At 71.6% G+C, this 41,205-nt stretch carries 45 protein-coding genes and 1 riboswitch; of the genes, 13 read left to right on the top strand and 32 right to left on the bottom strand.

Annotation, left to right across the window (positions count from 1 at the left end; translation table 11 throughout):
• Positions 1-132: 132 nt before the first annotated feature.
• Entirely contained in the window at positions 133-252 is a 120-nt protein-coding gene (locus AB0B83_RS20170) for a 2-oxo acid dehydrogenase subunit E2 (protein WP_357579476.1), read from the top strand.
• On the opposite strand, the gene AB0B83_RS20165 is transcribed toward AB0B83_RS20170, so the two are convergent.
• The 14 genes from AB0B83_RS20165 to AB0B83_RS20100 all read right to left on the bottom strand — a co-directional run bounded on the left by AB0B83_RS20165 (position 221) and on the right by AB0B83_RS20100 (position 11,655).
• The gene (locus AB0B83_RS20165) at positions 221-1,198 is read right to left on the bottom strand and encodes a DUF364 domain-containing protein (RefSeq protein ID WP_357579475.1); all 978 of its coding nucleotides are present in this window, start codon (positions 1,196-1,198) and stop codon (positions 221-223) included. The two genes, AB0B83_RS20170 and AB0B83_RS20165, sit on opposite strands and share 32 nt — an antisense overlap.
• Positions 1,185-2,156: an aminotransferase class I/II-fold pyridoxal phosphate-dependent enzyme gene (locus AB0B83_RS20160; protein WP_357579474.1), complete on the bottom strand. Its 972-nt coding sequence runs from the start codon at positions 2,154-2,156 to the stop codon at positions 1,185-1,187. The genes AB0B83_RS20165 and AB0B83_RS20160 overlap by 14 nt, the downstream gene beginning before the upstream one ends.
• Positions 2,157-2,271: 115 nt before the next feature.
• The gene (locus tag AB0B83_RS20155; protein ID WP_357579473.1) at positions 2,272-2,724 is read right to left on the bottom strand and encodes an NUDIX domain-containing protein; all 453 of its coding nucleotides are present in this window, start codon (positions 2,722-2,724) and stop codon (positions 2,272-2,274) included.
• Positions 2,717-3,385: an AAA family ATPase gene (locus AB0B83_RS20150; protein WP_357579472.1), complete on the bottom strand. Its 669-nt coding sequence runs from the start codon at positions 3,383-3,385 to the stop codon at positions 2,717-2,719. Before AB0B83_RS20150 ends, AB0B83_RS20155 begins: the two co-directional genes overlap by 8 nt.
• Positions 3,376-4,311 (bottom strand): hypothetical protein, encoded by a 936-nt coding sequence (locus AB0B83_RS20145; RefSeq protein WP_357579471.1) that lies wholly within the window; start codon positions 4,309-4,311, stop codon positions 3,376-3,378. Before AB0B83_RS20145 ends, AB0B83_RS20150 begins: the two co-directional genes overlap by 10 nt.
• Positions 4,308-5,207, bottom strand: a complete 900-nt coding sequence (locus AB0B83_RS20140; RefSeq protein WP_357579470.1) for a protein kinase — start codon at positions 5,205-5,207, stop codon at positions 4,308-4,310. Before AB0B83_RS20140 ends, AB0B83_RS20145 begins: the two co-directional genes overlap by 4 nt.
• On the bottom strand, positions 5,204-5,863 hold the full coding sequence (locus tag AB0B83_RS20135) for a TylF/MycF/NovP-related O-methyltransferase (RefSeq protein WP_357579469.1): 660 nt from the start codon (positions 5,861-5,863) through the stop codon (positions 5,204-5,206). The genes AB0B83_RS20140 and AB0B83_RS20135 overlap by 4 nt, the downstream gene beginning before the upstream one ends.
• A gap of 11 nt (positions 5,864-5,874) precedes the next feature.
• A complete protein-coding gene (locus AB0B83_RS20130; protein ID WP_357579468.1) occupies positions 5,875-6,564 on the bottom strand; it encodes a hypothetical protein in 690 nt (229 codons plus the stop codon).
• Complete coding sequence (locus AB0B83_RS20125; RefSeq protein WP_357579467.1) at positions 6,558-7,409, bottom strand: class I SAM-dependent methyltransferase; 852 nt, start codon at positions 7,407-7,409, stop codon at positions 6,558-6,560. Before AB0B83_RS20125 ends, AB0B83_RS20130 begins: the two co-directional genes overlap by 7 nt.
• Positions 7,409-8,125: a TfuA-like protein gene (locus AB0B83_RS20120; protein WP_357579466.1), complete on the bottom strand. Its 717-nt coding sequence runs from the start codon at positions 8,123-8,125 to the stop codon at positions 7,409-7,411. Before AB0B83_RS20120 ends, AB0B83_RS20125 begins: the two co-directional genes overlap by 1 nt.
• A complete protein-coding gene (locus AB0B83_RS20115; RefSeq protein WP_357579465.1) occupies positions 8,118-9,266 on the bottom strand; it encodes a YcaO-like family protein in 1,149 nt (382 codons plus the stop codon). Before AB0B83_RS20115 ends, AB0B83_RS20120 begins: the two co-directional genes overlap by 8 nt.
• Positions 9,267-9,334: 68 nt before the next feature.
• The gene (locus AB0B83_RS20110; protein WP_357579464.1) at positions 9,335-9,493 is read right to left on the bottom strand and encodes a hypothetical protein; all 159 of its coding nucleotides are present in this window, start codon (positions 9,491-9,493) and stop codon (positions 9,335-9,337) included.
• A 67-nt stretch (positions 9,494-9,560) separates the two neighbouring features.
• Entirely contained in the window at positions 9,561-10,469 is a 909-nt protein-coding gene (locus tag AB0B83_RS20105) for an HEXXH motif-containing putative peptide modification protein (RefSeq protein ID WP_357579463.1), read from the bottom strand.
• A complete protein-coding gene (locus AB0B83_RS20100; RefSeq protein WP_357579462.1) occupies positions 10,459-11,655 on the bottom strand; it encodes a radical SAM protein in 1,197 nt (398 codons plus the stop codon). Before AB0B83_RS20100 ends, AB0B83_RS20105 begins: the two co-directional genes overlap by 11 nt.
• 571 nt (positions 11,656-12,226) lie before the next feature.
• Here AB0B83_RS20100 and AB0B83_RS20095 point away from each other — a divergent pair.
• Positions 12,227-12,349, top strand: coding sequence for a hypothetical protein (locus AB0B83_RS20095; RefSeq protein WP_357579461.1), 123 nt, complete (start codon positions 12,227-12,229; stop codon positions 12,347-12,349).
• Between the two features lie 670 nt (positions 12,350-13,019).
• Positions 13,020-13,283 (top strand): hypothetical protein, encoded by a 264-nt coding sequence (locus tag AB0B83_RS20090; RefSeq protein ID WP_357579460.1) that lies wholly within the window; start codon positions 13,020-13,022, stop codon positions 13,281-13,283.
• A 228-nt stretch (positions 13,284-13,511) separates the two neighbouring features.
• On the opposite strand, the gene AB0B83_RS20085 is transcribed toward AB0B83_RS20090, so the two are convergent.
• Positions 13,512-14,648: a nucleotidyltransferase family protein gene (locus tag AB0B83_RS20085; protein ID WP_357579459.1), complete on the bottom strand. Its 1,137-nt coding sequence runs from the start codon at positions 14,646-14,648 to the stop codon at positions 13,512-13,514.
• A gap of 693 nt (positions 14,649-15,341) precedes the next feature.
• Between AB0B83_RS20085 and AB0B83_RS20080 the strand changes: the two genes are divergently transcribed.
• Positions 15,342-15,704, top strand: a complete 363-nt coding sequence (locus AB0B83_RS20080; protein ID WP_088998998.1) for an STAS domain-containing protein — start codon at positions 15,342-15,344, stop codon at positions 15,702-15,704.
• A 45-nt stretch (positions 15,705-15,749) separates the two neighbouring features.
• Here AB0B83_RS20080 and AB0B83_RS20075 read toward each other — a convergent pair whose 3' ends face one another.
• Both AB0B83_RS20075 and AB0B83_RS20070 read right to left on the bottom strand, forming a co-directional pair.
• Entirely contained in the window at positions 15,750-16,574 is an 825-nt protein-coding gene (locus AB0B83_RS20075; protein ID WP_357579458.1) for a 5'/3'-nucleotidase SurE, read from the bottom strand.
• On the bottom strand, positions 16,571-17,548 hold the full coding sequence (locus AB0B83_RS20070) for a PfkB family carbohydrate kinase (RefSeq protein WP_357579457.1): 978 nt from the start codon (positions 17,546-17,548) through the stop codon (positions 16,571-16,573). The genes AB0B83_RS20075 and AB0B83_RS20070 overlap by 4 nt, the downstream gene beginning before the upstream one ends.
• 178 nt (positions 17,549-17,726) lie before the next feature.
• Between AB0B83_RS20070 and AB0B83_RS20065 the strand changes: the two genes are divergently transcribed.
• Positions 17,727-18,194 (top strand): SRPBCC family protein, encoded by a 468-nt coding sequence (locus AB0B83_RS20065; RefSeq protein ID WP_357579456.1) that lies wholly within the window; start codon positions 17,727-17,729, stop codon positions 18,192-18,194.
• Between the two features lie 90 nt (positions 18,195-18,284).
• Here AB0B83_RS20065 and AB0B83_RS20060 read toward each other — a convergent pair whose 3' ends face one another.
• From AB0B83_RS20060 to AB0B83_RS20045, 4 genes are all read right to left on the bottom strand, one after another.
• A complete protein-coding gene (locus AB0B83_RS20060) occupies positions 18,285-19,370 on the bottom strand; it encodes a hypothetical protein (protein ID WP_357579477.1) in 1,086 nt (361 codons plus the stop codon).
• A 13-nt stretch (positions 19,371-19,383) separates the two neighbouring features.
• Positions 19,384-19,515, bottom strand: a riboswitch (cyclic di-AMP (ydaO/yuaA leader).
• Between the two features lie 153 nt (positions 19,516-19,668).
• The gene (locus AB0B83_RS20055) at positions 19,669-20,586 is read right to left on the bottom strand and encodes a cation diffusion facilitator family transporter (RefSeq protein ID WP_357579455.1); all 918 of its coding nucleotides are present in this window, start codon (positions 20,584-20,586) and stop codon (positions 19,669-19,671) included.
• A 76-nt stretch (positions 20,587-20,662) separates the two neighbouring features.
• Entirely contained in the window at positions 20,663-22,780 is a 2,118-nt protein-coding gene (locus AB0B83_RS20050; protein ID WP_357579454.1) for an AAA family ATPase, read from the bottom strand.
• 232 nt (positions 22,781-23,012) lie between these two features.
• On the bottom strand, positions 23,013-23,948 hold the full coding sequence (locus tag AB0B83_RS20045) for an alpha/beta hydrolase (protein ID WP_357579453.1): 936 nt from the start codon (positions 23,946-23,948) through the stop codon (positions 23,013-23,015).
• Positions 23,949-24,095: 147 nt separating this feature from the next.
• Between AB0B83_RS20045 and AB0B83_RS20040 the strand changes: the two genes are divergently transcribed.
• Entirely contained in the window at positions 24,096-24,683 is a 588-nt protein-coding gene (locus AB0B83_RS20040) for a carbonic anhydrase (RefSeq protein WP_357579452.1), read from the top strand.
• A 64-nt stretch (positions 24,684-24,747) separates the two neighbouring features.
• On the opposite strand, the gene AB0B83_RS20035 is transcribed toward AB0B83_RS20040, so the two are convergent.
• On the bottom strand, positions 24,748-25,077 hold the full coding sequence (locus AB0B83_RS20035; RefSeq protein WP_357579451.1) for a hypothetical protein: 330 nt from the start codon (positions 25,075-25,077) through the stop codon (positions 24,748-24,750).
• A 307-nt stretch (positions 25,078-25,384) separates the two neighbouring features.
• Between AB0B83_RS20035 and AB0B83_RS20030 the strand changes: the two genes are divergently transcribed.
• Both AB0B83_RS20030 and AB0B83_RS20025 read left to right on the top strand, forming a co-directional pair.
• Positions 25,385-25,876, top strand: a complete 492-nt coding sequence (locus tag AB0B83_RS20030; protein WP_121400330.1) for a DUF3145 domain-containing protein — start codon at positions 25,385-25,387, stop codon at positions 25,874-25,876.
• Positions 25,877-25,953: 77 nt separating this feature from the next.
• Complete coding sequence (locus tag AB0B83_RS20025) at positions 25,954-27,693, top strand: glycoside hydrolase family 3 protein (RefSeq protein WP_357579450.1); 1,740 nt, start codon at positions 25,954-25,956, stop codon at positions 27,691-27,693.
• Between the two features lie 6 nt (positions 27,694-27,699).
• Here AB0B83_RS20025 and AB0B83_RS20020 read toward each other — a convergent pair whose 3' ends face one another.
• The gene (locus tag AB0B83_RS20020; RefSeq protein ID WP_357579449.1) at positions 27,700-28,350 is read right to left on the bottom strand and encodes a lipoprotein; all 651 of its coding nucleotides are present in this window, start codon (positions 28,348-28,350) and stop codon (positions 27,700-27,702) included.
• 154 nt (positions 28,351-28,504) lie between these two features.
• On the opposite strand from AB0B83_RS20020, the gene AB0B83_RS20015 reads away from it, so the two are divergent.
• Together AB0B83_RS20015 and AB0B83_RS20010 are read left to right on the top strand one after the other, a co-directional pair.
• Positions 28,505-29,095 (top strand): hypothetical protein, encoded by a 591-nt coding sequence (locus AB0B83_RS20015; protein ID WP_357579448.1) that lies wholly within the window; start codon positions 28,505-28,507, stop codon positions 29,093-29,095.
• A 42-nt stretch (positions 29,096-29,137) separates the two neighbouring features.
• Positions 29,138-29,356 carry a hypothetical protein gene (locus AB0B83_RS20010; protein ID WP_151456438.1) on the top strand — a complete coding sequence of 73 codons (219 nt, stop codon included), beginning with the start codon at positions 29,138-29,140 and terminating at the stop codon, positions 29,354-29,356.
• Between the two features lie 103 nt (positions 29,357-29,459).
• Here the strand turns inward: AB0B83_RS20010 and AB0B83_RS20005 are convergent, their stop codons facing one another.
• From AB0B83_RS20005 to AB0B83_RS19970, 8 genes are all read right to left on the bottom strand, one after another.
• Positions 29,460-30,899: a carboxyl transferase domain-containing protein gene (locus AB0B83_RS20005; protein ID WP_327029241.1), complete on the bottom strand. Its 1,440-nt coding sequence runs from the start codon at positions 30,897-30,899 to the stop codon at positions 29,460-29,462.
• 10 nt (positions 30,900-30,909) lie between these two features.
• Positions 30,910-32,136 (bottom strand): beta-ketoacyl-ACP synthase II, encoded by a 1,227-nt coding sequence (fabF, locus tag AB0B83_RS20000; RefSeq protein WP_357579447.1) that lies wholly within the window; start codon positions 32,134-32,136, stop codon positions 30,910-30,912.
• Positions 32,137-32,138: 2 nt separating this feature from the next.
• A complete protein-coding gene (locus AB0B83_RS19995) occupies positions 32,139-32,378 on the bottom strand; it encodes an acyl carrier protein (protein WP_007072348.1) in 240 nt (79 codons plus the stop codon).
• Between the two features lie 83 nt (positions 32,379-32,461).
• The gene (locus AB0B83_RS19990) at positions 32,462-33,406 is read right to left on the bottom strand and encodes a beta-ketoacyl-ACP synthase III (protein ID WP_311411918.1); all 945 of its coding nucleotides are present in this window, start codon (positions 33,404-33,406) and stop codon (positions 32,462-32,464) included.
• A 118-nt stretch (positions 33,407-33,524) separates the two neighbouring features.
• On the bottom strand, positions 33,525-34,694 hold the full coding sequence (locus tag AB0B83_RS19985) for an acyltransferase domain-containing protein (RefSeq protein ID WP_357579446.1): 1,170 nt from the start codon (positions 34,692-34,694) through the stop codon (positions 33,525-33,527).
• A gap of 78 nt (positions 34,695-34,772) precedes the next feature.
• On the bottom strand, positions 34,773-36,029 hold the full coding sequence (locus AB0B83_RS19980; RefSeq protein WP_357579445.1) for a helix-turn-helix domain-containing protein: 1,257 nt from the start codon (positions 36,027-36,029) through the stop codon (positions 34,773-34,775).
• A 175-nt stretch (positions 36,030-36,204) separates the two neighbouring features.
• Positions 36,205-36,873 carry a response regulator transcription factor gene (locus AB0B83_RS19975; protein WP_357579444.1) on the bottom strand — a complete coding sequence of 223 codons (669 nt, stop codon included), beginning with the start codon at positions 36,871-36,873 and terminating at the stop codon, positions 36,205-36,207.
• Positions 36,874-36,889: 16 nt separating this feature from the next.
• Positions 36,890-38,080 carry a histidine kinase gene (locus tag AB0B83_RS19970; RefSeq protein WP_357579443.1) on the bottom strand — a complete coding sequence of 397 codons (1,191 nt, stop codon included), beginning with the start codon at positions 38,078-38,080 and terminating at the stop codon, positions 36,890-36,892.
• A gap of 225 nt (positions 38,081-38,305) precedes the next feature.
• Here AB0B83_RS19970 and AB0B83_RS19965 point away from each other — a divergent pair, with 225 nt between their 5' ends.
• Positions 38,306-38,644, top strand: coding sequence for a hypothetical protein (locus AB0B83_RS19965; protein WP_357579442.1), 339 nt, complete (start codon positions 38,306-38,308; stop codon positions 38,642-38,644).
• A 36-nt stretch (positions 38,645-38,680) separates the two neighbouring features.
• Positions 38,681-39,607 (top strand): NADP-dependent oxidoreductase, encoded by a 927-nt coding sequence (locus tag AB0B83_RS19960; protein WP_357579441.1) that lies wholly within the window; start codon positions 38,681-38,683, stop codon positions 39,605-39,607.
• 43 nt (positions 39,608-39,650) lie between these two features.
• Here AB0B83_RS19960 and AB0B83_RS19955 read toward each other — a convergent pair whose 3' ends face one another.
• Entirely contained in the window at positions 39,651-40,301 is a 651-nt protein-coding gene (locus AB0B83_RS19955) for a hypothetical protein (RefSeq protein ID WP_357579440.1), read from the bottom strand.
• 222 nt (positions 40,302-40,523) lie between these two features.
• Between AB0B83_RS19955 and AB0B83_RS19950 the strand changes: the two genes are divergently transcribed.
• Positions 40,524-41,171: a copper resistance protein CopC gene (locus tag AB0B83_RS19950; protein WP_357579439.1), complete on the top strand. Its 648-nt coding sequence runs from the start codon at positions 40,524-40,526 to the stop codon at positions 41,169-41,171.
• Positions 41,172-41,205: the final 34 nt, after the last annotated feature.

Raw genomic sequence — 41,205 nt, 5'->3', positions numbered from 1 at the left:
TCAGCCAGCCTCTACTGCGCGTTCGTCACCCTCGCCGCCGCTCTCACCTGCCACAAGCGCTACCTCAAACTCACCACCTGAGACACGCTCTTAGGCAGCCGTTCGGAGCTGGCCCTTGTCGACGATGGCACGGTGGTCAGCCATACCGTTAGCAACCTGGGCCTCGCCTACGATCACCGGTACGTGAACGGCCGTACGGCGGCCGTGTTCCTGCGTCGGATCAAACAACGACTCGAGACGTGGGACGGGTGATGCCGGCGGACTTCTCCGGCCGAGTTACCGTTGGCCAGTAGACCAGGCGACGGTCGTACTCCACGAACCACTCGTACAGATGATCGTCGTTGTGGTAGGCCCGCACGAAACGGCTGTCCTTGATCTCGGTGCAGACCAGGACCACGTCGTTGGCCTGCCACACTGGCGGCGGCACGGCACCGCTGGGTCCGACGACGATTAACGGAATTCCCCGCAGCGTTTGAATCAGATCGTCCATCGTGCCGTTGCACAGCGACGAAGGTGTGATCTGGACGATGTCGCACTCCTCCGCCAAGCGACGGAGGTCATTGCCGACCATCTGGATTCGCGGTTCGTCGAACCGGGCGTTGAACCGGGCGAGGGTGCGGTCGATGCGGTCGGCACGTGGCGCTTCGTGCAGATCGGCCACCAACACGCGGCGCACACCGTCGAGGTCGGCGAAGTGTTCCATCAGCCCGCCGAAGCCGACGACGCCCACCGTGCCGGCACCGGCGACCGCTCGGGTCAGTGCCTGCGTCACCGCTGATTCCGGCTGGTGGAGGTGCGTCTCGTCGAAAGACGCGACCAGGTGGTCGAATCCCGTCGCCGCCAGGGCGCCATCGCGGAACCAGGGTCGGGACAGGGCACCCAGCAGCGCAATCTTGACGGCCTGCCTGGTCAGGTCCGAGTCGCTCACCGGTGTGCGCAACAGGTCGCAATCCAGCAGAGATGCGCCCGGGGACGTCCCGAGGTAGTCGGTCAGCTCACCCCCGCGCCGGCAGGTAACCGCTGCGGACGACGCGGCGCCAGGGCGGAACTGCGCGTAGTCCATGGCGGCGCCGACGCTTCCGTCGTCAAGGACCACGGCCGCGAAGGAGCGGCCCGTCAGCACCTCGTCGACCGAGCGCCTGCCCTGGTCCGGGGCCTTGCGCAGTTCATCGATGATCGCCGCCTCAATGTGCGACATGCGCAAACTCCTCAACTGCCGACAGCAGGTCGTCGGCGAACCGGTCTGTTTCCTCCGCGCCGAGGGCGGCCACGGTCACCCGTACCGCCGGTGTGGCAGCGGCGAACCGCGACCCAGGGGCGACTTGCCAACCATGTGCGGCCAACCGGGTCACGACCCCCGCCTCATCGGGTACGTCGATCCACACGTTCAATCCCGTGCGACCGCGTCCCCGAAGCCCACGCAGCGTCAACTGGTCGAGCATGTGTCGGCGTCGCCTGCTGTACTCGTCGCGCACCCGAATGAGATCGGCACCGAGGCCAGGGTCGGCCAGGTGGGCCGTCACGGCGAGTTGGGTCGTGCGGCTCACCCAACCGCCGCCCAACAGCCTCCGCTGGTCCAGGCGGCGGATCGACTCGTCGTCTCCGCTGACGACCGCGAACCGGAGGTCAGGGGCAAGCCACTTGGAAACGGATGCCACGTGCAGCCACCGTGGATGCCCTGGGGGTATGGCCGATTCGTAGTCGGCACCCGCGATCCTCCCGGCATGATCTTCTTCGATCAGCAACAGATCGGGAGCTTGCCGGATCAGGCTACGCAGCGTCTCGGCACGCCGCGCGGTCAGCGCTGCCCCGGTGGGATTCTGCGCCCGCGGCCGGTACAGCACGCAGTGAGCGTCCGCGAGCGCAGCCGCGAACTCCTCCGGTTGGAACCCCTCCTCGTCCACCGGCACCTGCACCGGCACCAGGCCGAGGGCGGCGACGAGCGGAAGGTCCCCGTTGTACGTCGGCCTCTCCAGGATGACACGGTCACCCGGGCGCAGCAGGGTCGCCAGCGCCCGGTCGACTGTCTCGAGCCCTCCCGGCAGGACGGCCAGGTGGTCGCAGGCGACGCCGTGCCCGGCGAGATATGCCTGGGCCTGCGAGTGCAGGGCACCGACTATCCTGGAACTGCCGTACAACAGCAGGTCGGATGGCACAGACCTGGGCCAGCGGTCTTGGCGCCACAGGAGCAGGTCAGGGTCCGGGTTGCCCGACGAGAGGTCGGGTGACCGGGTCAACGGCGCAGAGATCTGTGGCGAGCCCTGAGGCACCCTATGCCTCGTCGGACAGGAGCTTGAGCAGCACCGGAATGAACTCATCCTGCCGGTCCGGCAGTAGGTCGAGCGCCTGCACCACCGGAACGAAGAAACAGTCGAACACCATTCCCTCGTCCGTACCGGCGCTCTCCGTGACCAGGTGAGACCAACGGTCCCGGGTCTCCGTCGTGGTCGCGTAGTAGAAGATCGTCACCCTCGGCTGCCCGGTGTGCGGGTGCGGCCGTTGCTGTACACCGAGGCTCCTCCGCAAGGTGATGCCGACGGTGCTGGTCTCTTCGGCCACCTCACGGATGACCGCCTCCTCGAGCGACTCGCCAGCGTCCACGCCTCCGGCAGGGACCTGTGTGCCTGCCTCGGGCTGGTCCCGGTGGTCGAACACGAGCAGCTCAGGTCCCGTGGGCGCGTCCCGCACGACGTAGGCGGCTATGCGTACTCGGACCTCAGACATCTGCGGATACCTCTCGATCGTTTGATAGAGCTGGGAATTCTGCGACCAGCGAGTCGGCGAGGCCCTGTACTGCGGTTTCCGACAGCTCGTCGCTGTTGCGGAATCGCAGAACGCGCGTCGGCACGAGGTTCGCCTCGATGGCGCGATCGTAGGCGTGATAGAGCTGGACGAGAATCTCCGGACGTTCGTATGGCCGGAGTTCCTTGTTGCGTGAGTTGATCCGACGCCAGGCTAGATCGGGTGGGGTGTCGACGAAGACGATCACATCCGGTGCCGGCATCTGCCGGGCTTCCATGGAGGTGCTGATGCGCTCCATCGGGATGCCGTGCAGAACGTGATGGTAGACGATGTCACTCAGCACGTACCGGTCGGTGAGTACGGGGCCGGCAGCGAGAGCAGGTTCGATGTTGAACTGGAAGTGCAGGTGCTTGTCCCGCAGGTATGCCTCCACGACAGCTTCGGCGTGCCAACTACTGCGGGCCATGCGATTGCCTACGATGACCCGCGAGGAGGCCGGGTCGAGCCAACTGTGCTGGCCGAGTTCCGTCACGGTCGGCGCCAGTTGCCGCAGTGCCTGCGCCAACTGGATCCGCAACGTGGACTTTCCGCTGCCGTCAGTTCCCTCCAGGGCGATGAACGGAAACCTTGGGATCACGACCATCGCTCCTGTGGTTGTTGAGTGACCGGGTGCCGGGTCAGGTAGTCGAGCCGCGAGGTGAACAGGTGCACTGCCCGCTCCGTTCCGGGCCACCAACAGCACAGCAGTTCGGCGAAGAGAGACGCCTCCTTCAGCCCCTGGGCAGCGGTGCGCGCGGCGGCGGTCTGCAGCGAACTGACCGTCTCCACCAGTGCGACCAGCGCAGGAATCCGCGCGGCGAGGCCTTCTCCGCGTTCCTCCGCGCGCACGAGTAGCTGAGCCACGCAACCGGCGACGAAGACGTCCTCCACTCGGATCGGGCCCAGCGCGCGGCGAAGACTCTGGTATACGGACGGTTCAACTGCTGCCCATATCTGCGCGGGAGCGGCGAGCATCTGATAGAGCAGGGACTCCAGGGCGGAGGCGTCCGGCCCGAACGTCCAATCCGGCGCCACGAGCAGCCTGGCGCCGATGCTTGTCGACTCCGACAGCGCCTTGGCGGGGGCCAGTCCGCCCGTCCCCAACTCGACCAGGGCACCCAGGTCGCCCTGCACCAGGACCTCTGTCGCAGCCCGCAGGAGCGGCAGTTTATCAGCGTTGGACGCGTCTACGACGATCTGGTGGGGACGTCCGCCAACGGACAACTCCTCGGTCCGCAGGCTGCTGGCGAACGCCGGCCAGCCACCGTCGATCACACCAACGGCGGCGGCCAGACGTACGGTGGCCACGTTCGCAGGGCTGTACGTGGCCAGTTGCCCGGCGCCGGTCGGCGTCAACACGTAGGTGTCGACCAGCCTGGTCAGGACACGGAGGTGCTCCGCGTACACCAACGGCTCGAAGATCATCGTATGTTGGCTGACCAGCCGTCCGAGGAACATGTGCCGCATCAGGTCGTCAGCGTGCGGTACGGCCGTCGCTGGCGGGACCGGCGTGGGCGTCACGGTGGTCACAGCAGCGCCTCCAGCGCGGCGGCGGCACTCTGCGGTCGGTCCGCTCGCTGCCAGCGAACGCACTGTTCGACCAGGTCAACCAGCCGGGTGTCGTGCCCCGCGGCCACGGTACGCAGTGGCGGAGCGCCGTACCGGGGCATGGTGCCGGTGAGCAGTTCGTACATCACCATTCCGAAGCAGTAGAGATCACTGGTGAATTCTGCCTCGTGGTACCCCTTGTCATACTCCGGGGGCCACGAGATCAGGGCCGACTTCCGCGACGGCGAGTCGACCGCGGTGAGGGCACGGGCACAACCCAGATCGGCGATCACCGGCCCGTCCTCGCTCATCAGCACGTTCTCGGCGTTGATGTCCCGGTGGACGTATCCGGCGTCGTGCAGGGCGACCATCCCGGTCAGCAGCCGACGCGCGAAGGCCACGGCCCCGTCGGCCGACGGCGCGTCGTGCGTGGCAAGCCAAGCACGCACCGAACCGAGCGGTAGGTGGTCCATCACGTAGTAGGGCACCGCCGCCGAGAGGTTCATCTCCACCAGGCCGGGAAAGAACGGCGACCCGGTGAGGCGTGACAGCAGATTGGCCTCTTGACGGAACTGGTCCCTGGCGTACCGGTGTGCCTTCTCCGGCAACTGTCGGTACCAGTAGTAGCCGTGCAGTTCCGGGCGCAGGTGGGCCGGAGCGGCGTCGATGACGCTGTGGTAACCGAAGAACCCCTTGGCGACGAACTCCACACCGGGGTCACCAACCCGCTCAACCAGCAGGAGTGTGCTCCAGCCGGTGAACGACACGACCGACCGGAACTTGTACTTTGTCGTCGTCTCGAGCACCTCGCGGAACACCCTGGTGGGCGAGACCCCGGCCAGAGAGTCGAGGTGCACGGTCGTGACGTCGACCGTCATCGCGACCCGCCCTGGCGGGTGGGCTTGTACACGTAGCCGAGCGTCAGGTCGGAGGTGCCCGGGATGACCTCCACATCGCAGCCGGTGCCAGCGAAGAACTCGTCGCAGGCCATCTTCACGCCGGGCAGCCCGTTCCAGGCCCGTTCGTTACGGCTCAGGTCGCAGTAGTCGTCAACGACGAGCAGCCCGCCGGGTTCCAGCCGGGGCCACACCTGTTCGAGGCTGACCTTGATCGAGCTGTAGTGGTCACCGTCGAGGTATCCGAAACACACCCGGTCGGGTAGCTGGGACAGTGTCTCGTCGAACCAGCCTGGCACGATCCGGGGCATCGGCAGGTTTCTGCTACGGAAGTTCTGCTCGACCTGCTCTCGCGACGCCAGGCACTCCCCCTCCGGCAGGTGAGTGTCGAGTTCTCCCGGTGCGGGCATTCCGGCGAAGCTGTCGAACAGCACCAGTTCCCGATCCGGAGCCAGCGCCAGCATGGTCGTGGCGAGCCAGACGCTGGTGTAACCGGCGTTGCAGCCAACCTCCACGACGTCGCCATCGACTCCAGTCCGCAGCACCGAGGACAGGCCCCAATGCAGGGAGACGAGTCGCTCCACATCCGACATGCCGGAATTGACTTCACTCAGTTCATATGCAAGCCGCGCGTCCATCGCTCTCTCCGTCAGTTGGTGAAGAAGCCAATGATCTTCTTGATCCGGCCCTGTGTGATCGGCTCCGTACTGTGGCTGAGTTGACTGCCGAACATAACCATGTCCCCCTTGGCTACCCTCGTTCGCCAGCGCGTCCGCGGCAGCGCCCTGTACCACTGGGTGGTGTAGTCCCCACCTTCGCGAACTCGGCGTAAGCCATTCGTCGGCTCGGTCCAGAGATCCGGACTGCCGCAGGTCTCGATCACGAACTCGCCGCCCGAGAAGTCGTCGTTGAGGGTCATGCTCACTCCGGCAACCTTGACGTCGTCCGGAAAGTTCTCGTCGAAGGGCATGTCGATGTGCGGCGTGATGTACTGCCCCGGGCCGTATTCCAGGTAGATCCAGGAGGTCAACCGCCGACCCGAGGGAAACAAGCTGCACAGATGTGGAAGAGCGCGTTCCGCCGCCTCTTCCAGCACCGTCGCCGCCGCTTCCGGGAGAGGACACAACTCCAGGCGACCTGCGGGCTCGTAGAGCTCCATCACCTCCTGCGTGCTCATTCCCTCGACGGCGTGCACCGACCTCGTGCGCTCGTTCTCGAACGCGGAACGCCCCTCCGCCTCGAAATGCCGGTCCACCGCATCGCAAACCGCTCGACACTCGGCCGAGGTCAGGAACTGCTCGACACTGTGCACCAGAAGCGATTCTGCTGTCGTCAGCATGCCGGTGCGCTCCTCCCCTTCTTCGCAAGCACCAATTGGATCGAGCCGCACGCAGACGGCGGTCGCATGCCCGTGCCGACATGAACCTGCGCCACCGCGACCAGGTCGAGACCCGCCGTTACGGCCGCACGCGCCACCTCGTCCTCGTCGTACAGCCACAGCCAGGAGTAAAACTCCCGCTGCGTGCCGTCGTGCCGGACGATCCGAAAACGTTGCAGGTAGAGGCGCCCCTCGGCGGCAAACCAGGCCTCGAACTCGACGACATGTTCGTCGGGTAGGAAGATCCCGGCACCAGCGGGACAGTGGGTCGTCTCCTGGCTGACCGGATGCATTCCGGAGTTGCTACGCGTGCGGACGTCCACGAAGACCCGTCCACCGGGTGCAAGCCCAGCGGCGACCTGCTCGAACATTGCGCCGAGCGCCAGCGGTTCGAACTGGTTGATCAGCTCGTAGGTGAGCAGGCAGAGGTCGTGCGCCGGCACGACCGATTCGGTGTCGAAGGTGCCGAGCTGGAATCGGAATCTCCGGTCCGGGCAACGACGAATCGCCGCCGAGATTGCTGCGGGATTGATGTCGAAGCCGAGGAATTCCCCGCAGCCGGTGCTGTTCGCGATCTCGTGCGCATACGTTCCCGGCCCACAGCACGGGTGGAATATGCGCTCGTCGCCGGCGAGCCCGAGCCAGTCCAGCTCACGGCGGGCTGCCGCCGGGCTGCGGCCGGCGATCTCGCTGTCATCGCGGCACTGCACCTGGGCCAGGCGGGCGCCGATGATGGGGTCATCGTAGGGAATCCCATTGGCGCAGATGCGTACCCAGTCCGGGGGCATGCCGAGTGCGGTGACCATCAAGTCCGCCCGGGTGCGGACGGCGCGTCCGCAACGACCGCGCCACACGGCAGGAGACGTACCGGAGGCGGCGGTGAGGCGGTGAGCAGACACTCCAGGTCCATCCGCTTCAACAGCGCCGGGCCCTGTAGCTGGTGATGGAGCGCCTCCGCTACCTCGGGGCGGCGGTGGGTCCGCCGCGATTGTGCCTGCAGAATTCGGGGCAGGCTGCGGTCGGCGAACCAGAGACTGCTCACCTCGGCGATGACGGCGGCCACTTCCTCGGCGTCCACGACACCGGCGAGGAGCAGGTTCCCGAGCGCCGCGCGGACCTCCACCAGCGGGACGGTCACCGGCCGGTATGGCGGCTCAGCCCCATGAAGGAGCATGACCTCGTCGTCGTCGAGCCCGTAGCGCCCGACGAGTTCCACCACCGCGCCGAATCCGCGCATGCCGTGGGATCGCAGTTCGACCGCGCGCAGTGCCCCCATGGAACCCAGTCCGATCACCTCGCGACCGTCATCGATGGCAGCACAGATCTCCCGATGGTCGACGGCGTATTCGTGGTAGAAGCCGCCGTCCACGATGACCACTCGGCCTGCCGGGTGTTCGTGCAGCACCCGCGCCAACTCGCCCCGAATCAACGGTGGAAGGATCAGGTGCTGGTCGGAGACAGCATCGAGCACCGGGGACTGGTAGCCAGTCGGGCCGACAAAGATCAGACCGCGGTCAGCCATGCGACCACGCGGCAAGCCGCGGACCCACTCGAGGTGAGAACCGGGGTACGTAGGATTCGCAGCCGACGATGACGACCCGCACCACCCACGGTCCATCGGTACTTCCGTCGCGGAGGATGAACCGAACTGTCGGGCCGACGCCGCGTTCGGCCAGCCACTGGGCGAGGCCGACGCTGTCGCCGGGTATCGCCTGACGGAACTGGTTGGCAACGTCGGAAAACGAAACGCCATCACCCGGCCCGAGCGGCTCCGTCGCGACCTCGGCCAGGCTCGGCAGGTCCTCCCGGCCGCCATGCATGAACGCGACGCGGCTCTGTAGCGCCTCGAGCAGCGCGCGTTCCAGCGCGTCTTCCAGGGAACGCGCGCAGGCGTGGCCGCCGTTGACGAATCGTTGGTCCGTCTCGTCCCGGTCCGAGAGAACGACGTGTGCGACCGGCAGCCCCAGTTCCTGCTTGACGGCCAGCAGCCGAACCGCGACATCGGCCCCGTGCAGGCGCGCGACGATGTCCCTCAGCCGGTCGGTGGGCAGCGAATGTTCGTCGATTATCCATTCCTCACCCGCGCGTGGCGGGAAGGAGAGCGCATCTCGTTCCACCACCTCGAGCAGGGCGTGCATCGTGGCCTGCTCCAAGGTCAGGCCACATCCGAGCCCGAAGGAGTTCGATCCGAAGTACGGTCGGCTGGCTGCGTTCGGCGGCGGGGGCAGCAGCACCAGTTCGCTAGGGAGAATCACCGACGCATCGGTACACAGGCCTCGTCCCTGGGCCGCCGTCAGTTCCTCGTCCAGCGGAATCCGTACGCCCAGGAGCGGGCACAACCGGACAAGCGCTCCCGGCCCGCCGAACTGGGCCGCAACTTTCCGGTAGGTGGTCCGGACGAGGGGCGCCTGGCAGCGGTTGTGCTCGGCCGCGGCCAGTTCCACCGCCTCCAGTCGCGCCCCGATCTCGGCCGCTGCCTCGGTCATTCCCTTACCGCCCGTGACGACCAGTGATCCGGGCAGCGCTCCAGGCCGCACGGCCATGGCAACGGGCACACCGACCCGATCGATGCGGGTGATGCTGCTGCTCCGGGTGACCCCGACATCCGCGGACCAGGCACGGGCCATCGCCAACACTGCCGCTTCCGTCGGGTTGGAGGCCATGGCCACTCGTCTCTTCCAGGGTTCCCGCAGTGACGGCCGGTGGCCCGAAAGCCACCGGCCGCACCTACTCAGTTGCTGTTCTGCTCAGCGTCGATCGCCTTCTCGATGCGATCCCAGTCGCTGGCGAAGACGGCCGCGGTGTGCGCGGTCGCCCGGGTGTCGCGAGGGTCGAAGTTCGCGGACTGAATCGCGTCCACGAACTCTTCGAAATCCTGATCTGACTTCATGCTGCTCCTTCCTTCGGCTAGTCGGGACATGGTTCGGCTGGCAGCCACTGTCAGAACCGGGACGCCATCAGGCGAGGAAGTTCCACAGCAGTGACGCCACCCGCTCATCGCGGACCTCGGCCAAGGCGTCGCGTACAGAGCCGCGCGCGAGATCCCACTGTTCCGCACCGACTTCTGCCCGGATGCGGGCGTACGCGGAGGGCCGATCGCCGGCTGCCGCGTGAAACTCGAAGTACTTCTGCAGAACGCCGAAAGCGAAGCCGGCGTGCAGCAACCCGTACGCGGGCCGATATGCCTGCTTCCACGGCGAGTACCAACGCGCTGCGGGATCCAACTCCACGCCACACGCCGTGAAGACCTCGTTCAACAGGGTGTGGGCAGACTCGTGCAGGATCAACTCGCCCAGGCGGACCGGATCCTGCACCACGTCGATGAAGATGGTGCCGGGCAGCGCCTTCAGGGCATAACTCTGGGTGGTGTCGCGTTGGTCGCGAACCTCCATGGTGACGACGACACCGGTCGCAGCGGTGACGAAGCTGTCCATGCCGGCGCGTCGGATCGCTTCACCAGCTTGCGACCACGGCGCCGACGGTGCCGCGTTCCTGGCGGGGTCCAGGTGCAGGAACAGCGGCGACTCGTATCGGTCGTCGTCGGATCGTTCACATTCACTGGCGGCAACGATGCACACCTCGTGCTCGGGCAGGATCGTGGTGCCGCTCGCGCCACACACCGTTGTCCAGCGCTGGATTAGCTCGCGTGCGTCGTCTAGACGGCGTGCGCGCACGGCGGCGGTGATCGCATACGTGAAGTGGTGCAGCAGGGCGTCCTGACGTACGTCGAGCACCGTTGGGACGATGAACCGCTCGTCAAGACGGGCCGCAGCGGTCCGCACCTGGGCGGCGCGACGCGTGCGCAGCTGCTTCAGGTCGTCGGCGAGGCTCGGCCAAACGTGTGGGAGTGCGACGTCAGTGCTCACCGGCCACCCGCTCCCTAGCGACATCCGCTGCGATGTGGTCGATGATCTCGATGCGATGGGTGCAGTAGTCCTCGTAGAAGGCGCTGTTCCGATAGCGCATCCGGGTGGCGAGGCAGCCCCCACCACACGTCTGCCGGTAGCTGCAGCCGTCGCACTTGTCCAGCAGCTCCTGAAGGCCATCACGCAGCGCGGGATTGGAGACGAGGGACGTCGCCACCGCCAAGGAGGGCAGGTCGTGGATGGAGCCGAGTAGACCGTCGGGCACACCCAGTTCGTCACAACTGCCGAGCCGACCGTCCGGGTAGAGAGTGAGGACGTAGGCGCACTTCTGCTCGGTGAAGTGGCAGAAGCGGGAGTCCCGGCCGGCAAGAACCCGCAGGACGCTGGTGAAGGGCTCGATCAAGAACCGTCGGAACAGGCCGGTGTCACGCCAGTGGTCGTATGCGCGCACCAGGAACGCGGAGAACTCCATGGGCGTGATTGCCCAGCCAGCATGCTCCTTACCCTTCGGCAACAGAGGCAGCATGGTCTCCCGGTTGCCCACCGGGATCCGCTTTGGCGTTACGTCGAAGTCGAAGCAGGGGGAGAACTTGACCGCCCGGACCGCGTCGAATCCGGCGACGAAGTCGAGCGTTTCCTCCGGCCGGCGAGACACGTCCTTGGTCACAGTCGAGATCAGACCGACTGTGAGGCCACGTTCAGCCGCCAACGCCAAGGCCTGATGCACTCGCTCGGAGGTACTCCGGTCGCGATAGTCCACACGGTTGCGGTTGGCCTTCGGGTCGCCGTCGAGAGACACACCGATATCGATCGTCGGCCATTCCTTCGCGAACAGGTCGAACCATTCCGGGGTCAGCAGTGTAGCGTTCGTCTGCACGCTGAGGGACACGCTTCCCGGATAGCTCCGAAGCAGGCGCAGCAGATCGACGGTCGCCTCCATGCCATACAGGAGCGGTTCGCCGCCGTGCAGTTCCAGGCTCAGTGGCCGACTGCCCGCCAAGTCCAGCAAGCGCGCTACCGTATCGATCGAAAGCTTATCGTAGCCAGCGTAAGGCTTCCGCTTTTCGTAACAGTAGTAGCAGTTGATATTGCAGGCTTCTCCGACGAGCTTCAGGATTACCGACAAGGGCTCGTCCGACTCCGGCGTACGCAGAGTCAACTGTTCAGGCCGTCGTGACATCGTCATCTTGCCCCCGTCCTTCGAGCAAGCTCTCAGGGCGCATGGCGCACCCCCAAAAGGAGACACCGCGCCGTTTCATCGCTGCCCCGATTCTTGACGTGATAATTCGTCGGCCACCGTGAGACATGGACGATACCCATCCCCGGGGTTGCAGACAAGACCTGTTCGAGTGGCTTCGAGTAAACCCACCACGCACTCCGGTCGACGCGTAAGCGCATCATCACCTTCTGTGCCGCGTCACGACAAAGGCGAGGCCGAAGATTGCACTACCGTCCGTGCCTGCGGGATGCACGGAGAGGATATGCGGGATGGCGCTACTTGACGCGGAAGTGACGAGTTCGGCACCCTTGCGAAGCGTCGGCTGTGATGATGGCCGCACTGCTCCAGGGGGGCGTGAGCTGGTCTCGACCTTGCGTGACATATGCCTTCACGCCACTGGCGAGGGACGCCAGAACAAACATTCTCAAGGGCGAACAGTTACCACGAGGTGCGGATGAAGAGGCAATCTGGTGACGGACACACCTTGCGGACCGGCAGGTCGGGCGGCTCCATATGGCAGAGCGGCATGCCTGTCTAGATGGTCGATATCGAATCACTGCAGGGTGGCTTCTCGCCAAGGCTGGACGGCAAGAGTGACGGCTCGGACGAAGATGCGTTCGTCGCCGCAGTTCGGATGAACGTCGAGCATGGCCACCATTGACTACTCGGGACCGATTGGTCGCAGCGGAGCGCATTCTCGCTTCACACTCAGTGTCCGACCGGCGGATAGCGTCGACGTGCGAGTTGGCCGCGAAGACGGTGGCCGGGCTTCGGCGGCGTTCAGCTGACAGAAGTCATCACTTGAACATCCGGATCGGCCGCGACGGGCGCCGGCATATCCGGTCTCGGCCACGGAAGGCAGACGACTGGCCGAGGAGATCGCGCGGCACGAGCCGGATGTCGGTCTACGCGAGATCGCCCGGGCGCGCATGTCGGGCGCATGCCGGTGTCACGATCGACGTCGGCAAGGGCCTCTGTCGATCGGCGGTGGCGTTCCTGCGTGCGATCAAAGCCGACCTGGAAACCAATTGACGTCCGCTGGTGGTTGCCGGTTGAACACCAGCAACGTCACGTCCCTGGGGACCTCTCGGAGGTGTCCTGTGGCCTCCACTCTCCAACGACCTGGTCGACCCGTGTGCAGCCGACAGGTCGAGCCCTGCTCGGCTCCCCGGATCGGTCCCAGGGCCCCGGCAAAGTCGTGGGGTGCCCGGCTTGATGTGGTTGGTGTAGACGCGCCGCCCAGGCCCTGCAGATCCGCCGCCGCAGACGCCGCCTCGACCAGCCGAAACGATTCACCGCCGAGACCCGTCTACGCGATCACCGACCTCCGCGTGCACCAGGCCAGACCGGCGCAACTCGCGAGCTGGATTCGCGGCCACTGGTCGATCGAGAACAAGGTCCACTGGGTCCGCGACGTCACCTACGACGAGGACCGCAGCCAGATCCGCACCGGCACCGGACCCCAAGTCATGTCCGCCCTACGCAACGCCGCCATCGGCGTACTCCGCACCGCTGGCGTCACCAACATCGCCGCCGCCAACCGGCATCACGCCCGCGACAGCACCCGCCCGCTGGCCCTACTCGGCATCACCTGACGACTTTGCCGGGGCCCTGGGATCGGTTCTGCATGGTGGAGACCGGGACCAAGCCTCGTGATGAGGCCCGGAAGGGGGTGAACCCACATGACCCAGTTGGAATTCGAAGCCATCGACATCCGTGAGATGGCGGACGACGAGCTCGACGATATCGTCGGCGGTCCGAACGCCTGCCAGTAGCAGGTATCCGGAAGGAGGCGCCTGAGTGGTCTCAGGTGCCTCCTTCCCTCATACGAGCGACTTCGAGACGGGCAGGTCGCGATCGGACTCCGGGTCGAAGAACCGGGTCAGGAAGTCCTCCTGCCACACCCGCGGCTCCGGAAAATCCCACTGGCCGTACTGCTGCAACAGGAGGTCGGGCTCCGGGCACCGCTGCCGGAGCGCGGCGAGGGTCTCCGCCGGGACGACATTCGGGAAGAGCTTGTCAAGGTGGGCAAGCCCGTAGAACACGGGTCCGGCGACCGCGTACTCGTCGACGCGCTTGAGAAGCAGGTCCCACGACAGGTCCGGCCCGGCGGAGCGCACGAGTTCCGCGATGTCCACATACTTGATCAACCGCCGGTGCTTGCCGCCCCGGTTCATGAACCTCAGTGTGGTCGAGGTCTTGTGGATGTGGGCGGCCAGATCGATGACGGCGTCCTCCGCAGACGGCACGAGGAACGAGGCGTCTGCGTACCGGTGGCTCCGGGCGTGCGCCAGGACCGCGTCGACCGGGATGTCGTATCCCTTGCCGGGCAGCGCCAACGATACGTTGACGTCGATGCTGATCACCGGAAGTTCGAGTTCCCCGGTCAACTTGTTCAACTTGGGCAGGTCGCTGCCGTACAGGCGCCAGAACGCCCGCTCCCGCTTGCTCAGTGGAACAATGCCGGCCGCGGTCGGTTTGCCCTCGACATAACCCAGCCGCTCAAGCACCCTCACCAGGTCAGGTGCCTGCTCCCGGGTGACAAGGACGTCCAGGTCACCCATCGGCCGCGTACCCGGCTCCTGGTAGGCCGTGAAGGCCAGGTGGCCGCCCTTGCGCATGAGTACGGTGGTGCCCTGCTCCGCTGCGGCTTCGGAGATCGCCTTGATCTCGTGCAGGAGAAGTGCGTTGCCCCGCCGGGTGTCCCGATAGGTGGAGTACAGCAGCATCATGACCGCGGCATCCATCCCCATCACCGCTTCCTCGGTCATGAGGCGCCACCACTGCCATCCCACGAGCGCAGCGACCCGGTGTCGAGCGGCCTGAGCAGCGAACCGTCCCCAGTCCAGGCCCAACGATTCCTGGTCGAGGATCTCACGCACCCGGGCGAGCTGAGGTTCGGTCAGATTCTGCCTGCTGAGCAGCAGCAACAGCTCCGACTCGATTGACATCGCGGCCATTCGACTTCCTCTACGACGGCATTCAGGTGTGGAAAGCGCGGGATCCGATCGCATGTCTACTTGTGGCTACTCGATCGATCGGTGCGCATCGACTGTTCAGACGGACGGGCGACCGCAGTGTAGCGGACCTCGGTGCTCCGGCCGCCAGGATCACCGCTGCTCAACCGCGTCCCGGCCGGGAGAGCGCGTGCCCGGCCCACCCCGCGTCGGCGCACTCACACGGGCAGGTATCGAGCCAAAGCCCCCGCCCGGGCGCCCCTGGTGTCCCGAGCACCGCGGCCGAGTACACCTCGGTCGACTTCGCCCGTGCCCGCGTCCGTTGGAAGGTGCGCCCGTCGACGGGTCAGGGTCGGGTCGTGCTTCGACGACGCCGTCGCCGAGGCCACCTTCTCCACCATCAAGGTCGAGTACGTGCACCGCCGTCACTTCCGCACCCGTACCGGCGGGGCCACGCCGGGGGGCGGCTGTTGGGCGGTGTTGGCGAGGCCCGGCTACGCTGGGGCGTCGGCGCGTCAGCGGTAGCTGATAGTCGGCATAACAGACAAATAGTCCGGATAAGGGTGGTTTGCCGTGTCCTCATCCGCGAATTGCTCATCCCCGAGGGGTGGCGACCGAGGCCGTGGGAGGAATACTCTCGGTCGCGGCCCGCGTACTGATGAGGCGCCCGTCGGACGGGCGAGTGGAGGTGCTCGCGTGAGCCTGTCGATCGTGAAGTCGGTCCTGCCTGGTGGTGTCATTGAGATCGCCCCGCGGGGTGAGATCGACGTCGACACCGCGTACGAGGTGCGCGAGGCCATCGCCGAGGTCCTGACCAAGGGACGCCCCGGTCGGATCGAGCTGAACATGCGGCTCGTCACCTTCATCGACTCGGTCGGCATCAGCGCGATGGTCGCCGGCTTCCAGACTGCGGAGGTGAGCGGCGTCAAGCTCGTCGTCACCGAGCCGAGCCGCTTCGTGCACCGGCAGCTCTGGGTGACAGGCCTGCTCGGCCTCTTCGGCGCCCCCGAGCCCTACTACGCCGGCGCACCCACCCCCGAGGTCCTCCCCGGCGCCTGACCGGCCGCCGACCTGCCGTCGGCCGCGAGGGCGGAGGCGGGCCGCTCAGGCGTCGCCGAGGCCCGACAGGTCGACGTCCGCCACCTCGGTGACCGCGCGGATCGCCGTCACCGAGGCGTACCCCTCGGCCAGCAGCGCCAGGTCGGTGCCGGGCTGCACGGACTGCCCCGGCTCCTCCAGCGACGTGCGGACGAAGCCGTGCCCGGCCTCCGCCACCGTCATCTGCACCTGGCCGAAGGTGGCAAGCGTGCCCCGGCGCACGCCGCGCAGCCGGCCGTGCGGCAGGTCCGGCGCGTTGACGTTGAGCACGCTCTCCACCGGCCCGGCGGTGAGCCGGGGCAGCAGGTCCAGGGCGACCCGGGCGGCCGTCGGCCAGTGCCGCTCGGCGTCGCGTACCCGGGCGGCGGCGGCCACCGCGGCACCCCCGCTGGCGGCCGTGGCCTCCCCGGCCGAGAGCACGTCGAGCGAGACGGCCATCGCCCGGCAGCCGTTCGCGGCGGCGGTGAAGGCCGCACCCACCGTGCCCGAGTGCAGCACCGCGCGTCCCGCGTTCGCGCCCCGGTTGATGCCGGACAGCACCACCGCCGGCGGAGGCCCGAACGCGCCGTGCACGGCGATCAGCGCGATGAAACCGGGGGAGCCGCCGACCGCGAACGCCGGCACCCCCGGCACCTCCGGCAGCGGGTGCTCGTGGACCACCACCTGCCCGTCGCGCTCCACGGCGGTCATCGCGGCGCTGGTGCCGCTCGCCTCCTCCAGCGGCGCGGCGACGACCACGTCCAGGCCCCGGTCCGCCGCCGCCCGCGCCAGCGCCTGGATGCCGGGCGCGGCGATCCCGTCGTCGTTGGTGACAAGTACCCGCAGCGTCATCGCTCGGCCGCCCGTTCGGCCAGCTCGTCGGGGCTGGTCCGCTCCTGCGGCCGGCTGCCGGCCGGTACGAGACGCACCCGGTCGACCAGGCCGGCGATCGAGTCGAGCCGGCCGGTGCCCAGGCCGTGCCGGGTCACGTTCAGCGCGCCGGCCGCCGCGCCGGTACGGATCGCGGTGCGCACGTCACCGCCGCGCGCCACCACGGCCGCCACCCCGGCGGTCATCGAGTCGCCCGCCCCGCGCGGGTCGGCCGCCTCCAGCCGGGGCATCTCGACCTCGAAGACCTCGCCGTCGACCAGGGCGAGGGCGGGCTTGTCGGCCCGGCTCACCACCACGTTCTCCGCACCGCCGGCGTGCAGGTCGTACAGGGCCCGGGCGAGCTGCTCCTCGTCCTCGCCGTCGGCGCGGCCGTCGGCGATCAGCTCCTCGTGGCTGACCTTGAGGAAGAAGACGCCGCTGTCCAGCACGGCGTCGAGGTGCTCGCCGCAGAGGTCGACCACCACCCGGCTGCCGTTGGCCCCCAGGTCGGCGGCGAACCGCCGGTAGAGGTCGGCCGGGACCAGCGACGGCTCGTTCGGCCCGCTCAGCACGCTGACCGGGGCGCGCAGCCCCTCGCCGAGCGCCAGGTTGTAGAGCTCGTCCAGCTCGTGCCGGCTGAGCGGCTGGCCGGGGACGTCCACGATCTCCTGCCGGGAGCCCTCGCGCCGATCGTGCACGTACCCGCCGCTGCCGGAGTCGCGGACCACCACCTTCAGGTGCACGCCCTCGCTGACCAGCAGCGGCTCCAGCACCTGGCCGATCTCGCCGCCGAGGGCGGCGCAGAGCACCACGTCGACGCCGAGCGACATCACCATCCGGGCCTGCCAGACGCCCTGCCCGCCGGGGTGCAGGTGCAGCTCCGGCGCCTCGCTGGGCTGGTCGACGGTCACCGTCAGCCGGGGCGTGGGCGCGAAGACCATCACGTGCCCGCTCATCCGTCGTACCCGTTCATGCGCCCATCCTCCGTCGGTCGACACGTGCCGTGACCATCCATCAGCTGACCGTAGTGGGGTCGGCGGTCGGACGTCCGGACTCCGGGCGGGATCGGCGCGGCGTTGCCAGGGCGCCCGGCATGCGCGACGATCGGGCGACCACCGACCCTGGGGAGACGGCGTGCTCAGGCGAAGTTCCTTCAGCTACACCGTCCAGGCGCGCTGCTCCCTCGCGGAGGCCGCGGCGCTGCTCGCCGACCCCACCCGGCAGCAGGACCTGCACCCGCTGATCGTCCGGGTCCGCCGGGTGCCGCCCCGTCCTGGCGCGCGGGCCAGCTACGACATCACCGATCGACTGGCCGCCGGGCCGGTGCGCCTGCCGATCACCTGCCGGGCCGACGTCCTCGTCGACGATCCCGACGAGATCGTCACCGTGGCCCGGCAGTGGCCTGCCACCACGGTGCGCAACCACACCCGGTTGCGGGCGGAGCCCGACGGCGTGGTCCGCATCGAGGTCGAGATCACCCTCGCCGCGCCCGCGCCGCTCTTCGGCTACGCGTTCCGCCAGGCCCGCGCCGCCCACCTCGGGCTGGCCGCCCGCCTCGCCACGGCCCTCGACACGAGCCTGCCCGGGTCGTCGGCCGACTGACCGCCGGACGGCCCGGCCGCGGTGGCCGGGGGCGACGGACGCCGTCGCGCCCCGGTGACCCGCGACGGGCGGGGCACCGGGGCGCGGGCGTCAGTAGACCGACAGGTGCACGTGGTTGGTGTGGTCGCTGGACGGGTCGCCGTTGGCCCCGCTGTACGACTTCCAGCCGCTGCTGGGCAGCCAGATCTGCCTGTACCAGATCACGTAGAGCACGGCGAGCCGGTCGGCGTTGCGCACGAAGTACGCCGACAGGTTGTTGCCGTACGTCCGGTCGCCGCCGGTGGCGTCGCCGCCGAAGCCGCCCTTCTGGGCCGCGAAGTCGCAGGCCCGGCCCTTCGGGTGTTCGCCCGAGCCGCCGGGGCGGTAGCAGGAGACGTAGCGGGTGAAGCCCGCCGCCTTGGCCTGGTTGAGCGCGTGCAGGGTGCGCGGGGTGATGCAGCCGTTGGCGGGGGTCGGGTCGTTGACGCTGCACGACTCGCGCGGCCAGGAGCCGTCGGAGTTGCGCGGGGCCGCCTTCGCCGTCTTGCTGGAGGTGCCGCCCGGCGAGGTGCCCGCCCCCGTGGACTGCTGCCGCTGTTGCTGCTGCTCGCGGTTGGCGACCGTCAGCGCCCGCTCGGCCTGCTCCTTGCGCTTGGCCATCACGGTGACCTGCTTGCGCTGCTCCCGGATCTCGCCGTCCAGGGCGAGCTTGGTGCGGGTGGCCTGGTCCCGGGTCTCCTGGAGTTCGCGCAGGGCCCGGTCCTCCTTGGCGGCCACCGCGTCGAGGGCGGCGGCGCGGTCCATGAAGCCGTCCGGCGAGCTGCTGTTGAGCAGGGCGGACGCCACGCTGAGCCGGCCGGTGCGGTAGGCCGCGCCCGCGATCTCGCCGACCCTGGCGGTGTGCGCGGCCAACTCGACCTCGGTGGTCTTGAGCTGCGCGGCGAGCTGCTGCTGCCGCTTGGCCGACGTGTCCAGGGCGCGCTTGGCGTCGAGGTAGCCCTTGCTGGCGGCCTCCAACTGGGCCCGCAGGGCGGGGGTGCCGCCCTCCTCGTCCTGGCCGGGGGCCGCGGCGAGCAGGCCGGCCCGGGTGGCGGCCGCCGCCGGGGCGGCGGTGACCGGGGCCACCGCGGCGCCGAGGGCGAGCATCGTGGCGATCAGGGCCGCCGTCCGGGCGGCACGTCGTCGTACAGGTGCCATCACTGGCATACACGTGTCCTTCCGTCAGCCGCCGACCGGGTTAGCTGACGGGTTCGGGACGGAAGATCCCTACCGCTGACGCGGATGCACCCCACGGACATGGTTCCCCGGTTCGCCCCGCCGGGCGATTAGGCGGCGGCCACCGCCGGCACCGGTGGGTGCCGCCTGGCGGAGGCCGAAGCCGAGCCTACCGGTGCCGCTGTGACTGATGCAGCGCAGGTGACGCAGGGTGTACGTCCACTAACAGTCAAATCCGGCATAAGCGCACAATACTCTCCCAGATTTAAGGTTGTCCTCATTACCACTCAACCGACCCGCAGGCCCCGCGTGACGCTCCGGGCTCGATCTGCAACGTGGCGTGCTCGATGTGGAAGTCGTCGTGCAGCGCGGCCCGGGCGGCGCCCAGCACCGCGCCGACCTCCGCGCCGGGTGCCATGGTCAGGTGGGCCGAGGCCACCTCCATCCCGGAGGTCAGCGTCCAGACGTGCAGGTCATGCACCTCGGCGACGCCGGGCACGGCGGCCAGCCGGTCGTGCACCGCGGTCACCTGGAGGTGCTCCGGCGCGGCCTGCACCAGGATGCGCAGCGCGGCCCGCCCGAGCCGCCAGGTGCGCGGCAGGATGAGCACCCCGATCGCGACCGCCACCAGTGGATCCGCCCACCACCAGCCGGTGGTGGCGATCAGCAGCGCGGCCCCGATCACGCCGAGTGACCCCAGCAGGTCGCCGAGCACCTCCAGGTACGCGCCGTGGACGTTGATGCTCTCCTTCGCCCCGGAGCGCAGCAGCGCGAAGGCGCCGATGTTGGCGAGCAGGCCGAGCACGGCGACCACAAGCATCGGGCCGGCCAGCACCTCCGGCGGGTCGCCGAAGCGGCGCACCGCCTCGATCACGACGTAGACCGCGACGCCGGAGAGCAGGACGGCGTTGGCCAGTGCGGCCAGTACCTCCAGCCGGTAGAGCCCGAAGGTGCGCTGCGGGTCGGCGCCCGCCCGCCGGGTCGCGGCGATCGCCGCGAGCGCCATGCCGATGCCGAGCACGTCGGTGAACATGTGCCCGGCGTCGCTCAGCAGGGCCAGCGAGCCCGTGCGGAAGGCCGCCACCGCCTCCACCACCATGAGGCCGGCGAGCAGCCCGAACGCCGCCCAGAGCCGGCCCCGGTGGCGGTGCGCGGCATTCGCCACCGACCCGTGATGGTGGTCATGACCTGCGCCCACGCGCCCACCCTCCGTCAGGCGTCCGGATTCGCGTTCAATCTATGCTCACATCGCTATGTATGCAAGTAACGGCGGCTCAGCCGATCGGGTCGACGGTGGTCAGCCGCTGGGTGGCCCGGGACAGCGCCACGTAGAGCGTCCGCACCCCCGACCCCGGGTCGGCCCGGATCTCGCCCGGGGCGACGAGGACGACCCCGTCGTACTCCATGCCCTTGGCCTCCAGGCTGGTCACCACCTGCAAACGCGGCGCGCCGAGCCCGCCCAGCCAGCCGGCAACCTCGTCGCGGCGCGGCACCGGCATGATCACCCCGACCGTGCCCTCCACGTCGGCGAGCAGCGCGCCGGCCGCCGCCACCACCGCGGCCTCCAGCTCCGCCGGCGGCACCGACAGCGCGACCGGGTCGACGCCGGTGGAGCGCACCGCCCGGGGCAGCGGCAGGTCCGGGTGCAGCCGGCGGATCTCGGCCGCCGCCACCGCGAAGATCTCCGCCGAGTTGCGGTAGTTCGTGGTGAGGGTGAAGTGGTGCCGCTTGCGCCGGCCCAACGCCTGGTCCCGGGCCCGGTTCAGCTCCTCGGGCTCCCCCGTCCACGCCGTCTGCGCCGGATCGCCCACCACCGTCCACGAGGCCAGCCGGCCCCGCCGGCCGATCATGCGCCACTGCATCGGCGAGACGTCCTGCGACTCGTCGACCACCACGTGCGCGTACTCCCGGTAGTCGTCCGGGCGTTCCCGCGCCGCCTCGCGGGCGGCGCGCTGCCGGTCGGCGAAGGTGCTCAGCTCGCGGACCCCGCCGGCCAGCTGGAACGGGTCCCGCTTCGCCCGGGCGGGCTTCATCGGCTTGCCGAGCAGCGCGTCCAGCTCGTCGAGCAGCGCGATGTCGGCGATCGTCAGCCCGGCGGCGTCGAGGCTGCGGTACGCGTCGGTCAGCAGCCGGATCTCGGCGCGGGACAGGATCCCCTCGGCGTAGCGGTGCAGCCGGTCCGGACGGGCCAGCCAGCCCAGCACGTGCCGGGGGTGCAGCCGGGGCCACCACGCCTTCAGGAACTCCCGGAACTCCGGCCGCTCGGCGATCTCGTCCTCGAACGCGCGCTGCTCGGGCAGCCGGCCCACGCCCAGCCTGCGGGCCTGCGCCCACAGCGCCGCGAAGACCCCGTCGAAGCCGGCCCGGCGCACCTCGTTGCGGCGGGCGCCCCGGGGCATCGCCCGGTCCCGGATGCCGTCCAGCTCGCGGCGCTCCAGCCGGAGCAGCTCGCCCCGGTAGAGCAGGCGCAGCTCGGTCGGGCCGCCCGGCACCGCGTCCCGGACCGCCCGCTCCAGCACCCGCCGCATCCGCAGCGAGCCCTTCACCGCCGCCACCGCCGGCGGATCGGTGCGGGTGGCGGTCAGGCCCGCGAAGAGCGTGCCCAGCGAGTGCAGGGTGGCGGTGTCCTCGCCGAGCGAGGGCAGCACCGAGGCGATGTACTCGACGAAGACCGACGACGGGCCCACCACCAGGATGCCGCCGCCGGCGAACCGGCTGCGGTCGGAATAGAGCAGGTACGCGGCCCGGTGCAGGGCGACGGCCGTCTTCCCGGTGCCCGGGCCGCCGGACACGATCGTCACGCCCGAGCCGGGGGAACGGATGGCCTCGTCCTGCTCCTGCTGGATGGTGGCGACGATGTCCCGCATCCCCCGGCCGGTGGCCTTCGACAGCGTGGCCAGCAGCGCGCCGTCGCCGACCACCGCCATGTCGACGGGCGCGGCGACGGGATCGAGCAGGTCGTCCTCGATCCGGGTGACCCGCTCGGCGGAGGACTGGATCGTGCGCCGCCGCACCACGCCCAGCGGCTGCGCGGGGGTGGCCTGGTAGAAGGCGGCGGCGGCCGGGGCCCGCCAGTCGACGACCAGCGTGGACGCGTCGTCGTCGCGGATGCCGAGCCGCCCGACGTGCAGCACCTGCCGGTCGAGCAGGTCCAGCCGGCCGAAGACCAGGCCCTCGTGCTCGGCGTCCAGCATGTGCCGCCGCCGTGCGGCGTGGAACACCATCGCGTCCCGTTCGACCAGCGCCCCGAAGTTGCCCACCCGGGCGAGCCGGTAGCCCTCCTTCTCGGCGCTGACCGCCGACCGGCGCAGCTCGGCCAGTCGGGCGTACACCCGGTCGAGATGCCGCTGCTCGACGGCCATCTCCTGTTCCAGGGTGGTCTGGTCGGTCACCGCTCGCTCCTCCTGACGTCGGCGGCGGGCGGCGCGAACCGTGCGAACCGCGCCAGGCCAACCGCAAGAGGGTACGGCCCGCACGCAACCAGCGGCGCCACCGGTGCGGGAAAGGAACCCGCGTCACGCCCGCAGGGACCGCGTCGCGCTCCCCGCCGGGCCCGGTCCAGTCCGCGTCGCGCTCCCCGCCGGGCCCGGTTCAGTCCGCGTGGAGCTTCCCGCCGGGCCCGGTTCAGTCCGCGCGGGCGGCGGCGGTGGCGCCCGCGCCGGGGGCGGTGAGCACGCGACGGAGCACGCCGCCGAGCGCCGCGTTGACCTCGTCGGGGCGTTCCATCATCAGCATGTGCCCGGCACCCGGGCAGACGGTCAGTTCCGTCGCCGGCAGCGCGCCGGCGATCGACTCGGCGCAGGGCGGCGGGGTGAGCCGGTCCCGGTCGCCGACCAGGGCGGCGGCCGGCAGGTGGGCCAGCGCGGCGAGGGTGTCCAGCCGGTGCTGCGCCCCGATGGACGCGCGGAACCCGCCGATCGAGCGGAGAGTGGCGCGGGCCACCGCCGAGGTGACCAGCCGGATGTCGTGCGGGTCGCAGCGGTCGCCGAAGAGCATCCAGCGGATGCTGGGGCGCAGCGCGCGCAGCAGCGCCCGGGGCGGTCGCCAGGCCCCGCACCGGGCCAGCACGCCGGCCCCCGTGGTCTCGGCGAGCCGGATCAGCCGGGCGATCCGGGGCGAGAGGCCGTACGCCGTGTGCGTGTGGCCCTCGGCGGTGGTGGAGACGAAGACCAGCCCGGCCGTCCGGGCGGCGAAGTGCGCGGGGTGGCGGTGCGCGTACTCCATGATCGTCATGCCGCCCATCGAGTGGCCCACCAGCACGACACGACCGGCCGGGGCCACCTCGTCCAGCACCGCGGCGAGGTCGTCGCCGAGCTGGGCCACGGTGGCGGTGGGCAGCGCCATGCAACTCGACCGGCCGTGGCCGCGGGCGTCGTAGGTCACCACCCGCACCGCGTCGCCGAAGCGTTGCCGCAGGTCGGCGAGCTGCCGGTGCCAGGCCCGCCCGTCCAGCGTCCAGCCGTGCAGCAGCACGACGGTGACCTCGGCGTCGGCCGGTCCAATCGCCTCGACGTGCAGGCGTACGTCGTCGGGAAGACGCACCTCGACGTGCTCCGGCATCGTCACCTCCCCAGGGCCGCACGGAACCGCAACACCGGGGATACCCGGTGGTAACACCGGCTACCCGTCATGAGACCACGGCAACCATGTCGGTGAGAAGGTTCGCAACCCGCTCCGGGCGGCCGGCGGGCCCGCCAAGCTGGGGGCATGGGGTCGCCCCGGGCCGCGCTGGCCGAGCTGCTCGCCGGCAACCGCCGCTTCGTCAGCGGCCAGCCGGTGCACGGCCACGACGTCACCGCCGCCGCTGCGGCCTCGGGCGACCAGCAGCCGTACGCGGTCCTGCTCGGCTGCATCGACTCGCGGGTGCCCCTGGAGGCGATCTTCGACCAGACCTTCGGCTCGATCTGCGTGATCCGCACCGGTGGGCACGTACTGGACCGGGCGGTGCTCGGCTCCATCGAGTACGTGGTCGGTGAGCTGGGCGTGCCGCTGGTGATGGTGCTCGGGCACGAGCGGTGCGGCGCGGTGGCCTCCGCCGTGGACGCGTTGCGTGGCGGACGGTCGCCGGGCGGCGCGCTTGCCCACCTCGTCGACCAGATCGCCCCGGCGGTGACCGAGGTGGGCGTCGACGACCCCCGGGTGCACCCGATGGCGGTCCGCCGGCACGTGCTCCGTACGGTCGCCGCCCTGCGCGCCGACGACCGGCTCGCCGTCCCGGTCGCCGCCGGCCGGCTTACGGTGGCCGGCGCCCTCTACGACCTGACGACCGGCGAGGTCACCCTGCTGGAGACGTAAGGAAGAACCGCCCGCCGGGGGTCGTCCCGGCGGGCGGTTCGGGTGTCGCGTGGGTGGGGGAGGGTCAGCCCTCGAAGACGCCGGCCTCGACGAGGCGCTTCTCGGTGGCGTCCCAGCCGTCACCCGGGTGGGTGGTGTTGAGGTTGTTGAGCTCGGCGCGGATCTTCGCGGCGTGGCCGGCGGCGGCCAGCACCCGGATCTCCTCGACGAAGGCCTCGGAGTCGGTGCGCAGGTGCGCGGTCTTGCCGTTGGTCAGGTTCCGCACGTAGGCGTGCTTGCCGCCGTTGAGCGGGATGAGGTACTTGAACTCGCCCAGCACGCTGAGGGCGCCACCCTGGCCAGCCTGGCCGGCCCGGACTGACGCGCGCGCGGTCTTAGAGGTGTTGCTCGCCACGGAGGTACTCCTTGCAAGACGTACGGGAGGACGGAACGTCCGGGGGCTGTGCGGACGACACCCTGGTGGGTGGGCCCGCGGAAGATGTGCGCGGCACAGGCCGCCGATGGAACTGTACACGACCACGGTCCCTGGCTGGTCATCGCGTCGTGAGGGGTCAACCGGGGTGCTCGTCCGACTATTCCGACCCGCGAATTTTCCGATTCCCTGGCGCATCATCCGTCACACCAGTCATCATGTGTTCCAGCAACCACTCGGGTGGTCGAGGTCGTAGGGGAAGACGCACCTCGCTCTCCGGGAGGTCACCGTGCCAACGCGTGGCGTCGTATACGTCCATTCGACCCCGCTCGCCGTGTGCTCACACGTCGAGTGGGCGATCGCGCGCGTCCTCGCCGCGCCGGTCAACCTGCAGTGGACGGCTCAGCCCGTCGACCCCGGCGCACGCCGGGCCGAGTGCGGGTGGACCGGTCGCCCGGGGACGGGCGCCGAGCTGGCTGCTGCCCTCCGGCAGTGGCCCATGATCCGTTTCGAGGTCACCGAGGAACCAAGCCCCGGCGCCGACGGCGAGCGCTTCATGTACGTGCCCGGACGGGGCCTGTTCCGGGCGAGCGTCGGCGCTGCCGGCGACATCCAGCTCGGCGAGGACCGCCTGCGCAGCATCATGGCCGGCGCGCGGGCGCCCGAGGCCCTCGCGCACGCCCTCGACAAGGCGCTCGGCACGGCGTGGGACGCCGAGCTGGAGCCCTACCGGTACGCCGGCGACGGCGCGCCGGTGACCCTGCTCACCCGCGTCGGCTGACGCCGGGGCCCGGACCGGGGCCGACTCATCCTGGCGGGTGAAGGTCAAGTTGCCCCGATAAGGGGTGAACTGGTGGGATGGGCCGCGTGTCGACTACCCCGCGACGTGCCGGCGTCGCGCTCGCCGCCCTGACCGCACTGCTCGTCTCCGGGTGCTCCGGGCCGGCGGACCGCCGCCCCGACCCGGCCCCGACGAGCGCCGCCGCCCCGACGGCCACCCCGGCACCCGCCGCGAGCGTCCCCGGCACCGACCCCGCCGCCCGCGCCGCCGCCCTCGTGGCCTCGCTCGCCGACGAGGACCTCGTCGGCCAGGTGCTGATGCCGTACGCCTACGGCGACGCGGCCACCCGGGTCTCGCCCGGCTCGGCGGCTGGCAACCAGGCGCTGGCCGGGGTGGACACCCCCGCCCAGATGGTCGAGAAGTACCGGCTCGGCGGGCTGATCCTGGTCGGCTTCAGCGCCGACGACCCGACCAAGGGCAACCAGGAGACGACAAACGTCGACAACCCGAAGCAGGTACGCGCGCTCACCGACGGCCTGCGCGCGGCCGCCGGTCGGCTGCCCGCCGGGCCGGCGCCCTTCCTGATCGGCACCGACCAGGAGCACGGCGTGGTCACCCGGATCACCGACGGCGTGACCCTGCTGCCCAGCGCCCTCGCCGCTGGCGCCGCCGGACGACCGGAGCTGACCGAGGCCGCCTGGCGGGCGGCCGGCACCGAACTCGCCGCGATGGGGATCAACCTCGACTTCGCCCCCGTCGCCGACGTGCTCGCCACCCGCAGCACCGTGATCGGCTCCCGGTCGTACGGTGCGGACCCGAAGGTGACGGCGGGGCAGGTCGCGGGCGCGGTCCGGGGCCTGCAGGCCGCGGGCGTCGCGGCCACCGTCAAGCACTTCCCGGGGCACGGGCACAGCGCCGCCGACTCCCACGAGGGACTGCCGGTGCTCGGCCAGCCCCGCCGGACGCTGGAGACCGGGGCGTGGCCGCCCTTCTCCGCCGCCATCGACGCGGGCACGATGGCCGTGATGTCCGCCCACCTCGACGCGCGGTCGGTGGACCCGGGCACCGCGGCGACCTTCTCGCACAAGCTGCTCACCGACGTGCTCCGCGGCCAGCTCGGCTTCCAGGGCGTGGTGATCACCGACGGGATGAACATGCCGCCGGCCAAGCGCTGGTCGCCGGGCGAGGCCGCCGTGCGCGCGCTGAAGGCGGGCAACGACCTCATCCTCATGCCGCCGAACGTCCGCCAGGCGTACGACGGGGTGCTCGCCGCGCTCCGCGACAAGTCGCTGCCCCGGACCCGCCTCGTCGAGGCCGCGACCCGGGTGCTGACGATGAAGTTCAAGCTGGCCGACCGGCCCACGCCCGAGCTGTCCACGCTGGCCGGCCCGGCGCACCGCAAGGCGGCGGAGGACCTGGCCGCGGCGGCGGTGACGGTGCTGCGGGGCGCCTGCGGCGGCGGCGTACGGGGGCCCGTGACCGTGACCGCCTCCGGCGGGCGCGAGCACACGCGGGCGGCCCTGACCGAGGCGCTCAAGGCGGCCGGGGTGAAGGTGGTGGCCGGCGGCGGCACGGTGGTGCACCTCGTCGGGTACGGCGACGGCGCCGGCGACCTGCGCGCCGACGCCGCCGTCACGGTCGCCATGGACACCCCGTACGTGCTGGCGAAGGCCAAGTCGCCCACCCTCCTGGCGACCTACTCCTCCAGCCGGGTGTCGATGACCGCCCTCGCCGGGGTGCTGGCCGGCAAGACCCGACCGGGCGGCCGGTCCCCGGTGCCGGTGACCGGCCTGCCCGCCACGACCTGCGGGGCCTGAGCCGCGTCAGTCCCGGTTGATCCGGGCCGACTGCTTGATCAGCTGGTACGCCGGCAGCAGCTCCACGGGGTCCGAGGTGTCCAGGCTCAGCACGATCGGACCGTAGAGGGAGGAGATCGCGATGGCCCGGTCGTGGACCGTGCCGCCGTCCTCCTTGGGGTAGCTCGCCTCGACGGCGTCGACGGTGCCGGCCTTCACCCGCCGGTACTCCGCGTCCGCGGCCTCCGGCGCGTAGGCGTCGAGGAAGTGCTTCAGGTGCTCCTGTGCGCCGCCGGCGACGCCGTCGACCCGCCACACCCGCAGGAACCCGGTGGAGCCGGTCGGCCGGGCGTCGATCTCGCACAGCATGAGGGCCTTGCCGAGGCGGGGCTCGCCGAACTTCGCCGAACCCTTCACCGCCTCGACCTTCCACCTCGCCGGCACCGAGAAGGTGACCGGCAGCTCGCAGGGCGTGCCCTTGCCGCCCACCGTGGTCCCCGCGGGAGCCGCCACCACCTCGTCGTGCCAGGGCGGGCCGGGGGTCACCGGGGAGGCGGTGACGCTGGGCGAGGCCGAAGGGGAGCCACCGGCGGACGGTGCCTCCTTCCCGTCGGCGCAGCCGCCGGTCAGTCCGATGGTGAGCGCCGCGAGCACGGCGGCGCGGGTACGACGTTGCATGGTGTCCATTCCCCGTTGACGACGAGAGCCGGCTCATCAAAGCGGCGCGGGGCGGCGGCGTCAATCCGGTCGAGCCGGCAGCCGTGCGGCAGGGCGGCGGCCGGCCACGGCAAACCCGGTGTCGCCGCGTCCGCCGATGGGCGATGCTCGACTCATGGCTGACACCGTGCGGGCGTGGCGCAGCCCGTCCCTGGCCCGGGCCATCGGTGAGATCGAGGCGGAACTCGACCTGGCCTGGGCGCGCCTGCTCGGCGAGTGGGAGGTCGCCCGCGGTTCGCCAGAGGAGACGGCGTTGGGCTGGCTCGTCGTCGATGCTCCCGCGGAGCATGACTGGCGCGTCGTCGATGCCGCCCTCGATCGGCTGACGTGCCCGCAGTGCCGATCCACGCTGACGAGAGGACCGGCTACCTGCCAGCGGTGCGCCTACCACCACGAGGTGCGCTTCGCCGCCCGGGAGGTGGACCGGCCGAACGTGCCGCCCGGAAACGAGCACGCCATCCGCGTCAGCTTCGCCGTCGCCCGCAGCCGCACGCGGTACAGCGCGCGGGCGAGGGTCGGCTACGAACTGGTCCTGCCCTCACTCGTCGCCGGTGACCTGCCCACCACCGCGCAGGCCCAAGCAGGCAAGGCGTTGATCAACAAACTGACACCCGAGGAGTGCGACCAGGTCGCGACGTTCGCAGAGGTCGAAGAACGTGCACGTACCCGCCCGCGCGCTGCCGCCCGGGAAGGGCCGACCCGGTAACCCGTTCGCGGTCGACCGCCGAGCATGGCACCCTGTGCGCCCATGGGGACAGCAGAGGGTTTCGCGTACGTCGAGCGGCCGGACGGCACGGTGGTGATCACCCACCACGGCCGGGCGGCGGGCACCCTGCGCGGCGGCCGGGCGGCGGAGTTCCTCGCCGAGGTCGACGGCGACCCGCAGCTCGTGATGGCCCGGTGGACCGGCAACTACCGCCGGGGCAACGAGCGGACCGCCCGCCAGCACCCCCGCAACCGGGGCTGAACGACGCGCCAGGGCCCGCGCTCGTGCTGAGCGCGGGCCCTGGCGGTGGTACGCGGCCCCGGCGCGGCCGTCACGCGGTGGCGGCACGGGTGCCGTGGAAGGCTTACAGCGGGATGTTGCCGTGCGCGCCCCGGGCCGCCGGGGCGGCGGCGAGGGCTTCGGCGATGCGGCGGCGGGTCTCGGCCGGGGTGATCACGTCGTCGACGACGCCGATCTCCAGGGCCCGGTTGACGCCACCGGCGATGCGGGTCTGCTCCTCGACGAGCTGCGCGCGCAGCGCCTCGCGCTCCTCGGCCGGGGCGGCGGCGAGCTTCTTGCGGTGCAGGATGTTGACGGCGGCGCCGGCGCCCATCACCGCGACCTCCGCGTTGGGCCAGGCGAACACCGCGGTGGCGCCCAGGGAGCGGGAGTTCATCGCGATGTACGCCCCGCCGTAGGCCTTGCGGGTGACCAGGGTGACCCGGGGCACGACGGCCTCGGCGAAGGCGTGCAAAAGCTTCGCGCCCCGACGGACGACGCCGTCCCACTCCTGGCCCAGGCCGGGCAGGTAGCCGGGGACGTCGACCAGGACGATCAGCGGCACGCCGAGGGAGTCGCACATGCGCACGAACCGGGCGGCCTTCTCGGCGCTGGAGGCGTCCAGGCAGCCGCCCAGGCGCAGCGGGTTGTTCGCGATGACCCCGACGGTACGCCCGGCGAAGCGACCCAGGGTGGTCACCACGTTCGGCGCCCACTTGGCGTGCAGCTCCACCCCGGGGGCGTCCAGCAGCGCCTTCACCACCGGCTTGACGTCGTAGGCCCGGTTCGTCTCGACCGGCATCTTCGCCGTCAGGTCGTGTCCCCCCTCGTCCTGGGCGGACACGTCGTCGGGCGACAGGCGCCCCTGCCGGCCGAGCAGCGCGGCGAGCTTGCGCGTCTCGGCCAGCGCCGTCTCGTCGTCGGCGCAGGTCACGTGGACCACCCCGGAGCGGCGGCCGTGCGGCTCGGGTCCACCGAGGCGGGCCATGTCGACCTGCTCGCCGGTGACGCTGCGGACCACCTCCGGGCCGGTCACGAAGATCCGGCCCGCGCCGCTCATCACCACGATGTCGGTAAGCGCCGGCCCGTACGCGGCGCCACCGGCCGCCGGGCCCAGCACCGTGGAGATCTGCGGCACCCGCCCCGAGGCCCGCACCATCGCCGCGAACACCTGACCCACCGCGTCGAGGGCGACCACGCCCTCGGCCAACCGCGCACCGCCCGAGTGCCACAACCCGATCACCGGCACCCGCTCCCGTACCGCGGTGTCGATCGCGTCCACGACGTGCCGGCACCCCTCGGTGCCCATCGCCCCGCCCATCCGCGTCGCGTCCGTGGCGTACGCGACGACCGGCGAGCCCTCGACCTCACCGCGCGCCCACAGCACACCCGAGGTGTCCCGTGGCACCGACAGCCGCAACGAACCGGCGTCGAACAACGCCCGGAGCCGAACCTCCGGATCCCGATGGTCCGCGACGGACGAGGTGTCCACGCCAACGGCGGTGGTGGTCACGTGAGCCTCCATGGCTGTGCTCTCAGGCCCGCGTGAAGACGAGAGCCACGTTGTGCCCGCCGAAGCCGAACGAGTTGTTCAGCGCGGCGGGGATGTCCATGTGGCGCGCCTCGTTGGCGGCCACGTCCAGGCTGAGCCCGTCGTCGGGGTCCTCCAGGTTGATCGTCGGCGGTACGACGCTGTCGCGGATCGCCAGGATGGTGGCGATCGACTCCAGCGCGCCCGCCGCGCCCAGCAGGTGACCGGACATCGACTTGGTCGAGGTCAGCACCGGGTGGTCACCCAGCGCCGCGCGCAGCGCGGTGATCTCCGCGACGTCCCCGACCGGGGTCGACGTGGCGTGCGCGTTGACGTGCACGATGTCCGCCCTGGCGACGCCCGCGTCCGCGATCGCCTTCGCGATCGCCCGGATCGCGCCCTCGCCCTCCGGGTGTGGCTGGACGATGTCGTAGCCGTCGGAGGTGAGTCCGGCGCCGGCCAGCCGGGCGTAGACCCGGGCGCCCCGGGCGGCGGCGTGCTCCGCCCGCTCCAGCACCACGATGCCCGCGCCCTCACCCAGCACGAAGCCGTCGCGGCCCTTGTCCCACGGCCGGGAGGCCCGCTCCGGCTCGTCGTTGCGGGTCGACATCGCCCGCATCGAACTGAACCCGGCGATCGGCAGCTGGTGGATGACAGCCTCGGTGCCGCCGGCCACCACCACGTCGGCCCGGCCGGCACGGATCATGTCCATGCCGAGCGCGATCGCCTCGGCGCCGGTCGCGCAGGCGCTGGCCACCGAGTGCACCCCGGCCTTCGCGCCCAGCTCCAGCCCCACCCAGGCGGCGGGGCCGTTCGGCATCAGCATCGGGATCGTGTGCGGGGAGACCCGCCGCGGGCCGGACGCCTCCAGGATGTCGTCCTGGGCGAGCAGCGTCAGCGCGCCGCCGATGCCGGAGCCGACGCTGACGCCCAGCCGCTCCGGGTCCAGCCCGGAGTCGGCCAGGCCGGAGTCCGCCCAGGCCTGCTGCGCCGCGATGATCGCGATCGCCTCGGAACGGTCGAGCCGGCGGAGCTTGACCCGGTCGATCAGGCCGGTCGGCTCGACCGCGAGCCGGGCGGCGATCCGCACCGGCAGTTGCTCGGCCCACTCCTGGGTGAGCGGACCCACCCCGGAGCGGCCGGCGAGCATGGCGTCCCAGGTCGACGCGACGTCCCCGCCCAGCGGGGTGGTCGCGCCGAGCCCGGTGACGACGACGTCGGTGTGAGCCATGATCAGGACTGCGCCTCGATGTAGCTGACGGCGTCCCCGACGGTCTTCAGGTTCTGCACCTCGTTGTCCGGGATCTTGACGCCGAACTTCTCCTCGGCCGCCACCACGACCTCCACCATGGAGAGCGAGTCGACGTCCAGGTCGTCGGTGAAGGACTTCCCCTCGGCCACGTCGTCCGGGTTCACCCCGGCAACCTCTTCGAGGATCTCGGCGAGGCCGGCGGTGATCTCGTCACGGGTCATTGCGGTTGGTTCCTCTCATCGTGGATCATTCGACGGCCGACGACGCCGGCCGTCACTCCCCGGCACAGCGGCCGGAGGGGCTTTCAGGGGCAGCGGACGACCTGACCGGCGTAGGTCAGGCCACCGCCGAAGCCGAAGAGCAGCACCGGGGCGCCGGAGGGCACCTCCCGCCGCTCGACCAGCTTGGACAGGGCCAGCGGCACGCTCGCCGCCGAGGTGTTGCCGGACTCGACGATGTCCCTGGCGATGATCGCGTTCGGGATGCCGAGCCGCTTCGCGATGCCGTCGATGATCCGGGCGTTGGCCTGGTGCGGCACGAAGGCCGCCAACTCCGACGGGTCGACCCCGGCGCGCTCGCACGCCTGCCGGGCCAGCGGCGCCAGCTCCGTGGTGGCCCAGCGGAAGACCGACTGCCCCTCCTGCTGGATGGACGGGCGCCAGCCCTCGATGCGTACCGCGTCGCCCTTCTCCGGCACCGAGCCCCAGACCACCGGGCCGACGCCGGCGGGCTCGCCCTCGCCGACGGCCGACACCACGGCGGCCCCGGCGCCGTCGGCGAAGATGATGCAGGTGGAGCGGTCCGTCCAGTCGACGATGTCGGACAGCTTCTCCGCGCCGATGACCAGGGCGTTGCGCGAGGCGCCGGCCCGGATGGCGTGGTCCACGGTGCCCAGCGCGTACGCGAACCCGGAGCAGGCCGTGTTGAGGTCGAACGCCCCGGGCGCGGTGATGCCGAGCTTGGCGGCGACCCGGCAGGCCACGTTCGGGCTGCGGTCGGCGGAGCTGCACGTCGCCACCACGACCAGGTCGATGTCGGCGGCGGTGAGCCCGGAGTTGGCCAGCGCCTTGCCGGCGGCGGCGGCGGCCATGTCGGCGACCGTCTCGCCGTCGGCGATCCGCCGGGTGACGATGCCGACCCGGTCCCGGATCCACTCGTCGCTGGTCTCGACCAACTGGGCGATGTCGTCGTTGGTGACCACGCGGGAGGGCTGGTAGTGCCCCAGCGCGACGATCCGACTGCCGGTCATCAGGGCTGTCCTTCCGTTCGCGACTGCGGGACTCGCAGGACCGGCTCATTCCTCGCGCTCACTGGGCCGCTTGTCGTTCGCGACTGCGGGACTCGCAGGACCGGCTCATTCCTCGCGCTCACACGTGACCTCCGATGCGGACGAGCGGTTGGCCCGGCGCGACCGGGTCGTCGTGGTGGGCGAGCCACTCGGTGAGTACGCCGCTGCCGTGCGCGGTCACCTCGACCGGGCCCTGCCGGGTGGCCACGTGGCCGACGACCTGGCCGGCGCGGAGCGTGTCACCCTCGGTGAGCTCCCGTGCCGGCTCGAAGGTGCCGGCCGACGGGGCCACCACCACGCGGAAGTGCATGGTCGGCTCGTGGCCCGGCGCCATGCCGTGCCGGGCGATCAGGTCCCGGGCGGCGGGCAGGTCGTCCGGGGTGTTGAGGGTGACCACCTCGGGTGCCCCGGCCCCCTTCAGCTCCCGCTTCACCAGACCCGCGAGGGTGCCGGCCGGGGGCAGCTCGATCACGCCGGTCACCCCGAGGTCGGCCAGGGTACGCATGCAGAGGTCCCAGCGCACCGGCGCGGTGACCTGGCGGACCAGGCGCTGCACCATGTCGCGCCCGTGGTTGACCGCGGCCCCGTCGAGGTTCGACAGCAGGATCCGGGCCGGGTCGCTCGGGGTGATCCCGGCGGCCACGGCGGCCAGTGCCGTCTCGGCGGGGGCCATGTACGGCGTGTGGAAGGCGCCGGCCACCTTCAGGCGGATCACCCGGGCCTTCGCCGGTGGCTCGGCGGCGAGCTTCTCCAGCCCCTCGACGGAGCCGGCGGCGACGAACTGGCCGGCGCCGTTGCGGTTGGCCGGGTGCAGCCCGTGCGCGACGATCGAGGCGAGCACCTCCTCGGGGTCCCCGCCCAGCACGGCGGCCATCCCGGTCGGCTCCAGGGCGCAGGCCGCGGCCATCTCCCGCCCGCGTACGCCGGCCAGGGTGATCGCCGCCTCGGCCGGGAGCACCCCGGCGAGCGCCGCCGCGCCCAGCTCGCCGACGCTGTGACCGACGGTGAGCGTGACGTCGTACATCGGCAGGTGCTCGGCGGCCAGCAGCGCGGCGGCGACCAGCAGCGGCTGGGTCCGCGCGGTGTCCCTGATCTCGTCCGCGTCGGCGGCGGTGCCGAGGTGCACCAGGTCGACCCCGGCCAGCGCCGACCACCAGCGCAGACGTGCTTCGGCGCCGGTGAGGTCCAGCCAGGGAGTCAGGAAGCCGGGTTTCTGGGAACCCTGGCCGGGCGAGAGTACGGCGAGCACCCCTATGACTCTCCCGGATACGCGCGGGTAGCGCTGTGCCGCCCCCGACCAAACCGCACTAGAACCTTTGGAGGGTTCCTACAAAAATCGGCGGCGATCATCACCTGTGTGTGATGTTTTACCGGTATTCGGGATTATTGTCTGGGTTGGTACCACCGGGACCACCGGGTCGAGCCGGCCGACGGTGAGGGCCACCTGGAGCGCGAAGGCGTCCCGCGCCGCGAGCGGCGAGAAACCGGTGACGTCGGAGATCCGCCGCAGCCGGTAGCGCACCGTGTTCGGGTGCACGAAGAGGGAGCGCGCGGCGCTCTCCAGGGTGCCGCCGGCCGCGAAGAAGGCGTCGAGGGTCTCCAGCAGTTCCCCGCCGGCCCGCACCAGCGCGGCGTAGACGTCGTGCCGCAGCCGCCGGCGCGCCTCCGCGTCCCCGGCCAGCGCCCGCTCCGGCAGCAGGTCGTCCGCCGGCACCGGCCGGGGCGCGGTCGGCCAGGCCGGTGCGGCCCGGAAGCCGGCCAGCGCGGCGCGCGCCGACTCGGTCGCCTCGTCCAGGCTCGGGACGGCCGGACCGACCACCACCGGCCCGTCCCCGAAGGCGCCGAGCAGCTTGCCGGTGGCCGCGACCGGGTCGGCGGCGCCGCCGAGCACGATGACCAGCCGGTCGCCGTGCACCCCGCCGATCACCTCCGTGCCGATGCGCCGGGCCTGCCGGTGGACGGTGTGCAGCACGGCGGAGACCTCCCCGCCGGGGGAGCGGCCGACCGCCACCGCCACCGGCGGGGCGTCCGCCCAGCCGAGCGCCGCCGCCCGGCTCGCCAGCACGTCCGGCGAGTCGCCCCGCAGCAGCGCGTCCACCAGCAACGCCTGCAACCGCGCGTCCCAGGAACCGCGCGATTCGGCGGCCCGGGCGTACACCCGGGCGGCGGCGAAGGCGATCTCCCGGGAGAACCGCAGCACCGCCTCGCGCAACTGCTGTTCCTCGCCCTTCGCCGCCAGGTGCGAGACCTGCTCCTCGACGACGTCGATCATCACCTTCACCAGCGCGACGGTCTGCTGGAGGCTGATCGAGCGGGCGAGCGCCTGCGGCGCGGTGGCGAAGACCTCGTCCGAGACCTCCTGGGTGCTGTCCGCCGTGCCGCCGCCGTCGCGCAGCCACTGCACCAGCGACCGGGCGCCGGCCTGGGCCACCAGCATCACCCAGGAGCGGTGGTCGGGCGGCAGGTCGCGGAACCAGGGCAGCGCCTCGTCCATCCGGGCCACGCTGGCGCTGGCCAGCGCCCCCGCCGCCCGCTCGATCCGGCGCAGCGTGGCCGACAGTTCCGTCCCGCCCGGCTCGCTCACCGCCCCAGCCTGACACGCCCCGACCTGCGCCTCCGCGCCGGGCGGCCCGCCGCGCCCCGGCCGCCCGCCCGTGGCCTGCCGGCCGTGGTCCGGCCCCGGGCTGCCCCACCGCCCCCGGCCCCGGGTGGCCCCGCCCGGGCGCGGGTGACGGGCCCGTACCCCGGGTGGCGGTGGGTCAGGCCGGCGGCGGGACGGGCAGCCCCAGCTCCTGGGCCAGGATGGCGGCCTGCACCCGGCTGCGCAGGTCCAGCTTGGCGAGGATCCGGCTGACGTGGGTCTTGGTGGTGCTCTCGGCCATCGCCAACCGGTCGGCGACCTGCTGGTTGGACAGGCCGAGCCCGAGACAGGCCAGCACGTCGCGCTCCCGGGGGGTCAGTGCGTCCACCGCCTGTCGGGTGGCGGCGGAGCTGGTGGGGGCGGTCGCCGCGAACTCGGTGATCAGGCGGCGGGTGACCGCCGGGGCGATGAACCCCTCGCCCCGGGCGACCGTCCGCACCGCCGCCACCAGCCCCGCCGCGTCGATGTCCTTGAGGACGAAGCCCGCCGCGCCGGCCCGCAGCGCCCCGAAGACGTACTCGTCGACGTCGAAGGTGGTGAGCACGAGCACGTCGGCGAGCCGGTCGGCGGCGATCTCCCGGGTGGCCGAGATGCCGTCCAGCCGGGGCATCCGCACGTCCAGCACCGCGACGTCCGGGCGCAGCTCCCGGCACAGCCGGACCGCCTCGGCGCCGTCCTCGGCCTCGCCCACCACCTCGACGCCGGCCGCCCCGGCCAGGATCAGCGCCAGCCCGGCCCGCACCGCCGGCTGGTCGTCGGCGAGCAGCACCCGGATCACCTCGGCCATGCCACGCCCCGTCCCCTCACGGCGCCACCTCCGTCGGCAGCTCCACCCGTACCCGCCAGCGGCCCCCCGCCGGGCCGGCGGCGAACCGGCCGTTCAGCAGCGCCGCCCGCTCCCGCATCCCGATCAGGCCGGCGCCCGCGCCGGTCAGCGTGCCCCGGCCGGCGCCGACCGGGTTCTCCACGCCCACCACCACCCCCGCCGGCTCGTACGCGACCAGCAGGTCGGCCTCGCCGGCGCCGTGCTTGAGCGCGTTGGTCAGCGACTCCTGCACGATCCGGTACGCGGCCAGGTCCACCCCGACCGGCAGCGCGCGGGGCTCGCCGCGCCGGGTCGCCCGGACGGTCAGCCCGGCGGCGCGGACCCGGTCCACGAGAGCGTCGACCTCGCTGAGCCGCGCCCGGGTCGTCTCGTCGGTGGCGTCGAGGGCCGCCCCGCCCTCCGCCGGTTCCCGCAGCAGGCCGATCATCTGCCGCATCTCGCCCAGCCCCTGCACGCTGCTCTCGCGGATCACCCGCAGCGCCGACTCGACCTGCGACCGCTCGAGCCCGGGCACGGAGAGCGCGGCCGTGGCGTGGATGGCCACCGCGCTCAGGTGGTTGGCGATCACGTCGTGCAGCTCCCGGGCCATCCGGGCCCGCTCCGCGCCGACGGCCTGCCGGCGGTCCAGCTCCACCAACCGGGCCGTCTGCTCGGCCCGGGCCCGTTCGGCGACCGCCTGGTCCCGGTACTGCCGCACGCTGATCCCGGTGAGCACCGGCAGCACCCCGGCCAGCACCACGGGCGCCCCGATGCCCACGCCCCGCCAGTCGCCCCTCAGCAGCACCCCCACCGCCGTGCCGAGGACGCTCAACCCGATCGTGACCTGGAGCAGCCGGCGCCAGGTCCGGGCCGAACCGAACACGCAGGCGTCGTAGAGCACCTGGGTGTAGACGAGGACGGTGGCCAGCGAGCCGCCCATCGCGAGGTCGGCCAGCACCGCCACCGTGCCGAGCGCCAGGCTGGCCCGGGTGGCGACCCGGCGCAGGCCCACCGCCGTGCAGACCACCGCCAGCGGCAGCAGGAACAGCGGTTCCGGCAGGTCCGGGTGCCAGGACAGTTGCGGCTGCGTGCCCAGCCCGTACAGGACCACCCCGCCCACCAGCGAGGCGCAGGCCAGCACGAAGTCCCGCCCACCCGTCCCGGCCCCCACCCACCCCGCCGCCTTCACCCCCCGATCCCACCACACCCCCATCCCGCCCGTTTCCGCCGATCATGCGGTCGAGGTGGGGGACGAAAGCTGCACCGGCGTACGAAATCCCCACCACGACTGCATGATCGCGAGGGAGGGGGCGGGCGCGGTGGGGGAGTCGGGTGGGGCGTCGGTGCCGGCCAGTACGGTGACAGGGCCCGCCGGAGCGACCCCGGCGGGCGGGGCGAGCGTGAGGAGACTCGGATGGCGCACGGGGAGGCCGAGCACGGCTGCGCCCAGGGCGAGCCCTGCCGGCCGGGCCACCACGAGCAGCAGGCGGCAGCAAAGCACCGCCGGCTGCCCGGAGGGCTCCCGGCCCACTCGCCGGAGCACCCGGCCCGCGCGCCCGAGCGCCCCGAGGACGACGTCACGGTGCCCCGGCAGCGCGTCGCGGAACCGGCTCCGACCGGCGAGGCCGAGTTGGCGGTGACTCCGGGCTGCCGCAGTGACCTGCCCGGCTGGGCCGGCGCGCACCGGCACGGCCCGGTCCGCCCCCGGCAGCGCGGCACCCGCCGCGAGCGGCCGCCACGCCGCTGGTGCTGACCACGGCGACGCCGCCCGGCCGCTAGCGTGACCGGTGTGAAGGCGATCGCGATCGACACGTACGGCCCGGCCGACCTGCTGACTCTCCGGGACCTGCCCGACCCGCCGGTCGGCCCGGACACGGTGCTCGTACGAGTCCGGGCGGCCGGGGTGAACCCGGTCGACTGGAAGGTGCGCGAGGGGCACCTGGCCGGTGCGATCCCGGGTCACTTCCCGCTCGTCCCCGGCTGGGACGCGGCCGGGGTGATCGAGGCGGTCGGGCCGGCGGTGACCGGGTTCGCCGTCGGCGACGAGGTCGTCGGCTACGTCCGACGCGACCACATCCAGCACGGCACGTACGCCGAACTCGTCCCGGCGCCCGAGCGGACGCTGGCGGCCAAGCCGGTGCGGGCGTCCTGGGCCGAGGCGGGCGGCCTGCCCCTGGCGGGCCTCACGGCCTACCAGGCGCTCCAGTCGGCCCGCACCGGCGCCGGCGACACGGTGCTGGTGCACGGGGCGTCCGGCGGGGTGGGCCACCTGGCGGTGCAGATCGCCCGCGCGTTCGGCGCCGACCGCGTGATCGGTACGGCCGGCGCGGCCAACCACGACTTCGTCCGGTCGCTGGGCGCCGAGCCGGTCGCGTACGGCGACGGGCTGGCCGACCGGGTCCGCGCGGTCGCGCCCGACGGGGTGGACGTGGTGCTCGACCTGTTCGGCGGCGACGCGCTCGACGTGTCGGCCGAGCTGATCACCCGTCCCGCGCGGCTGATCTCGACGGCCGACCCGGAGCACGTCACCCGTCTGGGCGGCAGCTATCTGTTCGTCAAGCCGTCGACCGTGGACCTGGGCATGCTCGCCGGGCTGGTGGACGCCGGCCGGCTGACCGTCCACGTCGAACGGACGTTCCCGCTGGCGCAGGCGGCGGACGCGCAGCGCCTGGTGGAGGCGGGGCACGTCCGCGGCAAGGTGGTCCTGGAGGTCTGACCCCCGCCCGGGGTCGGCCGTCCGGCGGACGCCGGCGGCGGGCTCAGCGGGTGCGGCGGCGGACCAGCAGCGCGATCCCGGCGAGCCCCGACGTGATGACGAGCACCACCGCGACGTTGAGCAGCAGCAGCCGCTGCAACTCGCCGAGCGCCTCGTCGATGTCCTTCGCCGGGTTGAGGGCGTCCTCCGGGATGACCCGCTCGCCGCCGCCGACGCCCCCGCTGACGGTGTCGAACTGCCGCTCCAGCGGCACACCCGCCGTGCGGAGGGTCTCCGACATGCTGAGCCGGCCGAGGAACCAGCCCGCGGCGGTCTTGCGGGCGTCCGGCTGCTTGGCCGGGCGGAAGACGCGCGGCCCGCCGACCGCCTTCGGGTAGAGGTCGTACGTCTGCTTCGCGACGTCACCGGCGAACACCACGACGGTGTACTTCGGACCGAGGTCGGCCGCCTTCGGGCCCTTGGGCTGCCCCGTGCGGCCGAGGAAGTTGACCTGGTCGATGATCGCCACCACGTGCGCGGGCTGGGCCTCCGCGCGCAGCCGCAGCGGTTCCGCCAGCCCGTGCCCGGTGATCTCCACTCCGGCCGGTGGGGTCTTCGGCGCCGCCGTCGCCGTCCCGGCGGGACCGAGCGACAGGACCGCTGCCGCGAGCCCGCCCGCCAACACCGCGACCAGCCGCCGCATCGTTCGGACCATCGCCGCCTCCTCGCCCCGTTCGATGGATGGCTTGCTGCAGGTCACGCGTTGGTTGGCTGACGGGGGTGACCGAACCCGTGCAGGGTGCCACCCTCAAGACTGCGCAGAACGTCGATCGGTTGCAGCTCGTGGAACAGTAATTGGAACTATCTGTGATCCCGGCCCGACCAATGAACGGTAGCCGTGGATCAGCGGGCGGATCGTACCTTTACGGAGGGGTTCATGGGGGGCAGGTTCCCACGTGTGGCGCTCACCTGGCCAGTGGTGGTCGGCGTGGCGATCGGTGTGTCGTTGGTGTTGCCGGCCGCGCCAGCGGCTGCCCACAACTCGCTGACCGGCAGCGATCCGCGCAACGGCGCCCGGGTGGCCGAGGCGCCGTCCCGGATCGAGCTGCGTTTCCTGGCGAAGGCGGACCCGAATACGACGAAGATCACAGTGACCGGTCCGGACAACGTGGCCGCGCTGGGCGGCGCGCCGGCCTTCGCCGGCTCGCGGGTGAGCGTCCCGTTCAAGCCGGGCCGGGCGGGGCTCTACATCGTCGGCTACCAGTTGGCGTCCAGCGACGGGCACCCGGTCTCCGGCGAGGTGCGGTTCACCCTGACCACCGGCACCCCCGCCGAGTCGCCGACGGGCGCGGGCACCGCCGGCCCGAGCGCCCCGGCGTCGGCCGTACCGCCTCCGTCCGGCGCCGCGCCGACCTCGGCCGCGCCCGATCCGACGGGCGCGGGCACGCCGGGGTCCCCGGTGCCCGCGGCGAAGGAGAGCGGCGACGCGGCCGGGCGCGGCTGGCTGTGGGCGCTCGGCGTCGTGCTTCTCCTGGCCGCCCTCGCCGCCGGCCTGCTGCTGCGCCGCCGCTCCGCCCGCCGCTGACCGGCACGAGCCCGGGACGCCTCAGCGCCCGGAC

Origin of the sequence: Micromonospora sp. NPDC049060, assembly GCF_040649055.1 — a bacterium.
Lineage (GTDB): Bacteria > Actinomycetota > Actinomycetes > Mycobacteriales > Micromonosporaceae > Micromonospora > Micromonospora reichwaldensis.
This window is presented reverse-complemented; position numbering and strand designations above follow the sequence as displayed.

What these genes read in the sequence shown, in the direction of transcription:
- AB0B83_RS20165 (WP_357579475.1), bottom strand. Translation starts at nt 1,198, where the DNA reads ATGTCGCACATTGAGGCGGCGATCATCGATGAACTGCGCAAGGCCCCG.
- AB0B83_RS20155 (WP_357579473.1), bottom strand. Translation starts at nt 2,724, where the DNA reads ATGTCTGAGGTCCGAGTACGCATAGCCGCCTACGTCGTGCGGGACGCG.
- AB0B83_RS20150 (WP_357579472.1), bottom strand. Translation starts at nt 3,385, where the DNA reads ATGGTCGTGATCCCAAGGTTTCCGTTCATCGCCCTGGAGGGAACTGAC.
- AB0B83_RS20140 (WP_357579470.1), bottom strand. Translation starts at nt 5,207, where the DNA reads ATGACGGTCGACGTCACGACCGTGCACCTCGACTCTCTGGCCGGGGTC.
- AB0B83_RS20135 (WP_357579469.1), bottom strand. Translation starts at nt 5,863, where the DNA reads ATGGACGCGCGGCTTGCATATGAACTGAGTGAAGTCAATTCCGGCATG.
- AB0B83_RS20130 (WP_357579468.1), bottom strand. Translation starts at nt 6,564, where the DNA reads ATGCTGACGACAGCAGAATCGCTTCTGGTGCACAGTGTCGAGCAGTTC.
- AB0B83_RS20125 (WP_357579467.1), bottom strand. Translation starts at nt 7,409, where the DNA reads ATGGTCACCGCACTCGGCATGCCCCCGGACTGGGTACGCATCTGCGCC.
- AB0B83_RS20120 (WP_357579466.1), bottom strand. Translation starts at nt 8,125, where the DNA reads ATGGCTGACCGCGGTCTGATCTTTGTCGGCCCGACTGGCTACCAGTCC.
- AB0B83_RS20115 (WP_357579465.1), bottom strand. Translation starts at nt 9,266, where the DNA reads ATGGCCTCCAACCCGACGGAAGCGGCAGTGTTGGCGATGGCCCGTGCC.
- AB0B83_RS20110 (WP_357579464.1), bottom strand. Translation starts at nt 9,493, where the DNA reads ATGAAGTCAGATCAGGATTTCGAAGAGTTCGTGGACGCGATTCAGTCC.
- AB0B83_RS20100 (WP_357579462.1), bottom strand. Translation starts at nt 11,655, where the DNA reads ATGACGATGTCACGACGGCCTGAACAGTTGACTCTGCGTACGCCGGAG.
- AB0B83_RS20095 (WP_357579461.1), top strand. Translation starts at nt 12,227, where the DNA reads ATGGTCGATATCGAATCACTGCAGGGTGGCTTCTCGCCAAGGCTGGAC.
- AB0B83_RS20085 (WP_357579459.1), bottom strand. Translation starts at nt 14,648, where the DNA reads ATGGCCGCGATGTCAATCGAGTCGGAGCTGTTGCTGCTGCTCAGCAGG.
- AB0B83_RS20075 (WP_357579458.1), bottom strand. Translation starts at nt 16,574, where the DNA reads ATGACGCTGCGGGTACTTGTCACCAACGACGACGGGATCGCCGCGCCC.
- AB0B83_RS20070 (WP_357579457.1), bottom strand. Translation starts at nt 17,548, where the DNA reads ATGAGCGGGCACGTGATGGTCTTCGCGCCCACGCCCCGGCTGACGGTG.
- AB0B83_RS20060 (WP_357579477.1), bottom strand. Translation starts at nt 19,370, where the DNA reads ATGGCACCTGTACGACGACGTGCCGCCCGGACGGCGGCCCTGATCGCC.
- AB0B83_RS20045 (WP_357579453.1), bottom strand. Translation starts at nt 23,948, where the DNA reads ATGCCGGAGCACGTCGAGGTGCGTCTTCCCGACGACGTACGCCTGCAC.
- AB0B83_RS20040 (WP_357579452.1), top strand. Translation starts at nt 24,096, where the DNA reads ATGGGGTCGCCCCGGGCCGCGCTGGCCGAGCTGCTCGCCGGCAACCGC.
- AB0B83_RS20025 (WP_357579450.1), top strand. Translation starts at nt 25,954, where the DNA reads ATGGGCCGCGTGTCGACTACCCCGCGACGTGCCGGCGTCGCGCTCGCC.
- AB0B83_RS20020 (WP_357579449.1), bottom strand. Translation starts at nt 28,350, where the DNA reads ATGCAACGTCGTACCCGCGCCGCCGTGCTCGCGGCGCTCACCATCGGA.
- AB0B83_RS20015 (WP_357579448.1), top strand. Translation starts at nt 28,505, where the DNA reads ATGGCTGACACCGTGCGGGCGTGGCGCAGCCCGTCCCTGGCCCGGGCC.
- AB0B83_RS20010 (WP_151456438.1), top strand. Translation starts at nt 29,138, where the DNA reads ATGGGGACAGCAGAGGGTTTCGCGTACGTCGAGCGGCCGGACGGCACG.
- AB0B83_RS20005 (WP_327029241.1), bottom strand. Translation starts at nt 30,899, where the DNA reads ATGGAGGCTCACGTGACCACCACCGCCGTTGGCGTGGACACCTCGTCC.
- fabF (WP_357579447.1), bottom strand. Translation starts at nt 32,136, where the DNA reads ATGGCTCACACCGACGTCGTCGTCACCGGGCTCGGCGCGACCACCCCG.
- AB0B83_RS19995 (WP_007072348.1), bottom strand. Translation starts at nt 32,378, where the DNA reads ATGACCCGTGACGAGATCACCGCCGGCCTCGCCGAGATCCTCGAAGAG.
- AB0B83_RS19990 (WP_311411918.1), bottom strand. Translation starts at nt 33,406, where the DNA reads ATGACCGGCAGTCGGATCGTCGCGCTGGGGCACTACCAGCCCTCCCGC.
- AB0B83_RS19975 (WP_357579444.1), bottom strand. Translation starts at nt 36,873, where the DNA reads ATGGCCGAGGTGATCCGGGTGCTGCTCGCCGACGACCAGCCGGCGGTG.
- AB0B83_RS19965 (WP_357579442.1), top strand. Translation starts at nt 38,306, where the DNA reads ATGGCGCACGGGGAGGCCGAGCACGGCTGCGCCCAGGGCGAGCCCTGC.
- AB0B83_RS19955 (WP_357579440.1), bottom strand. Translation starts at nt 40,301, where the DNA reads ATGGTCCGAACGATGCGGCGGCTGGTCGCGGTGTTGGCGGGCGGGCTC.
- AB0B83_RS19950 (WP_357579439.1), top strand. Translation starts at nt 40,524, where the DNA reads ATGGGGGGCAGGTTCCCACGTGTGGCGCTCACCTGGCCAGTGGTGGTC.